The sequence below is a fragment of the Ruegeria sp. AP11 genome, assembly GCF_056535865.1.
Window position 1 is genome coordinate 2159263 of sequence record NZ_JBQFJB010000001.1, and the last position, 57671, is coordinate 2216933.

Annotated in this window: 50 protein-coding genes and 1 tRNA gene (1 of these 51 running past the window's edge); 39 read left to right on the plus strand and 12 right to left on the minus strand. The window is 59.2% G+C overall.

Annotated features, from left to right (window positions below):
- The first annotated feature begins 169 nt into the window (after positions 1-169).
- From nudC to ACR3E4_RS10985, 3 genes are read left to right on the plus strand one after another with little or no spacing between them, the layout of a single operon-like run.
- A complete protein-coding gene (nudC, locus tag ACR3E4_RS10975; RefSeq protein ID WP_480534222.1) occupies positions 170-1153 on the plus strand; it encodes an NAD(+) diphosphatase in 984 nt (327 codons plus the stop codon).
- 39 nt (positions 1154-1192) lie between these two features.
- Positions 1193-1660 (plus strand): SRPBCC family protein, encoded by a 468-nt coding sequence (locus ACR3E4_RS10980; protein ID WP_480534220.1) that lies wholly within the window; start codon positions 1193-1195, stop codon positions 1658-1660.
- An 11-nt stretch (positions 1661-1671) separates the two neighbouring features.
- Positions 1672-2142 carry an N-acetyltransferase family protein gene (locus ACR3E4_RS10985; protein WP_480534218.1) on the plus strand — a complete coding sequence of 157 codons (471 nt, stop codon included), beginning with the start codon at positions 1672-1674 and terminating at the stop codon, positions 2140-2142.
- A 12-nt stretch (positions 2143-2154) separates the two neighbouring features.
- On the opposite strand, the gene ACR3E4_RS10990 is transcribed toward ACR3E4_RS10985, so the two are convergent.
- Entirely contained in the window at positions 2155-2988 is an 834-nt protein-coding gene (locus ACR3E4_RS10990) for a prephenate dehydratase (protein ID WP_480534216.1), read from the minus strand.
- A 121-nt stretch (positions 2989-3109) separates the two neighbouring features.
- On the opposite strand from ACR3E4_RS10990, the gene ACR3E4_RS10995 reads away from it, so the two are divergent.
- From ACR3E4_RS10995 to ACR3E4_RS11020, 6 genes are all read left to right on the plus strand, one after another.
- Entirely contained in the window at positions 3110-3619 is a 510-nt protein-coding gene (locus ACR3E4_RS10995; RefSeq protein ID WP_480534214.1) for a c-type cytochrome, read from the plus strand.
- 175 nt (positions 3620-3794) lie between these two features.
- Positions 3795-5705, plus strand: coding sequence for an extracellular solute-binding protein (locus ACR3E4_RS11000; RefSeq protein ID WP_480534212.1), 1911 nt, complete (start codon positions 3795-3797; stop codon positions 5703-5705).
- A 1-nt stretch (position 5706) separates the two neighbouring features.
- On the plus strand, positions 5707-6801 hold the full coding sequence (locus ACR3E4_RS11005) for a microcin C ABC transporter permease YejB (protein ID WP_480534210.1): 1095 nt from the start codon (positions 5707-5709) through the stop codon (positions 6799-6801).
- The gene (locus tag ACR3E4_RS11010; RefSeq protein WP_480534208.1) at positions 6802-7908 is read left to right on the plus strand and encodes an ABC transporter permease; all 1107 of its coding nucleotides are present in this window, start codon (positions 6802-6804) and stop codon (positions 7906-7908) included.
- A complete protein-coding gene (locus ACR3E4_RS11015; protein ID WP_480534206.1) occupies positions 7905-8222 on the plus strand; it encodes a hypothetical protein in 318 nt (105 codons plus the stop codon). Before ACR3E4_RS11010 ends, ACR3E4_RS11015 begins: the two co-directional genes overlap by 4 nt.
- Positions 8219-9808, plus strand: coding sequence for an ABC transporter ATP-binding protein (locus ACR3E4_RS11020; protein WP_480534204.1), 1590 nt, complete (start codon positions 8219-8221; stop codon positions 9806-9808). The genes ACR3E4_RS11015 and ACR3E4_RS11020 overlap by 4 nt, the downstream gene beginning before the upstream one ends.
- A 257-nt stretch (positions 9809-10065) precedes the next feature.
- On the opposite strand, the gene ACR3E4_RS11025 is transcribed toward ACR3E4_RS11020, so the two are convergent.
- Both ACR3E4_RS11025 and hemN read right to left on the minus strand, forming a co-directional pair.
- The gene (locus ACR3E4_RS11025) at positions 10066-11994 is read right to left on the minus strand and encodes an elongation factor G (protein WP_480534202.1); all 1929 of its coding nucleotides are present in this window, start codon (positions 11992-11994) and stop codon (positions 10066-10068) included.
- A 215-nt stretch (positions 11995-12209) separates the two neighbouring features.
- The gene (hemN, locus tag ACR3E4_RS11030; RefSeq protein WP_480534200.1) at positions 12210-13565 is read right to left on the minus strand and encodes an oxygen-independent coproporphyrinogen III oxidase; all 1356 of its coding nucleotides are present in this window, start codon (positions 13563-13565) and stop codon (positions 12210-12212) included.
- 61 nt (positions 13566-13626) lie between these two features.
- On the opposite strand from hemN, the gene fnrL reads away from it, so the two are divergent.
- A complete protein-coding gene (fnrL, locus tag ACR3E4_RS11035; RefSeq protein WP_480534198.1) occupies positions 13627-14370 on the plus strand; it encodes a transcriptional regulator FnrL in 744 nt (247 codons plus the stop codon).
- A gap of 45 nt (positions 14371-14415) precedes the next feature.
- On the plus strand, positions 14416-14670 hold the full coding sequence (locus ACR3E4_RS11040) for a GlsB/YeaQ/YmgE family stress response membrane protein (protein ID WP_480534196.1): 255 nt from the start codon (positions 14416-14418) through the stop codon (positions 14668-14670).
- Positions 14671-14723: 53 nt separating this feature from the next.
- On the opposite strand, the gene ACR3E4_RS11045 is transcribed toward ACR3E4_RS11040, so the two are convergent.
- Positions 14724-15563: a universal stress protein gene (locus ACR3E4_RS11045; RefSeq protein WP_480534194.1), complete on the minus strand. Its 840-nt coding sequence runs from the start codon at positions 15561-15563 to the stop codon at positions 14724-14726.
- Between the two features lie 196 nt (positions 15564-15759).
- Between ACR3E4_RS11045 and ccoN the strand changes: the two genes are divergently transcribed.
- The 4 genes from ccoN to ccoP are packed head-to-tail and all read left to right on the plus strand — an operon-like array spanning position 15760 to position 19166.
- Positions 15760-17367 (plus strand): cytochrome-c oxidase, cbb3-type subunit I, encoded by a 1608-nt coding sequence (gene ccoN / locus ACR3E4_RS11050; RefSeq protein WP_480534192.1) that lies wholly within the window; start codon positions 15760-15762, stop codon positions 17365-17367.
- A gap of 14 nt (positions 17368-17381) precedes the next feature.
- Complete coding sequence (gene ccoO / locus ACR3E4_RS11055; protein WP_480534190.1) at positions 17382-18110, plus strand: cytochrome-c oxidase, cbb3-type subunit II; 729 nt, start codon at positions 17382-17384, stop codon at positions 18108-18110.
- A 10-nt stretch (positions 18111-18120) separates the two neighbouring features.
- Positions 18121-18306, plus strand: a complete 186-nt coding sequence (locus tag ACR3E4_RS11060; RefSeq protein WP_480534188.1) for a cbb3-type cytochrome c oxidase subunit 3 — start codon at positions 18121-18123, stop codon at positions 18304-18306.
- Positions 18303-19166: a cytochrome-c oxidase, cbb3-type subunit III gene (gene ccoP, locus ACR3E4_RS11065; RefSeq protein ID WP_480534186.1), complete on the plus strand. Its 864-nt coding sequence runs from the start codon at positions 18303-18305 to the stop codon at positions 19164-19166. The genes ACR3E4_RS11060 and ccoP overlap by 4 nt, the downstream gene beginning before the upstream one ends.
- A 152-nt stretch (positions 19167-19318) precedes the next feature.
- Here ccoP and ACR3E4_RS11070 read toward each other — a convergent pair whose 3' ends face one another.
- Positions 19319-19477: a hypothetical protein gene (locus ACR3E4_RS11070; protein ID WP_480534184.1), complete on the minus strand. Its 159-nt coding sequence runs from the start codon at positions 19475-19477 to the stop codon at positions 19319-19321.
- Between the two features lie 100 nt (positions 19478-19577).
- Here ACR3E4_RS11070 and ACR3E4_RS11075 point away from each other — a divergent pair, with 100 nt between their 5' ends.
- The 7 genes from ACR3E4_RS11075 to nusG all read left to right on the plus strand — a co-directional run bounded on the left by ACR3E4_RS11075 (position 19578) and on the right by nusG (position 25793).
- Complete coding sequence (locus ACR3E4_RS11075) at positions 19578-20456, plus strand: LysR family transcriptional regulator (RefSeq protein ID WP_480534182.1); 879 nt, start codon at positions 19578-19580, stop codon at positions 20454-20456.
- A gap of 111 nt (positions 20457-20567) precedes the next feature.
- Complete coding sequence (ccoG, locus tag ACR3E4_RS11080) at positions 20568-21995, plus strand: cytochrome c oxidase accessory protein CcoG (protein ID WP_480534180.1); 1428 nt, start codon at positions 20568-20570, stop codon at positions 21993-21995.
- Between the two features lie 2 nt (positions 21996-21997).
- The gene (locus ACR3E4_RS11085) at positions 21998-22456 is read left to right on the plus strand and encodes a FixH family protein (protein WP_480534178.1); all 459 of its coding nucleotides are present in this window, start codon (positions 21998-22000) and stop codon (positions 22454-22456) included.
- Positions 22457-22460: 4 nt separating this feature from the next.
- Positions 22461-24638 (plus strand): heavy metal translocating P-type ATPase, encoded by a 2178-nt coding sequence (locus ACR3E4_RS11090; protein ID WP_480534176.1) that lies wholly within the window; start codon positions 22461-22463, stop codon positions 24636-24638.
- 4 nt (positions 24639-24642) lie between these two features.
- On the plus strand, positions 24643-24801 hold the full coding sequence (gene ccoS / locus ACR3E4_RS11095; RefSeq protein ID WP_170335604.1) for a cbb3-type cytochrome oxidase assembly protein CcoS: 159 nt from the start codon (positions 24643-24645) through the stop codon (positions 24799-24801).
- Between the two features lie 66 nt (positions 24802-24867).
- Entirely contained in the window at positions 24868-25065 is a 198-nt protein-coding gene (secE, locus tag ACR3E4_RS11100; protein ID WP_171124314.1) for a preprotein translocase subunit SecE, read from the plus strand.
- 194 nt (positions 25066-25259) lie between these two features.
- Positions 25260-25793: a transcription termination/antitermination protein NusG gene (gene nusG, locus ACR3E4_RS11105; RefSeq protein WP_480534174.1), complete on the plus strand. Its 534-nt coding sequence runs from the start codon at positions 25260-25262 to the stop codon at positions 25791-25793.
- A 47-nt stretch (positions 25794-25840) separates the two neighbouring features.
- On the opposite strand, the gene ACR3E4_RS11110 is transcribed toward nusG, so the two are convergent.
- Both ACR3E4_RS11110 and ACR3E4_RS11115 read right to left on the minus strand, forming a co-directional pair.
- Positions 25841-27025, minus strand: coding sequence for an adenylate/guanylate cyclase domain-containing protein (locus ACR3E4_RS11110; RefSeq protein WP_480534172.1), 1185 nt, complete (start codon positions 27023-27025; stop codon positions 25841-25843).
- A gap of 177 nt (positions 27026-27202) precedes the next feature.
- Positions 27203-28351 carry a peptidoglycan-binding domain-containing protein gene (locus ACR3E4_RS11115; protein ID WP_480534170.1) on the minus strand — a complete coding sequence of 383 codons (1149 nt, stop codon included), beginning with the start codon at positions 28349-28351 and terminating at the stop codon, positions 27203-27205.
- Positions 28352-28824: 473 nt separating this feature from the next.
- Between ACR3E4_RS11115 and rplK the strand changes: the two genes are divergently transcribed.
- From rplK to ACR3E4_RS11130, 3 genes are all read left to right on the plus strand, one after another.
- Positions 28825-29274 carry a 50S ribosomal protein L11 gene (gene rplK / locus ACR3E4_RS11120; protein ID WP_010440985.1) on the plus strand — a complete coding sequence of 150 codons (450 nt, stop codon included), beginning with the start codon at positions 28825-28827 and terminating at the stop codon, positions 29272-29274.
- Position 29275: 1 nt separating this feature from the next.
- On the plus strand, positions 29276-29974 hold the full coding sequence (gene rplA, locus ACR3E4_RS11125) for a 50S ribosomal protein L1 (protein ID WP_480534169.1): 699 nt from the start codon (positions 29276-29278) through the stop codon (positions 29972-29974).
- A 168-nt stretch (positions 29975-30142) separates the two neighbouring features.
- Positions 30143-31012, plus strand: a complete 870-nt coding sequence (locus ACR3E4_RS11130; protein ID WP_480534167.1) for a hypothetical protein — start codon at positions 30143-30145, stop codon at positions 31010-31012.
- Positions 31013-31019: 7 nt separating this feature from the next.
- On the opposite strand, the gene ACR3E4_RS11135 is transcribed toward ACR3E4_RS11130, so the two are convergent.
- Positions 31020-31985, minus strand: a complete 966-nt coding sequence (locus ACR3E4_RS11135; protein WP_480534165.1) for an aminoglycoside phosphotransferase family protein — start codon at positions 31983-31985, stop codon at positions 31020-31022.
- 213 nt (positions 31986-32198) lie between these two features.
- Between ACR3E4_RS11135 and ACR3E4_RS11140 the strand changes: the two genes are divergently transcribed.
- The 5 genes from ACR3E4_RS11140 to rpoC all read left to right on the plus strand — a co-directional run bounded on the left by ACR3E4_RS11140 (position 32199) and on the right by rpoC (position 43263).
- The gene (locus ACR3E4_RS11140) at positions 32199-33278 is read left to right on the plus strand and encodes a Hint domain-containing protein (RefSeq protein WP_480534163.1); all 1080 of its coding nucleotides are present in this window, start codon (positions 32199-32201) and stop codon (positions 33276-33278) included.
- Positions 33279-33580: 302 nt separating this feature from the next.
- Complete coding sequence (gene rplJ / locus ACR3E4_RS11145) at positions 33581-34099, plus strand: 50S ribosomal protein L10 (RefSeq protein WP_298387143.1); 519 nt, start codon at positions 33581-33583, stop codon at positions 34097-34099.
- Positions 34100-34178: 79 nt separating this feature from the next.
- Entirely contained in the window at positions 34179-34553 is a 375-nt protein-coding gene (rplL, locus tag ACR3E4_RS11150; protein ID WP_037314964.1) for a 50S ribosomal protein L7/L12, read from the plus strand.
- Positions 34554-34803: 250 nt separating this feature from the next.
- Entirely contained in the window at positions 34804-38940 is a 4137-nt protein-coding gene (rpoB, locus tag ACR3E4_RS11155) for a DNA-directed RNA polymerase subunit beta (protein ID WP_480534161.1), read from the plus strand.
- An 81-nt stretch (positions 38941-39021) separates the two neighbouring features.
- A complete protein-coding gene (gene rpoC, locus ACR3E4_RS11160) occupies positions 39022-43263 on the plus strand; it encodes a DNA-directed RNA polymerase subunit beta' (protein ID WP_480534159.1) in 4242 nt (1413 codons plus the stop codon).
- A 146-nt stretch (positions 43264-43409) separates the two neighbouring features.
- Here rpoC and fosX read toward each other — a convergent pair whose 3' ends face one another.
- Complete coding sequence (gene fosX, locus ACR3E4_RS11165; protein WP_480534157.1) at positions 43410-43814, minus strand: FosX/FosE/FosI family fosfomycin resistance hydrolase; 405 nt, start codon at positions 43812-43814, stop codon at positions 43410-43412.
- A 148-nt stretch (positions 43815-43962) separates the two neighbouring features.
- On the opposite strand from fosX, the gene ACR3E4_RS11170 reads away from it, so the two are divergent.
- Entirely contained in the window at positions 43963-44832 is an 870-nt protein-coding gene (locus tag ACR3E4_RS11170) for a DMT family transporter (protein ID WP_480534155.1), read from the plus strand.
- Here the strand turns inward: ACR3E4_RS11170 and ACR3E4_RS11175 are convergent.
- Entirely contained in the window at positions 44817-45632 is an 816-nt protein-coding gene (locus tag ACR3E4_RS11175; protein ID WP_480534153.1) for a putative rhamnosyl transferase, read from the minus strand. The two genes, ACR3E4_RS11170 and ACR3E4_RS11175, sit on opposite strands and share 16 nt — an antisense overlap.
- Positions 45633-46029: 397 nt before the next feature.
- Here ACR3E4_RS11175 and rpsL point away from each other — a divergent pair, with 397 nt between their 5' ends.
- Genes rpsL through tuf form a run of 4 tightly spaced genes read left to right on the plus strand, consistent with a single transcriptional unit; the run spans position 46030 to position 50259 of the window.
- Entirely contained in the window at positions 46030-46401 is a 372-nt protein-coding gene (rpsL, locus tag ACR3E4_RS11180) for a 30S ribosomal protein S12 (RefSeq protein WP_005621086.1), read from the plus strand.
- A gap of 15 nt (positions 46402-46416) precedes the next feature.
- A complete protein-coding gene (gene rpsG, locus ACR3E4_RS11185) occupies positions 46417-46887 on the plus strand; it encodes a 30S ribosomal protein S7 (RefSeq protein WP_039529242.1) in 471 nt (156 codons plus the stop codon).
- Positions 46888-46905: 18 nt separating this feature from the next.
- Positions 46906-49023: an elongation factor G gene (fusA, locus tag ACR3E4_RS11190; protein ID WP_480534151.1), complete on the plus strand. Its 2118-nt coding sequence runs from the start codon at positions 46906-46908 to the stop codon at positions 49021-49023.
- Between the two features lie 60 nt (positions 49024-49083).
- Positions 49084-50259, plus strand: coding sequence for an elongation factor Tu (tuf, locus tag ACR3E4_RS11195; protein WP_480536682.1), 1176 nt, complete (start codon positions 49084-49086; stop codon positions 50257-50259).
- Positions 50260-50359: 100 nt separating this feature from the next.
- Here tuf and ACR3E4_RS11200 read toward each other — a convergent pair whose 3' ends face one another.
- Positions 50360-50701 (minus strand): RidA family protein, encoded by a 342-nt coding sequence (locus ACR3E4_RS11200; protein WP_480535544.1) that lies wholly within the window; start codon positions 50699-50701, stop codon positions 50360-50362.
- Between the two features lie 333 nt (positions 50702-51034).
- On the opposite strand from ACR3E4_RS11200, the gene ACR3E4_RS11205 reads away from it, so the two are divergent.
- Positions 51035-51283: a hypothetical protein gene (locus ACR3E4_RS11205; RefSeq protein WP_480535542.1), complete on the plus strand. Its 249-nt coding sequence runs from the start codon at positions 51035-51037 to the stop codon at positions 51281-51283.
- 22 nt (positions 51284-51305) lie between these two features.
- Here the strand turns inward: ACR3E4_RS11205 and ACR3E4_RS11210 are convergent, their stop codons facing one another.
- Complete coding sequence (locus ACR3E4_RS11210; RefSeq protein WP_480535541.1) at positions 51306-52010, minus strand: lysophospholipid acyltransferase family protein; 705 nt, start codon at positions 52008-52010, stop codon at positions 51306-51308.
- A 144-nt stretch (positions 52011-52154) separates the two neighbouring features.
- Between ACR3E4_RS11210 and ACR3E4_RS11215 the strand changes: the two genes are divergently transcribed.
- The 3 genes from ACR3E4_RS11215 to ACR3E4_RS11225 all read left to right on the plus strand — a co-directional run.
- A tRNA-Trp gene (locus tag ACR3E4_RS11215) sits at positions 52155-52230 on the plus strand.
- A 546-nt stretch (positions 52231-52776) separates the two neighbouring features.
- Complete coding sequence (locus tag ACR3E4_RS11220; RefSeq protein WP_480535540.1) at positions 52777-56082, plus strand: adenylate/guanylate cyclase domain-containing protein; 3306 nt, start codon at positions 52777-52779, stop codon at positions 56080-56082.
- A 121-nt stretch (positions 56083-56203) separates the two neighbouring features.
- Positions 56204-57671 carry the 5' portion of an FAD-binding oxidoreductase gene (locus ACR3E4_RS11225; protein ID WP_480535539.1) on the plus strand. 98 nt of this gene lie beyond the right edge of the window, so the window shows 1468 of its 1566 coding nt (coding positions 1-1468); the start codon lies at positions 56204-56206; its stop codon lies beyond the right edge, outside the window.

Consider the following 57671-nt stretch of genomic DNA (forward strand, 5'->3'; position numbering starts at 1 on the left):
CAGACGGTCAACGTAACAGATTTTTCACCTTGCGGTGGACTTAGTGCAAATTCCGGGGCATTGCTGCGGTCTTTCGGCGGCATGGCAAAAATATTTTGTTTGCTCAAAATCCGTTGCACCCATGGCACAGAAATGGCAGCCCTTGGCCCGGCAGGCGAGGACAACAGGCATGAAACGCGCAGAACAGGTCACTTTTGGCGGCTCGGGCATGGACCGGGCGGGATTGTTGCGGGGCGATCCCGAGAAGCTGGCGCAGGCCTTTGCCGACCCACGGGCACGTTGCCTGTTGCTGTGGCGCGGTAAAATTCTGGTGCAGGGTGAAGCGCTGGACAAACTGGCGCTGATCGCGGTGGATCATGGAATTTTGCAGAATGGCCCGGGTGGTGCGATTGAAAAGCCGATCCTTCTGGGCCTGTCAGACGACGCCACGCCGCTGTTTGCCATGGATATTTCGGGCTGGGCAGCCGAAGGTCTGGATCTGTCCGATATCGGGGCCTTCGTGGACCGCAGCGAACAACAACACCCGGACTTGCCCGAGGGCCACGTGTTTGCCGAACTGCGCCGGATAATGACCCGGCTCAGCCCGCGCGACGCCGAGCTTGCGGCAACGGCCAAGGCGGTGATCGGCTGGCATGAAACGCATCGCTTCTGCGCCCGGTGCGGCGCGGCCAGTGAAATTTCTCAGGGCGGCTGGCAGCGCAGTTGCCCTGCGTGCGGAGGTCAGCATTTCCCGCGCACGGATCCGGTGGTGATCATGCTGATCACCCATGGCAACTCGGTGCTGATGGGCCGTTCACCCGGTTGGCCCGAGGGGATGTACTCGTTGCTGGCCGGATTTGTCGAACCGGGCGAGACGCTCGAGGCGGCGGTGCGCCGCGAGGTGATGGAAGAGGCAGGCGTTCCCGTGGGCGAGGTCAGTTATCTTGCCAGCCAGCCCTGGCCGTTTCCGGCCTCGCTGATGTTTGGCTGCGCGGGCAAGGCCCTGTCGTCCGAGATACAGATCGACCCAGTTGAGATTGAAGATGCTATCTGGGTCGGCCGGAGCGAGATGATGCAGGCCTTTGCGGGCGATCACCCCAAGTTGCTGCCAGCCCGCAAAGGTGCGATTGCGCATTTTTTGTTGCAACACTGGCTTGCGGACACGCTGGACTAACGAGACACTGGCGGCGACTCGCGGCAGAGAAGAACCAAGATGCAGTTTTCAGCGCAGGAAGATATCGAAGTTCCCGTCGAGATGGTGTTCGCCATGATCACCGATTTCGAGCGTTTCGAACGCATGGCCCTGCGCCGCGGGGTCGAGGTGCGGCGGGTTTCCGGGTCAGGGGCGCCACAGGCCGGCACAGCGTGGGAGACCGAGCTCAAGATCCGGGGCAAGCCACGCCAGATTTCGGTGGCGCTGACCGAATGTGAGGCATCCTCGCTGATGCGGTTTCAGGCCAGCAGCAAGGGTATGAACGGGGACACCGTGATCGAACTGCTGGCGTTGTCTCAACGTCGCACGCGGCTGAGCGTTGAGACCTCTCTCAAGGCAAAGACACTGCCTGCGCGACTGCTGCTGCAGTCGCTGAAACTGGGCCAATCCCGTTTCCGCCGCCAGTTCCAGACCCGCCTCAGCGACTTCGCACGAGAAGTCGAGGAACGACACCTGCACGGGGTTTGAGGAGCAACTGGATGGATCAGGTGACCGTCAGAGAGGCCCGGGACAAAGACGCTGTCGGTGTGGCGACTGTCCTGCAGGCGCTGGTCGATGCAGGCAAGCGCACCAGACCGAGCGATTCCGATTTCGCGTTATCCCACTATATCAATGCGTCGCACCGAATCAGCTGCTCGGTAGCAATTGGGTCGAATGACGAGGTTTTAGGTTTTCAATCGCTCAAACTCGCTACTGATGGAAACCCTTACGGCGTTGCGACGGGCTGGGGGATTATCGGAACGCATATCAATCCCGCCGCCGCGCGGCGCGGCATTGGCAGATCCTTGTTCATGATCACACTGACCGCCGCGCGCGCCCATGGTGTGCCAGCCATCGATGCCACGATCGGCGGCAACAACACCGAAGGTCTGGCGTATTATGAGGCAATGGGGTTTTGCGAATACAGGCGCATCAAGGGCGCAATCTGCAAGGCCTACAGATTGTCTTAAGGGCTAGCGCCCTTACCCGCGCGGTTGCGCTGCCGGATAAACGCCCAGCAGTTCGACATTGGTCGTGAAATGTTCCAACTCGTCCATCGCAAGCTGTACGTTCCGGTCGTCGGGGTGACCGACGATATCGGCATAGAACTGCGTTGCAGTGAACGAGCCGTCGACCATATAGCTTTCCAGCTTGGTCATGTTGACGCCGTTGGTGGCAAATCCGCCCATCGCCTTGTAGAGCGCGGCGGGAATGTTGCGGACCTGGAACATGAAGCTGGTGATCATGCCATGGTCACCCCGGCGCGACATATCCGTCTCGCGCGACATCACCAGAAACCGTGTGGTGTTGTCGCCGTGATCTTCGATATGGCGGGCCAGAACGTTCAGCCCGTAAATCTCACCCGCCAGTTCGCTGGCCAGCGCGGCCGAGTGAATTTCGCCCGCCTCGGCCACCTCGCGCGCGGCTCGGGCGTTATCGGGGCTGACGCGGCCCCGGATGTTGTGTTGTTTCAGAAACCCGGCGCATTGGGGCAGCAGAACCAGATGCGAATGCGCCTCGGTGATGTCGCCGAGCGTTGCCCCCGGGACCCCAAGCAGATTGATATGCACCCGCACAAAGGCCTCATCGATAATGTGCAATCCGCTGTGCGGCAGCAGACGATGGATATCCGCAACCCGGCCATAGGTGGTGTTTTCAACCGGCAGCATGGCCAGATCGGCCTCGCCCGAGCGCACTGATTCGATCACATCCTCGAAAGTCCGGCAGGGCAGGGCGTCCATATCCGGGCGCGCGTTGCGGCAGGCTTCGTGGCTGTAGGCGCCGGGTTCTCCCTGAAATGCAATACGATTGGTCATTTGGTCGTTTCCGTGCAACAAGTTCTTGAATTGGGCGTTTAGTCGCGGTGTCTATACCTTGCCTCTTCTCAGGGGAAGCCTTAGACACCCCGCAGACAGCTGAAATGGACTCGCGATCAAAATGTTCGACACGATGACAGTTACCAAGGCCGCAGCCGGCCTGTTTGGCACCTTTCTTGTGCTTCTTCTGGCAAAATGGGGGGCGGATGTCCTCTATAGCTCTGACAGCCATTCTGCCGAGGCTTCCTATATTATCGAAACCGAAAGCTCGGGTGAAAGCGCTGACGGTGAAGAGGTTGTGTTCGAAGATATGCTGGCCGCAGCCGATCCGGAAAAAGGCGCCAAAGTGTTCCGCAAGTGCACCGCTTGCCACAAGCTGGAAGATGGCGCGAACAGCACTGGTCCGTATCTTTATGGTATCGTGGACCGCCCTGTGGCCGCGGCCAGTGGCTTCACCGGCTATTCCCCCGCGATGCAGGCCCATGGCGGCAACTGGACGCCCGAAGCGCTGGATGCCTTCCTGACCAAGCCCAGCAGCTATATTTCGGGCACTTCGATGAGCTTTGCTGGCCTGAAAAAGCCGCAGGACCGTGCCGATGTGATTGCCTATCTGCAGACAATCGGCAACTGATCGGCTGATCAGAATTGCAGGTTTCAAAGCCGCTGCCCTGTGCAGCGGCTTTATTTTTTGTCTGAGAAGAACTTCACAAAGCGTTCACGCATTCTAAACTTGCAACAGTAAGCATTGGTCATTTAGCTGGCCTGCACGACATTGAAGACGATAAATGACCCAGAGGAAGAGCACCATGAAATCCCTTCTGACCGCATTGCGCCCGTCCGAGTTTCAGTCCTGGGCAGCGGCGCTGGGGATTTCGGCGGCAATCCTGGTATCTGGCGGCAATGCGGCTTTGGCTGCCGAAGAAGGCGTCACACGCAGCCATGGCTATTCCTATTTCGGCAATCTGGATTATCCGGCCGATTACCCGCATCTGAACTATGTGAATCCCGATGCACCGAAGGGCGGGGAGTTGTCGTTGGCCGGGTCGGGAACGTTCGATTCGCTGAACCCATACTCGCGAAAAGGTCGGCCGGGGGCGCTGACCACCCTGCAATATGACTCGCTGATCGAGTCGACCGCAGACAGTGTTGGCCAGTATTACGGTGTTCTGGCGGAAAGCATGGAATATGATGAGGGCCGCAATTACGTGATCTTTCACATGCGCCCAGAGGCGAAATTCTGGGATGGTACGCCCGTAACCGCCGAGGATGTTGTGTTCAGTCACCGGCTGTTCATTGAACAGGGTCTTCCGTCATATGCGCAAGCGGTCGGTCGCATGGTTACCGGGGCCGAGGCGCTGGATGATCACACCGTCAAATTCACCTTCAGTCCGGATGTAACGCGGCGTGGCCTGATCGAAACTGTCGGATCGACAACGGTGTTTTCCAAGGCATGGTTTGAGGCGGATGAAAGCCGCCGTCTGGATGAACCCCGGCTTGAGGTTGCTGTTGGGTCCGGCCCCTACAAGCTGGACAGCTACGATATCAACCGCCGCATCGTCTACAAGCGGCGGGATGATTATTGGGGCAAGGATCTGCCCTTCAACCGGGGTCGAAATAACTATGACACCATCCGGGTTGAGTATTTCGCCGACCAGACCGCCGCCTTCGAAGGTTTCAAGGCAGGCGAATACACCATGCGGATCGAAAACGACCCCAAGCTCTGGGCCTCGGGCTATGATTTCCCGAAGTTGAGCGAAGGATCGGTTGTGCGGGATGAAATCGCGGATGGCAGCCCGCCGACTCCGTCGGGGTTCGTGTTCAATCTGGGTAAGCCGCAATTTGCCGACAAGAATGTGCGCAAGGCAATTGCGTTGGCGTTCAACTTTGAATGGGCCAATGAATCTCTGATGTTTGGTCTGAACACTCCGCGCAGTTCATTTGTGCAGGGTACGCATATTGAAGCTCAGGAAGCGCCAGAGGGTCAGGAGCGTGCGTTTCTGGAAGCCCTGGGCGATGTTGTTCCCGCCGAGGTCATGACCGAACCCGCTCTGCTGGTTCACGAATCCAACCCGGCCCGTCTGAATGACCGCCGCAATCTGCGCAAAGCCTCGAAACTGCTGGATGAGGCCGGCTGGCCCGTGGGTGACGGCAATCTGCGTCGCAACGCCGAAGGCCAGACGCTCAAGGTCAACATCCCGTATGCGTCCAGCATTCCGACATCGACCGCAACGATGATCGAGACTTTTGTGCAGAACCTGCAATCCATCGGTGTGGATGCCTCGGCGGAAAAGGTGGACCCATCTCAGTTTACCCTGCGTCGGCGCGAGCGCGATTACGACATGGTGTATTCGACCCGTTACGGTTCTTTCCTGTCCACGGGTGGCGGGCTTAGTCAGATGTATGGTTCGAAAGAGGCAGCGTTCAGTCTGTTCAACCCGGCTGGTCTTGCCAGCCCGCTGGTAGATGCGGTGATCGAGGCATCATTTGATACCACAAATCAGGCCGAACAGGATGCGGCCCTTATGGCGCTGGACCGTGTGCTGCGCTATGAGTTCTTCATCATCCCTGATGGGTACGTCGCGGATTATTGGACAGCTTACTACGACATGTATGAATACCCGGAAAATCTGCCTCCGTTCAATTTGGGCCATCTCGACCTGTGGTGGGTCAACCCCGAGAAAGAGGCGGCGCTGAAGGCGAAAGGCGCGCTGCGGTAACATGGGCGCCTATATTTTAAGACGCCTGTTGCTGGTCATTCCGACCCTGCTGGGCATCATGATCGTCAATTTCACGCTGGTGCAGTTCGTGCCCGGTGGGCCGATTGAGCAGATCATCGCGCAGATCGAAGGTCAGGGCGACGTCTTTGCAGGCTTTGCCGGTGGCGGCGATGCTGGTGCAGGGGCCGAGCCTGCAGGCGGAGGTTTTGACGACAAATATGTCGGTGCCCGAGGCCTGCCGCCCGAGTTCATCGCCGAGCTCGAGAAGGAATTCGGCTTCGACAAACCGCCGCTCGAACGCTTTCTCGGCATGATGGGCAATTACCTGACACTGGATTTTGGCGAGAGCTATTTTCGCTCGATCAGCGTGATCGATCTGGTGGTGGAAAAGATGCCGGTGTCGATTTCGCTTGGTTTGTGGTCGACGCTGATCGCCTATCTGGTTTCGATCCCGCTGGGTATTCGCAAGGCGATCAAAGACGGGTCAACCTTCGATACATGGACCAGCGGAACCATCATCGTGGCCTATGCCATCCCCGGTTTCCTGTTCGCCATTCTGCTGCTTGTGCTGTTCGCCGGTGGCTCGTACTGGCAGATATTCCCGCTGCGCGGGCTGACCTCGGATAACTGGGACAGCCTCAGCCTGTTCGGTAAGATCACCGATTATTTCTGGCATATCGCGTTGCCGATCATCGCGCTGACAATCTCGGCCTTTGCGACGCTGACGCTGCTGACCAAGAACTCGTTTCTGGATGAGATCAAAAAGCAATACGTCATGACCGCCCGCGCCAAGGGCCTGAGCGAGGGCAAGGTCCTCTATGGCCATGTCTTCCGCAACGCGATGCTGATCGTGATCGCGGGCTTTCCGGCGGTGTTCATCGGGGTGTTCTTTGGCGGCTCGATCATCATCGAGACGATTTTCTCGCTGGATGGTTTGGGTCGATTGGGGTTCGAGGCCGCCGTGGCGCGCGACTATCCGGTGATCTTCGGCACGCTGTTCATCTTCGGTTTGATGGGGCTGGTCGTCGGAATCATCAGTGACCTGATGTATGTGCTGGTCGACCCGCGCATCGATTTCGAAAAGCGGGAGGGGTAAATGGCACTTTCTCCCCTCAACCAGCGCCGCTGGCGCAATTTCCGCCGCAACGGGCGGGCCTTCTGGTCGCTGATCATTTTCTCGATCCTGTTTGGCCTGTCGCTGTTTGCCGAGTTCATCGCCAATGACAAACCGATCCTGCTGAAATACCGGGGCGAATTCTATACACCGGTCTTCAACTTCTATGCCGAGACCGAATTCGGCGGCGATTTCCAGACCGAGGCGATCTATCGCGACCCTGAGGTTATGTGCCTGATCGACAGCGGGGGTCTGGATCAGTGTTTTGACGACCCCGAAGGGATTATTGACGAGATCAAGGCCGGCACATTCGAGGCCGAAGGCTTTGAACGCGGCTGGGCTATCTGGCCCCTGATCCCCTATTCCTTCAACACCAGCGTGGATCGTCCGGGCGCGGCACCGCTGCCGCCAAACGGCCAGAACCTGCTGGGCACGGATGACACCAAGCGCGATGTACTGGCCCGCGTGATCTATGGCTTCCGCCTGTCGATCCTGTTCACCTTGCTGGTGACCGGAGTGGCCAGTCTGATCGGGATTTTCGCCGGGGCCATTCAGGGCTTTTTCGGGGGCTGGCTGGACCTGATCTTCCAGCGCATCATCGAGATATGGTCGGCGACGCCGTCGCTATACGTCATCATCATCATGTTTGCGATTCTCGGGCGAAGTTTCTGGCTGCTGGTGATCCTGATGATCCTGTTCAGCTGGACCGGATTGGTGGGCGTTGTGCGCGCGGAATTCCTGCGCGCGCGCAATCTGGAATATGTCCGCGCCGCCCGCGCGCTGGGCGTGGGTAACATGACCATCATGTTCCGCCACATGCTGCCCAACGCGATGGTGGCCACGCTGACCTTCATGCCCTTCATCGTCACCGGTACCATTGGCGGACTGGCGTCGCTGGACTTTCTGGGCTTTGGTCTGCCATCCTCGGCCCCGTCTCTGGGCGAGCTGACCTTGCAGGCGAAACAGAATCTGCAGGCCCCGTGGCTGGCCTTCACCGCCTTCTTCACCTTTGCCATCATGCTGTCGCTGCTGGTCTTCATCTTCGAAGGCGTGCGCGATGCGTTTGATCCCAGAAAGACCTTCTCATGACTGCCGAGGCAGGACATGGCGTGGTTGTGCAGATCGTCCGCTACGCGGCGATTCCGGCGCTGCTGTACATCGCCTGCATGCTAAGCTGGATCGGATGGGAGTTTATTCGAACCCATCCGCAGGGCGCCTTCCGGGTCGAAGTATTCAGTCTGGTGTTCTTCGTTCTGTTCGGTCCGGGCACATTTTCACTGATCGCCAGTGCCATCGCCTATGCGGTCAATCGGACCTTCCCGATATATCTGCAGGTGACAGCGCTGATAAGCGCAGTTTGGGTCGGCTATATCTACGCCGCTTTGGAAGAGATCAGGATATGACAACGAAATCGTCCCTTTTGACTGTGCAGGATTTGCGCGTGGCCTTTCGGCAGGACGGGCGGGTTTCTGCTGCGGTGAAAGGCGTGTCGTTTGCGGTGAACAGAGGCGAGACGGTGGCGCTGGTGGGCGAATCCGGGTCAGGAAAATCCGTCACCGCGCTCAGCACCGTGTCGCTGCTGGGGGACAGCGCGATTGTCGAGGGCTCGGTCACATATGACGGGCAAGAGATGATCGGCGCGTCCGAAGACAGGTTGATGGATGTGCGCGGCAACGACATCAGCTTCATCTTTCAGGAGCCGATGACCTCGCTCAACCCGCTGCACACGATCCAGAAACAGATGGCGGAATCGCTGGCGCTGCATCAGGGGGTGTCGGGCAGCGACGCGCGGGACCGGATTGTGGAACTGTTGACCAAGGTCGGCATCCGCGACCCGCAGGATCGGCTGGACAGCTATCCGCACCAGCTTTCGGGCGGGCAGCGTCAACGTGTGATGATCGCCATGGCACTGGCCAACAAGCCGGACATTCTGATCGCGGACGAACCTACGACGGCGCTGGACGTGACCATTCAAGCACAGATTCTGGAACTGCTGGCCGAGCTGCAGAAATCCGAGAATATGGGGATGCTGTTCATCACCCATGACCTAGGTATCGTTCGCCGCATCGCCGACCGGGTCTGTGTGATGAAAGACGGGGAAATTGTCGAAACCGGGGTAACCACCGAGATTTTCGACAATCCGCGGCACCCCTATACGCAAAAATTGCTGGCCGCAGAACCCTCGGGCCACCCTGATCCGGTTGCAGTGGACGCTGAAGAGGTGGCGCGCACCGATCACCTCAAGGTCTGGTTCCCGATCCAGCGCGGGTTTCTTAAGCGGACCGTCGGCCATGTGAAGGCCGTCAACGACGCGACGCTCAGCGTCCGCGCCGGGGAAACGTTGGGGATTGTTGGTGAAAGCGGCTCGGGCAAGACCACGCTTGCGCTGGCCATCATGCGGTTGATCGCGTCCGAGGGCGGGATCACTTTCCGCGATCAGGATGTGCGCCGCTGGTCAACGCGTGAACTGCGCCGATTGCGCAAGGACATGCAGATCGTGTTTCAGGACCCGTTCGGCAGCCTCAGCCCGCGGATGACATGCATGCAGATCATCGCTGAGGGGTTGGCGATCCATAAGATCGACCCCCACCGCGCCCCGCGTGATCTGGTAGCCGAAGTGATGACCGAGGTCGGATTGGACCCCGCCGCGATGGATCGCTACCCGCACGAATTCTCGGGTGGTCAGCGCCAGCGTATCGCCATCGCCCGCGCCATGGTATTGCGGCCCAAGCTGCTGGTTCTGGACGAGCCGACAAGTGCGCTGGACATGACCGTGCAGGTGCAGATTGTCGATCTGCTGCGCGACCTGCAGCGGAAATACGGGTTGGCCTATCTTTTCATCAGCCACGACCTGAAGGTCGTGCGCGCGATGTCCCACAACGTGATTGTCATGCGCAACGGCGATGTGGTCGAAATGGGTGCCGCCGAAGACTTGTTCGAGAACGCCCAAACCGATTACACCCGTGAACTGATTGCGGCGGCGGGGTAGCGTGAAAGAGCAAGGAAATGACTACGTGGGAAAGGCATTCTTCGTTGGCGTCTCTTGCATGATTGCCTTCATGAGCGAAGAATTCTGGGTGTCCTTAAAAGCTCAAGTTGCTCTCTGTATCGCTATCTTTTTGGTGTTGTTTGCGAAACCCCTTTGGGATTGGCTCAAAACAAAGCTTTAGATATGCAAAGATGGAGGCGAAGACACTGCTAGCGCCTTCGATCCTCCCAAACTCCTTCTGCAACCCACGATTTTGCTTAGGCGTTGGCCTTCTCACGGTCGGCTGACTTCGGAACGGGGCCACGCAGTTCTTCATAATGGTCGAATTGCAGTTTGACCCAACCGGTGCCGCGGGTGGCGCTGGCGAGCGTCCGGTGCAGTTCGTCCTGAGCCACCGCGGGAAGTTGGGCGTTGAAAATCTCCCAGCCCGACGCGTTCGGGTTGCCCTCAAATCCCAGCACCTGACCCTGTAGCGAGCTGATCGTCGGCACCAGATCGCCGACAAAGGTTGACGGCAGATGAATCTCGGCGTTCAGGATCGGTTGCAGGACGACCGGCTTCGCCTCGGGCAGCGCCTCGCGCACGGCGTTCTTGCCGGCGGTGCGGAAGGCATAATCGGAACTGTCGACGTTATGGTGTTTCCCATCGCTGAGGGTCACTTTGACGTCCACGACAGGGAAACCTTCAGGCCCTTCGACCAATGCGTCTTTGGCGCCATGTTCCACCGAAGGGATATAGTTGCGAGGCACCGCACCGCCTTTGACCACCTCTTCGAACTGGAAGCCTGAGCCGCGCGGCAGCGGAGCGATGGATATCACCACATCGGCAAACTGCCCCGCACCGCCAGATTGCTTGCGGTGGCGATGGCGATGATCGACCTTGGTGCGGATGGTTTCACGATAGGCGGTTCCGGCGGCCTCGGCCTCGATCTCGATACCGAAATCTTCGGCCAGCTTGGCGCTTACGCGCCGCATATGCTGCGGACCTTGCGAGCCCAGAATGGAATGACCGCTCAACTCGTCCTGTTCCAGATGCAGGCCGGGATCGATTTCGACCAGACGAGACAGCGCGTTTGACAGACGCACATCATCGCGCTCATGCGCAGGCGAAACGACTTGTCGATGCGCGGCGGGATGTGAAGAGGCCCATTCCGGCAGCGGCGTTGCCGCCGCGCTGTCATAGATGAAACCGGGATTGAGATGGTCGGATTTCACGGCCAGACCGATCTGTCCGGCTTCGAGCGCACCGATCTGGGTCTTGGCGTCCAGCGTGGTCAGGTTCCCGACGGTTTCGCCCCCCAGAGCTTCGTGCGCTTTCACCCCGTCGCCCAAACCGCGCAACACGGTGATCTTGCCGATATGCTTTTTCACATCGGCAAAGCCTGCGATGGCACGTGCGTTTTCTTCGGCCTCATCCCGGTCCGCCGCGATGTTGAATTCCGGCGCCTCATGCCGCAGCGCTTTCATCAACCGGGTCAGACCATTGCCATGGCTGGCCGCGCCCAGACAGGCGGGGATCAGCTGGTGGTTCTGCAAGACCTGCGCAGCCAGTTCATAGACCTCTTCGCTTGGGGGCTGTTTGTCTTCGATCAGTTGCTCCAGAAGGTTATCGTCGAAATCCGACAGGGTCTCCAGCAGTTCGGTGCGCGCTTCCTGTTCGCGGTCTTCCACCGATTGCGGCAGCTCGATCAGGGCCGAGGGCTGGCCTTCCTGATACTTCCAGGCGCGTTCCGAGATCAGATCGACGGCACCGATGATACTGTCGCCGTCGCGGATCGGCACCTGACGCAAGGCGATGTGATGGGTGCAATAGGTCTGCAGCGCGGCAACGATGTCGCGGATGCGGCCATTGGGGCTGTCCATACGGTTGATAAACAGGAAACAGGGAATGCCTGCCTCTTCAACCAACCTCAGATACGGGGCGCATAGCACGGCGGCGTCCGGGTCGGGCGGTACCACGACCACGGCCGCGTCCGAGATGGCCATGGCCGGGCCGACATAGGCCAATGAATCGCCGCCGCCGTCCACGTCCACCGCACACCATGGCTCGTCCAAGTAAGAAAAACCGTGCAGATGCACGGTTCCGGCAATATCGAATGTGGTGGGCCGCCCGTCGAGGCGGCTGATCGCTTCGACCAAGGTGGATTTGCCCGATTGGCTGGGGCCGAGGACGGTGAAAACGCGCATGGGTGCTGTCCCTCTTTCAGTTGCAACTTGGCTGCACGAAAAGGGCTGTCCGACGCGAATGCGTCGGTACGGGTCTGTCTGGTACTCGGCCTGCCTCAGGCGGCGGAGAGATGCGGCTCTCCACCCTTCAAGTGTGGAGAAAACCAGAGGCGGGCGTCAAGCCCCTCATGCAGGTTCGAAAGGAACCGGTCAGGCGACCGACCGGCCCAAAAGCGTCAAATCGCCGAGCTGTGGCCTGCCTTGCTCAGGTCATAGGCGTCAAAGTTCCGGGCAATCATGCGGGTCAGTGCGCGGGCTTCCGGGGGAATGAACAGCCCTTTATCGGTGATCTGCAGAAGATTTTCGAACGCGGCGTTGGTCGACTGGTACATCTGCTGCAACTCGCGGGCCGAGATGTCGTGATCGCGCAGAATTTCCGCCGTGTCGATCTGGAAATCGCACATCAGCGCTTCGATCAGGCGTGAACGCAGCACGTCCTGCCCCTTGAACAGATGCCCGCGCGCCGTCGAAAACTGTCCGTTGCGGATGGCCTTGGTATGGGCCGACGTGGCCGAGGCGTTCTGGGCGTAACCTTGCGGGAAGCGCGAGATCGAACTGGCCCCGACGCCAACCAGAACATCCGCCTGATCGTCGGTATAGCCCTGGAAGTTGCGCTTGAGCCGCCCGGCGTTCAGCGCCTTTGTCAGGCCATCATCCTGCGTCGCGAAATGGTCAATGCCGATCTCAGCGTATTTGTCCCACAGGAACAGGCGGCGGGCGGTCTCGAACAGTTCCAGACGTTGTTCCGGCGTGGGCAGCGCGTCCGATGGGATCAGTTGTTGCCGCTTGGCCATCCACGGAACATGCGCATAACCATAAAGCGCTACGCGGTCCGGCGACAGCGACAGCAGCTTCTGCACGCTTTCCGTCATTCGCGCCTTGGTCTGATGCGGCAGACCATAAAGGATATCGGCGTTCAGGCTGGTGATGCCACGTGCGCGGATCATGTCCACCGCATTGCGGGTGACGTCATAGCCCTGAATGCGCCCGATGGTTTTCTGAATTTCGTCATCGAAATCCTGCACCCCGATCGAGGCACGGTTCATGCCGGATTCGGCCAGCGCGTCCAGCCGCGCCTCGTCGATCTCATTGGGGTCGATTTCGACCGAGAACTCGGCGTCCGGACCCAAAGGAACCACTTCCAGGATTCGCGACGCCAGATCGCGCATCAGATCGGGGTTCAGCAGGGTCGGTGTGCCACCGCCCCAATGCAGGCGGGACAGAGTCACACCCTGAGGCAGGCGCGCGGCCAGCAGGTCAAGCTCGGCCTTTAGCACATCCACATAGGCGATGACCGGGTTGTCGGTCTGGGTGCCTTGCGTGCGGCAGGCGCAGAACCAGCAGAGCCTGCGGCAGAACGGGACGTGGATATATAGAGAGATGGAGCTGCCGGGCGCGATGCCGGAAATCCAGTCTGCGTACAGGTCGGGGCCCACATCATTGTTGAAATGGGGGGCGGTCGGATAGCTTGTATAACGCGGTACCTTCGCGTCAAAAAGTCCAAGCCGCGCCAATTGAGCTTTGATTGTCATGGCGCTAGAGCTATAACAGGGATTGCTTCGATACTTTGACTGAGATCAAGTGGGCGCGCGGATGAATGTAAAAGCTTTTGTTGAGCATGGGAACTGTCAGGACTGCCCGATCCGTCATCGGGCGGTGTGTGCTCATTGCGAAAAAGACGAGCTCGAAGAGCTTGAAAGCATTAAATATTACCGCAGCTTTGAAGCTGGCCAAAATATCATCTGGTCCGGCGACCCGATGAATTTTGTGGGCTCCGTCGTGTCCGGGATCGCTTCGCTGACGCAAACGATGGAAGATGGCCGCACGCAGATGGTGGGCCTGTTGCTGCCCAGCGATTTCGTTGGCCGTCCGGGCCGTGATTCTGCACCTTACGACGTGGTCGCGACCACCGATCTGGTCATGTGCTGTTTCCGCAAGAAGCCGTTCGAAGAGATGATGACGACCACGCCGCACATCGCGCAGCGATTGCTTGAGATGACGCTGGACGAGCTGGACGCGGCGCGCGAATGGATGCTTGTTCTCGGACGCAAGACCGCGCGCGAGAAGATCGCCAGCCTGTTGTCGATCATCGCCCGGCGGGATGCGTCGATCCACCAATCCGGCATGGCGGGACAAATTGTATTCGACCTGCCGCTGACGCGTGAGGCGATGGCGGATTATTTGGGCCTGACGCTGGAAACGGTAAGCCGTCAGATGTCGGCGCTGAAAAAGGACCGGGTGATCGAGCTGGAGGCCAAACGTCACGTCACCATCCCGGATATGGGCCGCCTGATGGAAGAGGCCGGCGACGACACGGATGGTGGATTTCTGGTCTGACGCCGCACCCTGTCGGCGCGACCCCCACAAAATCAGGAGCAAGCCATGGTATTCAGCAGTGTGTTGGCGATGTTGGTCATCGGTGCGATAGCCGGGTGGTTGTCCGGCAAGATCATGGAAGGGCGCGGCTTTGGCCTGATCGGCAATATTGTCGTCGGAGTCGTCGGCGCATTCCTGGCGGGCACGATCTTTCCTGCGCTGGGCTTTGGGGTTGGCGGGGGCCTGTTTTCTTCGATTTTCTTTGCCACCGTGGGCGCGGTGATATTGCTGTTCCTGATCGGTTTGGTCCGAAAGGCCTGAACATCAGAAGTCGCCCCACGTCAGGGCGACTTCTGATAAGGCCTCAATGTGTCTCAGTGCGCCAGAAACACCGGAATCTCCGACTGCTCGAGCATATTGCGCGTGGCACCGCCCAGAATGGCTTCGCGGAACCGGGAATGCCCATAGGCGCCCATCACGATCATGTCCGCATCGGTGTCCGCCGCGTGGCGGTTCAGAATGTCCGAGACGCGGGTCATGGTTTTGCTCAGCACGTCAATTTCGCATTTCACACCGTGCCGGGCGAGCATCTGCGACAGCATTCCGCCGGGGTCGGAGCGGTCGGGCCCGTGACGCGGCGGATCGATGACCACGATTCGCGCCAGCTCGGCCTGTTTGAGGAAGGGCATGGCACAACGGATCGCGCGCATCGCCTCGATGCTTTCGTTCCAGCCGATCATGACGGTACCGGGTCGCCTGACCGGTTCGGCGTTGTCCGGCACCAGAAGAACCGGAGCGTGGCCTTCGAACATGGCGGCCTCGACGATCGGTTCGGCTTCGGCGTCGCGGTCCTTGCCATAGGGCCGGGGCAATACAACCAGATCCGAGAATCGCGCCCGGCGCGCAACGTGGCGCCCGATATCGGCGATCTGGGCCACACCATTCTCGGCTGACCAGCGGATGCCGGATTTGCCCAGGTAATCCTCGGCGCAGGCCAGAACCTCTTCGGCCTCGGCATTGGCGCGGCTCAGGGTTTCCTGCAGAATCAACGCATTAGCCCCGGCGTAGTAATATCCAGTCTGACTGCGGTCGACGCCCAGGCACAGGGCCTCGCCATGTGCGTCCTGCACCTCGGCCAGCGCCACCATCTGTGCCAGAGCTGACTGAGACAGCCTGGTTTCGGTCATGACCGTCAGTAGGGATTTATATGCCATGTCGCCCTCATGATTTCAGCGCGGCCTTGCGCAGCGCGCCCGTCGGTTTCCTGACAAAAAACCTGTCACATTAAACACAGGCTTGTCTTGATGCAGATCAAAGCGTCATAAGCGCCCTCGCTGCATTACAGCATGCAGTCAAAAAGGGTTTCGTGTGGCATAAAGAATCGCACGAGGCATGGCAAAGGGACGCAATATGTCAAATTACATCAAGCTGATCGTGCTTGGGCTGGTCGTGGTGTTCGCCGCGATCGGGTCCAATTATGCACGGGACTTGGCGTATCAGGTGCACGCAATTCTGGTGATGATTATCGCCGCTGGGTTGTTCATCTGGACGCTTCGAAACACCGATGAGCCAGGTATTCTTGTAGATCGCTCAGCAGAATACATGGATGACGTGATCCGCTATGGCGTGATCGCAACTGCCTTTTGGGGTGTGGTCGGGTTCCTGGCGGGGACCTTTATTGCGTTCCAGCTGGCCTTTCCGGGGCTGAACTTCGAATGGGCGCAGGGCTATGCCAACTTCGGCCGCCTGCGGCCGCTGCACACTTCGGCGGTGATCTTCGCCTTTGGCGGCAACGCGCTGATCGCAACCTCGTTCTATGTCGTGCAACGCACCAGCGCCGCGCGCCTGTGGGGTGGCAATCTGGCGTGGTTCGTTTTCTGGGGCTATCAGCTGTTCATCGTTCTGGCCGCCACCGGCTATCTGCTGGGCGGTACCCAGTCGAAGGAATATGCCGAGCCGGAATGGTATGTCGACCTGTGGCTGACCGTCGTCTGGGTGGCTTATCTGGCCGTTTATCTGGGCACGATCATCAAACGGAAAGAGCCCCACATCTACGTGGCCAACTGGTTCTATCTGGCCTTCATCGTTACCGTCGCCATGCTGCACCTGGTCAACAACATGACCGTGCCCGTCAGCATCTGGGGTTCGAAATCGGTCATCGTCTGGTCGGGTGTTCAGGATGCCATGATCCAGTGGTGGTATGGCCACAACGCTGTGGGCTTCTTCCTGACCGCGGGCTTCCTGGGCATGATGTACTACTTCATTCCGAAACAGGCCGAGCGTCCGGTATTCAGCTACAAGCTGTCGATCATCCACTTCTGGGCACTGATCTTCCTGTATATCTGGGCTGGTCCGCACCACCTGCACTATACCGCGCTGCCTGACTGGGCCTCGACGCTGGGCATGGTGTTCTCGGTGATCCTGTGGATGCCGTCCTGGGGTGGTATGATCAACGGTCTGATGACCCTGTCCGGTGCATGGGACAAGCTGCGCACCGACCCGGTGATCCGGATGATGGTGATCTCGGTCGGCTTCTACGGCATGTCTACCTTCGAAGGCCCGATGATGTCGATCCGCGCGGTGAACTCGCTGAGCCACTACACCGACTGGACCATTGGCCACGTGCACTCGGGCGCGCTGGGCTGGAACGGCATGATCACCTTTGGTGCGCTGTACTTCCTTGTGCCTGTCCTGTGGAAGCGTGAGCGTCTGTATTCGCTGCAGATGGTCAGCTGGCACTTCTGGCTCGCCACCATCGGCATCGTGCTCTACGCCGCGTCGATGTGGGTGACCGGCATTATGGAAGGCCTGATGTGGCGTGAAGTGGATGCCAACGGCTTCCTGGTGAACTCGTTCGCCGACACCGTGGCTGCCAAGTTCCCGATGTATGTGGTGCGTGGTCTGGGTGGGGTTATGTTCCTCGCTGGTTCGCTGATCATGTGCTACAACCTGTGGATGACTGTGCGGAAAGCGCCGGCCAAAGAGGCCAGCCTGACCGTTGCGGTCCCGGCTGAATAAGGAGGGCCGGAGCAATGGCAATTCTCGACAAACACAAGATCCTCGAGACCAACGCGACCCTCCTGCTGATCTTCAGCTTTCTGGTCGTGACCATCGGTGGCATCGTACAGATCGCACCCCTGTTCTATCTTGAGAACACCATCGAGAAGGTGGAGGGCATGCGGCCCTACACCCCTCTCGAACTGGCGGGGCGCGAGGTTTATCTGCGTGAAGGCTGCTATGTCTGCCACAGCCAGATGATCCGCCCGATGCGGGACGAGGTCGAACGCTACGGCCACTATTCGCTGGCTGCTGAATCGATGTATGACCATCCGTTCCAGTGGGGGTCCAAGCGCACCGGGCCTGATCTGGCCCGTGTCGGTGGCCGTTATTCGGACCAGTGGCATGTGGATCACATGCGCGATCCGCAATCTGTGGTGCCGGAATCGGTGATGCCGAAATATGGCTTCCTCGAAGACACCAAACTGGACGGCAAGTATATCGGCGACATCATGGCGGCAAACGCGCTCGTCGGCACGCCTTACACCGAGGAGATGCTGGAAAACTCAGTGGCGGATTTCCGTGCTCAGGCCGACCCCGACAGCGACTATGACGGGCTGCTGGAACGCTATGGCGACAAGGTCAACGTGCGGAACTTCGATGGTCAGTCCGACCTGACCGAGATGGACGCGCTGGTCGCTTATCTGCAGATGCTGGGCACTTTGGTCGATTTCTCGACCTTCACGCCTGATGCAAGCCGCTAAGGAGGGTGTGATGGAAGAGTACACAATCCTCAGACAGTTTGCGGACAGCTGGATGTTGCTTCTGTTGTTCGCCTTCTTCCTGGGCATCGTGATCTGGGTATTCCGCCCCGGTGCCAGCAAGGAATACAAGGACACCGCCAACATCCCATTCCGGCATGAAGACAAACCCGCCACATCCAAGGAGGCGCGGCCATGAGCAAGACACCTGAAAAACAGCCGGGTGATCCGAATACAACGGGTCACAGCTGGGACGGTATCGAAGAGTTTGACAACCCGATGCCGCGCTGGTGGCTGTGGACTTTCTATGCCACCATCCTATGGGGTGTGATCTACACGGTCATGTATCCCGCGTGGCCTCTGGTTCAATCGGCAACCGCCGGTGTGCTGGGCTGGTCCTCACGCGAGCTGGTGCAACAGGATATGGTTGCGTTCGAAGAAGCAAACGCACCGTGGAATGCCAAGCTGGTCGAAACCCCGCTGGAAGAGATCTCGGCCGATGCAGAGCTGCAGCAATACGCCGTGAACGCAGGCGGTGCCGTATTCCGGACCTGGTGCGCACAGTGCCACGGCTCGGGTGCGCAGGGTGCACCAGGTTTCCCGAACCTGCTGGACGACGCATGGCTGTGGGGCGGATCGCTTGAGGACATCGAGACCACCGTCGCCTATGGCATCCGGAACGAAGAAAGCGACGATGCGCGCTATTCCGAGATGCCGGCCTTTGGTGAAATCCTCGAACATGACGAGATCACTCAGGTGGTGCAGTATGTCATGTCCCTGACCAACGCCCAGACCGATGATGCTGCGGCCCAGGCAGGCAAGGTTGTCTTCGAAGACAATTGTGCGGCTTGCCACGGCGAAGACGGCACGGGCGATGTCTTCCAGGGTGCGCCGAACCTGACCGACGCGATCTGGCTCTATGGTGGCAGCGAAGAGGCCCTGACCGAGACGGTCACCAACAGCCGCTTCGGCGTGATGCCATCGTGGGAAAACCGCCTGACCGATGCGCAGATCCGCGCTGTAACTGCCTATGTCCACCAATTGGGTGGCGGTCAGTAAGGGTTAAAAGAACACCTCCGGGCGGTCACCCGCCCGAAGGCTGAGGCACCGGCTGTTCCATCTGTTCGCGCGTTTCCAGAACAGCCGGTGCCGACTTTCCAAACAATAGAGTTTGGCGTTGCCGGGGTCCAGAACCGGCAGAACCATATGGTTCAAAGATCGTCCAGATCTGCCGCGCGCGGATGTTCTCTCCACCAGTGATGTTCGGGCAACCAGCGCGATTTGCGGCGGTTCGGTTTAGGTGCGTCGCGAATATGTGGTGCGTTGATCCGCGTCACGGTCATGAACGATCGGGCAAAGACGGTCAGCATGGTGTTGCTCCTGTGCGAGGATGTTTCTGTTAAAAAGATTGACCTTTGAGGCGCAAAATGCGACTCAATAACCGTTTCAATATGTAAGTTGGAGTTACATATGGATTGGCTCAATCTACCGCCGTTGGCCGCGCTCAGAGCCTTTGCTGCCTTTGCTGAGAAGCGAAATGTTGTTGATGCCGGTGCCGCGCTCAATGTCAGTCACGCTGCCATCAGTCAGCAATTGCGCGCGCTGGAAAAGCACTTGGGCGTTGCGCTGCTGGACCGTTCGGGCAAGGCGTTGACCCTGACCGGTGACGGAGAGCACCTGGCCCGTGCCCTGCATCTGGGCTTTGGCGCGATCGCGGCGGCGGTGGGTGATCTGGCCCGCTCGGGGCAAGACCGCCCGGTTCATGTCTCGCTGACCTCATCCTTTGCCGCGTCCTGGCTGATGCCGCGCCTGCCGGGCTTTCGTGCCGCGCACCCCGAGGTCAACCTGATCCTGGACCCGACCTTCGAGGTGGTCGACCTGCGCCCGGGCGGGGTGGATGTGGCCATCCGATATGGCGCCGGTGGCTGGCCGGGGGTAGATTGCCAGATGTTGTTGCAGACACCGATGGTCATTGTAGCCTCGCCCACGCTCTTGGGCGGCAAAGTAGACTGGTCCCCGCAAGAGCTTGCGCAGTTACCCTGGCTCGAGGAAATCGGCACTACTGAGGCGACGAAATGGCTGACCGAGCGCGGTGTCGGACCCGAACGCGGCGCGGGGCGCACGCAGCTGCCGGGCAATCTTCTGCTGGATGGCCTGAGGTCGGGGCAGGGGGTCACGGTCACCGTGCGACAATTCGTCGAAGCCGATATCGCAGCGGGCCGCATCGTCGAGCTTTTCGCCGAACCTGATACGCGTGGATATCATATTGTGACACAAAAATCAGCACTTAGGCCATCCGTGAAGACATTCATCAACTGGCTGAAACGCGAAGCGCGCAGCGCGCGGTAACAAGAACGAGAAAAGATGTCTGTACGATGCGCGTTTTGACCCATGTCAAAGTCTCTCGCACCGTGTTCTGGAACAAGGCATACTCAGAAAAGCCAGTTGCGGAGCCAGCCTGTGAGCGATTCCAACCCCACCCCCAGTCTCTATGCCGCCAGAGAGCCGATTTTCCCGAGAAGGGTGTCCGGCCCGTTCCGCAATCTGAAGTGGATCATCATGGCGGTGACGCTGGGCATCTACTATGTCACGCCGTGGATCAGATGGGATCGTGGGCCAAGCCTTCCGGATCAGGCGGTGCTGCTGGATCTGGCCAACCGGCGGTTCTATTTCTTCTGGATCGAAATCTGGCCGCACGAGTTCTATTTCGTCGCCGGATTGTTGATCATGGCCGGGCTGGGGCTGTTCCTGTTCACCTCGGCGCTGGGCCGGGTCTGGTGCGGCTATGCCTGCCCGCAGACCGTGTGGACTGATCTTTACATTCTGGTCGAACGCTGGATCGAGGGGGATCGCAACGCCCGTCTGCGCCTGCACCGGCAGAAAAAGCTGGATTTCCGCAAGGCGCGCCTGCGGCTGACCAAATGGGTGGTCTGGTTTCTGATCGGCCTCGCCACCGGCGGGGCCTGGGTGTTCTATTTCGCCGATGCGCCGACACTGGCCCGCGATCTGGTGACCGGCAATGCGCATCCGGTGGCCTACACCACCATGCTGATTCTCACCGCCACCACCTTTTTCTTCGGCGGCTTTGCCCGCGAACAGATCTGTATCTACGCCTGCCCGTGGCCCCGTATTCAGGCAGCGATGATGGACGAGGATACTCTGGTCGTCGGCTACCGCGAATGGCGGGGTGAGCCTCGCGGCAAAGGGAAACGAACTGCGGATTCCGAACTGGGCGACTGCATCGACTGTATGGCCTGCGTGAATGTCTGCCCGGTCGGCATCGACATCCGCGATGGGCAGCAGCTGGAGTGCATCACCTGTGCGCTGTGTATCGACGCCTGTGACGACATGATGGCCAAGATCGGCAAACCGCGCGGCCTGATCGATTATATGGCGCTGAGTGATGAGGCGAATGAACGTTCAGGAAAACCGCCCAAAAACGTCTGGAAGCACATCTTGCGACCGCGCACGATCCTTTATACGGCGCTGTGGTCTCTGGTCGGGTTTGCACTGCTGTTCGCTTTGTTCATCCGCTCGGATATCGACCTGACGGTCGCGCCGGTGCGGAACCCGACTTTTGTCACCCTTTCGGATGGCACGATCCGCAACACCTATGACGTGCGCCTGCGCAACAAGCACGGTGAAGAGCGGCCCTTTATATTGACGCTGGCAGGTGATCCGTCGTTGCAGATCGAAATTGAGGGCATTGAAGGTGATACTGTCAATGTCGCTGCGGATACGGCACAATTGACGCGGGTCTACATCACGGCTGCGAAGGACACCGGCCCGGCCGCTATGAACAGCACATCGGTCCGCATCTGGGTGGAAGAACTTGAAAGCGGCGAGCGGGCGTATAAAGACACCACGTTCAACGGACGAGGAAACTGAGCATGGCAGAGCGAAAATTCACCGGCAAACACGCATTGGCGGTGTTCGTCGCAGCCTTTGGCGTGATCATCACGGTGAATCTGATATTGGCCTATAGTGCGGTGAAAACTTTCCCGGGGCTTGAGGTCAAGAACTCCTACGTCGCCAGTCAGGAGTTCAATGAACGCCTGCAAGAGCAACAGGCGCTGGGATGGGAGATCAAGGCCGAGGTGACCGGCGGTCTGCTGGTGCTGCTTATTATCGATCCGACCGGCGCACCCGTTGAAGTAGCCGAATTGCAGGCGGTGGTTGGCCGCGCGACCCATGTGAAAGACGATTTCTCGCCGGATTTCACCTTTGATGGTCTGGCCTATGCGGCCCCTGCGGCCTTGGGCAAGGGGAACTGGAACATCCGGCTGGTCGCCAAGGCCAAGGACGGGGCCGAGTTTGCGCAGCGCGTGCCGCTGTATGTGAAAGGGTGACCCGGTGACCGTGCACGCCCCCACCGGCACGGCGGCCTGCCCGGGATGCCTCGCAACCCCGGCCGAGCCCGCGCGCGCGGCACCCAAAGACGCGCAGATTGCGCTGTCGCTGCCGGGGATTCACTGCTCGGCCTGTATCGCCACGGTCGAGCGGGAACTGAACGCCCATCCCGGCGTCGAAGACGCGCGGGTCAATCTGACCCTCAAACGCGCGATGATCAAAGCCGATCCGGGCATTCGTGCCGCCGATCTGATCCCGGTGCTGGAACGTGCGGGCTATGAGGCGCATGAGCTTGACCCCGGTGCCTTGTCGGCCACACAATCGGACAAGGCTGGGCGGGACCTGCTGATGCGGCTGGCTGTGGCCGGGTTTGCCTCGATGAACGTGATGCTGTTGTCTGTCTCGGTCTGGTCCGGGGCGACGGATGCGACGCGGGACATGTTCCACTGGATATCCGCGGCGATAGCGCTGCCCGCAATTGCCTTTTCGGCCCAGCCTTTCTTTGCCAACGCCTGGAGCGCCCTGCGGGTGCGTTGCCTGAACATGGATGTGCCGATCGTGCTGGCCATCCTGCTGGCGCTGGCCACCTCGCTGTGGGAAACCGCGCTCAGCGGCAAGCATGCCTATTTCGACGCCGCGCTGACGCTGACGTTCTTTTTGCTGGCCGGGCGGTATCTGGACTACCGCACCCGCGCCGTTGCCCGCTCTGCGGCTGAGGAACTGACTGCGCTTGAGGTGCCCCGCGCCACCCGTCTGGTCGATGGTGTTGAGGAGGAGATCGCGGTTTCGGCCCTGAATGTCGGCGACCTTATCCTAGTCCGCCCCGGTGGCCGGATGCCGGTGGACGGAGAGATCGTTTCGGGCCAATCCGAACTCGACCGCTCTCTACTGACCGGGGAAACCCTCCCCGTGTTCGCACAGGAGGGGCTGGCCGTCAGCGCCGGTGAGGTCAACCTGACCGGGCCCCTGACCATCCGCGCGACGGCGGTGGGAGAGGATACCTCGTTGCACCGCATGGCCGATCTGGTGGCCATCGCCGAGTCGGGCCGGTCGCGATACACATCGCTGGCCGACAAGGCGGCCAAGCTGTACGCGCCGGGGGTGCACATCCTGTCGGCGCTCAGCTTTCTGGGCTGGTATATCTATTCCGGCGATGTCCGCACGGCGCTGAACATCGCGGCAGCGGTTCTGATCATCACCTGCCCCTGTGCGCTGGGTCTGGCGGTTCCGGCTGTGACCACGGCGGCCTCGGGGCGGTTGTTCCGCAGCGGGATGCTGATCAAACACGCCACAGCGTTGGAGCGTCTGGCAGAGGTCGATACGGTTGTGTTTGACAAAACCGGCACGCTGACCTCGGGCACGCCCGAGTTGACCAATCTGGGCGACCATTCCCGCGCCGATCTGGAAGTGGCGCTGGCGCTGGCCGAGGCGTCATCGCACCCTCTGTCGCTTGCCCTTGCCAAAGCAGCGCGCGAAGCTGGCATCAAGCCCGCCACCCTGCGCGATGTGGTCGAAGTGCCGGGCTATGGCACCGAAGGTCTTTACCGCGATCAACGCGTCCGGCTGGGCCGCGCCGCCTGGGTCGGTGGCGAGGATGGGGCGCAGACCTCGGCTTGGCTGGCCATCGGATCGCACCAGCCCCTGCGCTTTACTTTCACGGACAGCTTGCGCGCAGGCGCGGCCGAGGCCGTTGCCGCCTTCCGCAAGTCCGGCAAAGAGGTCCTTCTGATCTCGGGCGATACCGAGGGTGCTGTTGAGGCGCTGGCAGGCAAACTGGGCATTGAAAGCTGGATCGCGCAAGCCCTGCCCGAGGACAAAGCCGCCAAAGTGCAAGCGTTGAGCGATCAGGGTCACCGTGTTCTGATGGTCGGCGACGGGTTGAACGATACGGCAGCTCTGGCGGCAGCGCATGTCTCGATCTCTCCGGCTTCGGCGCTGGATGCGGCGCGGGTGGCGTCGGATATCGTGCTGCTGGGCAATGACCTGTCACCAATCTCGGATGCCTGCGATACGGCCATCAAGGCGACCAAACGGATTCGCGAGAACTTCCGCATCGCCACCGTCTACAATGTGATCGCGGTGCCTCTGGCCGTTGTGGGCCTCGCGACACCCTTGATCGCGGCGCTGGCGATGTCGACCTCGTCGATCACCGTGTCCCTGAACGCATTGCGGCTGAGGTAACACGATGGAAGTTCTGGCCTATCTCATTCCGATTTCACTGCTTTTGGGCGGCGTCGGACTGGTGGCGTTCATCTATACGGTCCGGTCCAACCAGTATGACGACCCCGAGGGCGATGCGCGCCGCATCCTGAGTGACGAATGGGACGACAAGCCCAAGCCCTGACCGCCCTTGAAATTGCCGCAATGCCCGGTTATGTCCGGCCCATCCGCTAGCAGAGAGATACGCCTCATGGCCACCACAAACCCGATCCAGTTCATTCAGCAGGTCCGTGCCGAAGTTGCAAAGGTCGTCTGGCCCACCCGGCGCGAAGTTCTGCTGACCACGGTCATGGTGTTCATCATGGCGGCGCTGACGGCTGTGTTCTTTGCGCTGGTCGATCTGGGCATTCGCGGCGGCTTGCAACTGATCCTGGGCGCCTTCGGCTAAGCCGGTTGGGCAGGCGGAAACGCCACTGCCCCCTTGCACAGCTTGCGATGTCAGAGTAGGTGACATGACTATTCGGAATGGGCGTGCGGCGAATCGGGCTGCGCGCCGCTTTTTATTCCGGGTGACGCAATTGAATTTCAACGCGGGGCGCACGCTCAGCCGCCGCCCCAAAGGCAAACAAGGACGACAGGTTCATGGCGAAACGGTGGTACTCGGTCAGCGTTCTTTCGAATTTCGAAAAGAAGATCGCAGAGCAGATCCGCACGTCGGTGGCTGAACAGGGCCTTGAGGACGATATCGACGAGGTTCTGGTGCCCACCGAAGAGGTGATCGAAGTGCGCCGGGGCAAGAAGGTCACAACCGAGCGCCGCTTTATGCCCGGTTACGTTCTGGTGCATATGGAAATGTCGGATCAGGGCTATCACCTGATCAACTCGATCAACCGGGTCACCGGCTTTCTGGGCCCGCAGGGCCGCCCGATGCCTATGCGCGACGCCGAGGTGAACCAGATCCTCAACCGCGTTCAGGAAGGTGAAGAAGCGCCGAAGCTGATGATCAGCTTCGAGATCGGCGAAAAGGTCAAGGTCAACGACGGCCCGTTCGAGGATTTCGACGGCATGGTCGAAGGCGTGGACGACGAGAACCAGAAACTGAAGGTTTCGGTCTCGATCTTCGGTCGCGAAACTCCGGTCGAACTGGACTTCACGCAGGTGACCAAGCAAAGCTGATCGGTTCCTTTAGAACCATCGGATGGGGTGCCTTACGGGCACCCTTTTTACGTTTGGGGTGTGCTCAACTGCCAAACGGTCTGATCTTCGCCGAACCCCTTGAGTGACACAGTTCCGACCGGTTCGCAGAGTTCCGGCAGAAACGCTGCAGCGGTTTCGGACAGGACGTGGTCACATTCCAGGTCCGTGGCCGCCGATACCAGCCTTGCCGTCAGATTGACATCCGGGCCGATGGCGGTGAAATCCAGCCGGTCCCCGCCTCCGATATTGCCATAGTGGAAGCGACCATGATGAATTGCAGTGCGCACGCCCAGTTTGTGGGAGAAGTCGGCCTCGCTCAGCGATTTCAGGCCCTCGCGCACCGCTGCGATGGCGGCTTCGATCTGTACGTTGGGCGGAAGGTCCGCGCTGGTTGGGAAGATGGCAAAAAAGCCGTCGCCCATGAATTTCAGAATCTCTCCGCCGTGATCCATGACCGAAGGGACAAGGCAATCAAAACTGTCATTCAGCAGCCGGACCAACGCATCACCGGATACTGAATTTGAAAGGCGGGTAAATCCCTTGAGATCCGCAAACAGGATGACCGCTTCGATTTTGCTGCCATCACCGCGATGCACCTTCCCCTCCAGAATATGTGCGCCACTGTTATGGCCTACATAGGTCGACAACAGATTGGTCGCGTCGAGCCGCAGCATATACGCCTCGGTCAGGCGTGCGAGCGGGCCGCGAACCCGGTTCAGAATCTCCAGATCCCGCTTTGAAAACCCGCCGGGCGCGGCGCTTGACCAGGTGCAGACATGGGTATCGCCGTTGATATAGATCAGCGGTTGCGCCAGATAGTCGGTGAACCCCTGTTCGCGCAATTCGCCTACGATGATGTAATCCTCGGGGCAGTTGGGGTCTTCCAGATGGCGGCGGATGGTTTGCTGACGCTCGATCACGTGCGGAAGCGGATTTTCGGTATAGATCGCCTCGGAAAACAGTTGTGACGGCGCGTCGACCCTGTCGACGCCTGCGCCTGCTTTCCACAGGAAACGCCGTCCTGTCAGATTGGGGTGCAACGTCCAGATGAACAAACCGAACCGGTCGATGGCGACACCGGCATCCAGCAGGCGCGTACATATACCTTCTATGATATCGACCGCATTTGCTGCCGGGCGGGCGCCATCAACCATCCACTCGATCAGAGCGTCGATCTTGTCCTGTTCCTGGTTCGGTTCCGGTGATTGCATAGCACATTCGCGATACATTGTCGGGTCGGTTGAAGCTGTGGCTGCACCAGAGCGGGGCTGCAAGTCTGGCGCCGATTATAGTCCGGTTCATCGCGAAAAACACAACGCCGCGATGCAACACGCACCGCGGCGTTCTAAATCGACCTTTCCGGGGTCAATACAGCTTGGCGCGTCGCCCTATTGCGCTTGAACCATGGCCGCGCGCAACAGTTGCGGGCGATCCGACTGGGACGGCAGGAAGACGGCAGGCGATCCGGCATCCAATGCCGAAAGGCTCGCATCGTACCACTGCGTTGCAAGGTCACGGCGTTTCTGCACGCCGAAGCCTTCGCGCAGGTGATGACCGATCAGCTCTCCATAGGCGGGTTCGCCCATCGCGACCAGCATCAGCGCTGAACCTACTGCGGTGTCCATGTTGTCCTGACGGTAGCCCATGGACAGGCAGACCTTGCTCGTCGCCGCCAGATCTGCAGGGCTCAGCCCGGACTCCAGCGCCAGTTTGCGGACCTGAGATTCAGCCTCTGTTTTTGAAGTGATCGACAGGGCGTCGACTTGCGGTGCCAGCATCTCGCCATACGAATCGCATTGTGCGCTGACCTGATCCGGCGTCAGCCCCTGAATATCCTGCATCAGGTCTTCTCCGCGCGCCATCGCATAGCTGCGCGCAAGACAGAACTGTTCGCTGAGTGCAAAATCCGGGTCGGACATGTTGGACAGGGTCGTATAGCCCCCATTGGTTGATGTCTGCAGCATCACCCCGCTGCAGCGATTGGCCAGCGATGGCCCACCGGTGCCGCCAGAAAACAGGCTGGGCAAACTACTGGAAGCGGTTTCAGCTGGCTCGGGTGCAGGGGCGGCCTCAGGTTGCGGCTGAGTCACAACGGGTATGGTCGCCGGGGCCGGTGCAGTCGCTTGCGGTGCCACAGCCAGCGTTGATCCCGTTTGTATCTGCCGGCGATACTCCATCAACAGCGGTTGTCCCGCCAGTTGCGTCGAAGCCTGACCTCCGCTGGTGGCCCAGTAATAGGCCTGCATCAGGAAATCGCGCTGATAGGGTTGGAAATCATATCCGTTTACCGGATAGCCCATGGACACCTGATACCGCTCGATCGCCGAGCGGGTGCCACGGCCCACCTGACCATCGACACGACCGGCATTATATCCAAAGTAGTTGAGCGCCGTCTGGGTCTGCGCCCCTTGGGTGGTCGATGGGATGCCCGACCGGTAGGTTTGGGTGGATCTCGTTGTTGTCTGGGCCTGTTTCTTTCTCTCCTGATCCCGGCCAATCGCGTAGCCGATAACCCCACCAACGACGGCACCGCCCAAGATTTCTCCCGCGTCCGCGCGAGCGCTCTGAGGAGAGGACGTTGTGAAAGAGAGTGCGATAGCGAGCGTTACTACCAATCGAATGAACATAATTAACCTCCACTACAAATACCTGTTTTCATGGACTATAGCACAGACACGCGTGCGAATGTGGCTCAAAGGCCGGAGCTCGCTCATCTCGCCGGTTTATCCAGATATTTTAGGATCTTGCCGGGGTGTTCAGGGCGTCTGTTTCATGGCCCGCAGCTTTGGGCTCTCATCGAGTTTGGCAAAACTCAACGGGGCACGATTCGAATGCGCGTTTTCCGGCCGGGTCGACCCCTTGCCAACCCCTTCATTCCCCTATAAACGCCGCCTCTATCGTCTTCGGGCGAGATTCTCTCGTGGGAGGTTGCCGGGATCGCGATCCCGGACCGAACCACGCAACATAATCTGGGTGGAACGCGTTTCACCTAAGTTGAAAGGAAAACCAAATGGCCAAGAAGCTTGCTGGTACAATGAAGCTGCAGGTTCCTGCAGGTCAGGCGAACCCGTCGCCGCCAGTTGGTCCGGCGCTGGGTCAGCGCGGCATCAACATCATGGAATTCTGCAAGGCGTTCAACGCCAAGACCGCAGACATGGAGCCCGGCGCGCCGTGCCCGACCGTGATCACCTATTATCAGGACAAGTCCTTCACCATGGACATCAAGACGCCGCCCGCGTCTTACTACCTGAAAAAAGCGGCTGGTCTGAAGCCGGTTGGCAAGCGTAACCGCCCCCGCGGCGCGGAAAACCCCGGTCGTGAGACCGTGGCAACCGTGACCTCGAAGCAGGTTCGTGAAATCGCCGAAGCCAAAATGAAAGATCTGAACGCCAACGACGTCGAAGGCGCAATGCAGATCATCCTGGGCTCGGCCCGCTCCATGGGCATCGAGGTGAAGTAAGATGGCAAAACTCGGTAAACGTACCCGCGCTGCGCGCGAAGCTGTCGCTGGCAAGGAAAACCTGTCGGTGGACGAAGCTGTTGCCCTGGTCAAAGCCAATGCAACCTCGAAATTCGACGAGACCATCGAAATCGCGATGAACCTGGGCGTTGACACCCGTCACGCTGACCAGATGGTGCGCGGCGTTGTCGGCCTGCCGAACGGCACCGGCAAAGACATGCGTGTTGCTGTTTTCGCACGTGGCCCCAAGGCGGATGAGGCGAAAGAAGCAGGCGCGGATATCGTTGGCGCAGAAGACCTGATGGAAACCATTCAGGGCGGCACCATCGATTTCGATCGCTGCATCGCCACCCCGGACATGATGCCGATCGTTGGCCGTCTGGGTAAAGTTCTGGGCCCCCGCAACCTGATGCCGAACCCCAAGGTTGGCACCGTGACCATGGACGTGAAAGCGGCCGTGGAAGCAGCCAAGGGCGGTGAAGTTCAGTTCAAGGCGGAAAAAGGCGGTGTTGTGCATGCTGGTGTTGGCAAAGCGTCGTTCGACGAAGCTAAGCTGGCCGAAAACGTCCGTGCATTCGTCTCGGCTGTTGCCAAGGCCAAGCCGTCGGGCGCAAAAGGCACCTACATGAAGAAAATCGCGCTGAGCTCGACCATGGGCCCCGGCGTGACCGTGGATGTTGCGGAAGCATCGGGCGAATAAGCCCTTCGCGACATGTCGGTAATTCGAACCCGGGCAGCACATGCTGCCTGGGTTTCTTTTGTTTGACTGCCGTGGCCTTGCAGTCGATAAGACAGCGCGAACACAACGATGCGCGACCGGCGGGCTGGCTGCGCGCAAACCATTAACGCAGGGCAAGGTGGCAAGGCAGTGACGAGCGCGGATGAAACCCTGTTTCTCGTCCGAACCAGAGGGTTCCCCGAGATGGCGCGCCTTCTGGCGACGACACTGGCGTCGGCTGGTGTCACAGTCGCCATTGTCGTGGATGAACAGGACGGCCCGGTCGACTGCGATCCGTTTCCGAAAATATCGCTTCATCAGGATGCGCTGGCGCGGCTGGGCCTGAAGGGTCTGCCCCGGATCTGGCGGTGGTTGTGCGGCGACATGTGCTATTATATTGCGTTTGACGCGATGCCTGATTTTGCCCGCTATGTACTGGTCGAGTCTGACGTTTATGTCCCTCCGGCAGGCGCGCAGGAACTGGTGCGGACGCTCTGTACCCGTCCCGAACAGGCGATTGCTGCCCAATTCGGGAAAATTGCCGGGCGCCGCAGGTATTCCGAGGCTCTGCAAAATTTTGGCCTTGATCCGCATCTGGGCTGCATCTTCCCGCTGACCGTTGTCAGCCCGCAGGTGATCGCTGCCATGAAACAGCTGCGTGCTGAGCAGCTGCAGCAATATCCCGGTGTCCGGTTGAATGACGAAGGCGTGCTGGCGGGTGCGGTGGAACGGCATGGCTTCGACTACGTACGCCTTGAGGACATCGCGCCCGAGCAGGCAGGCGCGGGTACGTTTAACACCAACCCTCCACATCTGTTCGAAGCGGTGCGGGAATTTTCCGATGAGCGCCGGTTGTTTCATCCGGTCATCCAGTTCCAGACCATTCTGGCCAGGATCGACAGCGGTGAGAAGGGCTATAGCCGACACAGATTACGCAATGTCCTGCTGACGGCGCCAAGGCCCATGCGGCGTATTCTAAGACAACGTCTGTTGGCCAAAAGTGAACGCTCATCAGAGTGAGTAAATCTCAGATCAGCGGTTCGGTGAGGGATTGCTTCAGGCGGAGCTCTAACCGGTCGGCGCGGCGTTGTTCGAATTCGCTGTATGTTTGATTCTGTTGGCGCAGCAACAGCCAGTCGCGCAGCAGACGTCCGCGGATGCAGAAGTCCAGAACATCCATATTGATGGGATGGCGGTAGCGCCGGAAAAACATCTGCTTGTTCCAGTTCAGGATGCCGCTTCGGTCGATTTCCGGCGTCTCTCCGGCCCTGAACACGTCGGCCTTGAGGAAATCGACGATATCATAGACTGCCAGCTTGTCGCGCGCCTCGGTGAAATCCAACCCGATTGCCGCGCCATGGCCCAGGATCAGGTTCATCCCGTGAAAATCGCCGTGTGAAAACACCTCAAGATCGGGCTGACCCCTGAGATGGGTCGCATCGGCGCGCATGATATTCATCATACGCTGATAATCGGGCCGGATGTCGGGAAGGATGGTGGCGGACGAGTCGCGAATACGCTCCATCATCCATTGCGGCCAGAAAGGTTGTTGCCTGGCCGGTCGATAGTTGTGCAGGTCCTGCAACCAGGCACCCGCCCGGCGATAGACCTGCGCGACCTGCTTGTCGTCGGTGCTGTTGTAGATCACATCAACAGCGGTGGGCCGGTCGATAAACTCGGTGACCAGAAACATCGCGCTTGGGGACAGGTAAACCGGTCGCACAACACGCGTCGGGCCATTCCCTGCCAGGTGAGAATGAAGCTGACTTAATATGCGAAACTCATCGACCAGCCGCCCGGTTCTGGGCGATTGGGTGTCGATCTTCAGGGCGTAACCTTGCTGTGCCGTTTCAACCTTCATGACCCAGCGCGAGTCGGGGAAGTCGTGCGACCGGTAGATGCGCTCAGCGGTCAGGATCGGATCACCCGGAATCTGGCGGGTGAACTCGGCCACCAGAGTATCGGCAAGTTCATCTGAGTTGAGCGCAGTCACGGAGCGGCGGCTTCTTCCTTAAGACCGTTTGGCGGCACCGCATCCGGGTCCGGCGCGTGTGTCAATTTCCCGGTCTTGCCAAAACAGGTTGCAATTCGTTGTACTGGAAAAATTTACAATCAAAAGATACGAATTGAGTGTGGATGCCGGGATGTTGCAAAAGGCAGCAATGATCTTTACGCCACCCGGGTTTTTATAAAGGACATCTGAGCCATGCCGTTGGAGCAGTTCAATCTGGATGCGTTTTTGCTGGGAACCGGCACCGCCGAGGGATTTGCCGGTTCGACGGTCGATCTGTCGACCTTTGATCGCGATACCTATCAGTGGCAGAACGACACGGATAACGGCAACAACATCCTTGATCTGGATTTTGACGGCAACAATGACACCACCCAGCCTACTGCTGATGAGGGTGTTCTGGTCAACGGGACGTTGCAGCAAGTTGAGACCAGCGGGGCCTATCGAAACTCGACCATCACGTTTTCCGACGGGCAGAGTTTCAACGTCCAGATCATAACCGCCGAGTTGGATGACGGGACTGTTCTGGCATTTTTTCGGGATGGAAACATCGCCGATTTCATCGCTGCCGGATATGATTTCAACGACATCACAAGCATTACGCTTGGCAACTTCCGGCCCAACAACGCGCGGAACCCGTCGAATTTCGATGGTGAGTTTCCGGTCTGCTTTCTGCGCGGTACGTTGATTGAAACCGATCAGGGCCCGCGCGCTGTCGAGGATCTGCAGATTGGGGATCGTGTGCGCACGCGTGATCGCGGGTTTCAGCCGGTCCGCTGGATTGGCAGCCGGGAACTGACAAAGGGCGAGCTTGCCGCCATGTGCAACGCCTACCCTGTTCGCATCGACACAGGTGCATTGGGTAACGGCCTGCCAAAACGTCCGCTGACTGTCTCGCCTCAGCACCGGGTTCTGGCGAACTCAACGATTGTGCAGCGGATGTTTGGCGAGGACGCGGTGCTTGTGGCTGCCAAACACTTGATAGACCTGTCCGGAATAGACGAATGTCGCGACAATGATCTGGTGGAATACTGGCATTTCATGTTCGACCGCCACGAGATCGTCTTTGCAGAAGGGGCCGAGGTTGAAAGCTTCTATGCCGGGCCACAAGCTTTGAAATCGCTGTCTGATGCCAGCCGGGAAGAAATTCTGACCTTGTTTCCCGAGCTACAGAGGGCGGACCCGCCCATTCCGGCGGCTTATCTGGTCGGTGGACGCCGGGGCGGATCGATGGCGCGGCGTCATGCAAGCAACGCCAAACCCCTTTTGTCATAAGGCGCGCTAAATCGCGCGAGTGTGTAATTTACCCCTTGGAAACCCCGGTCGTCTGCCCTAAGTAGGGCTGCGGAATAAAGCGTGCGATTCGTCGTGCGCTTTATTTCGTTTCGTCCAAGACGGTGGGTGGGTCCATACGGCCCCTTAATTCCCTGCCTGAGACGGGTAAGACCAAAGAATTCTGAGGGTCCCACCCTCGGGCGAATTTTGGCCCATCCCGTAACAACGGACCTGAACGCCGGAGCGCAAGCTGCGGCAAATATGAGCCGGGGTGAGATATCGCCCCTAACTTGGAGAGAACTGTGGATAGAGCCCAGAAAGAGAAAGTGGTCGAGGAACTCGGCCAAATCTTCGAAAGCTCTGGCGTCGTAGTGGTTGCTCACTACGCCGGTCTGACAGTTGCCGAGATGCAGGACCTTCGCGCACGTGCTCGTGACGCGGGTGGTGCCGTGCGTGTTGCCAAGAACAGGCTCGCCAAAATCGCCCTCGAGGGTAAGCCGTGTGAAAGCATGGCCGACCTGCTGACAGGGATGACCGTTCTGACCTATTCCGAGGACCCCGTGGCAGCAGCCAAGGTGGCCGAGGACTTCGCCAAGGATAACAAAAACTTTGAAATCCTCGGCGGTGCTATGGGCGAGAACGCTCTGGACCGCAAAGGCGTCGAAACAGTTTCGAAAATGCCGTCTCGTGAAGAGCTTATTGCTTCGATCGCTGGCTGCATTGGCGCACCTGCTTCGAACATCGCCGGCGCGATTGGCGCACCTGCAAGCAACATCGCAAGCATCCTTTCCACCATCGAAGAGAAGGCGGAAGCTGCGTAAGCGGTTGGCACTGAATGATCTGCGTAGGGGATTGCCCCTGACGTTGGAACACACACTGTAAACGGAAAGAGCTGATAAAATGGCTGATCTGAAAGCACTCGCAGAAAGCATCGTGGGTCTGACCCTGCTGGAAGCACAGGAACTGAAAACCATCCTCAAAGACGAATATGGCATCGAGCCCGCAGCAGGCGGCGCGGTTGTCATGGCAGCCGGTGGCGACGCCGGTGGCGCAGCCGAGGAAGAGAAAACCGAATTCGACGTCGTTCTGAAGAACGCCGGCGCTTCGAAAATCAACGTGATCAAAGAAGTTCGCGGCATCACCGGTCTGGGCCTGAAAGAAGCCAAAGAGCTGGTCGAAGCTGGCGGCAAGATCAAAGAAGGCGTGTCGAAAGACGAAGCCGAAGAAGTCAAAGGCAAGCTGGAAGCAGCTGGCGCCGAAGTCGAGCTGGCCTAAGCCAATCGACTGGCGCATCGCTGATGTGCCTGAAAATTTGGCTGGGTCCGGAGAAATCCGGGTCCAGCCGAACCTGTCTTAGAAAGGGCCTCAATCAAGGGGGCGTTTTCTAAGACACGGTTTTCGGATCGGGAGGCCGCCTTCGGGACGGTGGCCACGAATTGATCCGGACGTGTTGTCTCGATTGTGCAAGATGCCGGGGCCCGACGGTGTCTTTGCCCGCTGAGAACATCGAAAGGTGACATCTGACATGGCTCAAACGTTCCTTGGCCAGAAACGTCTTCGTAAATATTACGGCAAAATCCGCGAAGTGCTGGAGATGCCGAACCTCATTGAGGTGCAGAAATCTTCTTATGACCTTTTCCTGCGCTCCGGCGATGCAGAACAGCCCGCTGACGGCGAAGGCATCAAAGGTGTGTTCCAGTCGGTTTTCCCGATCAAGGATTTCAACGAAACCTCCGTTCTGGAGTTCGTGAAATACGATCTGGAAAAACCGAAATATGACGTCGAAGAGTGCATGCAGCGCGACATGACCTACAGCGCGCCGCTGAAGGTCACTCTGCGTCTGATCGTGTTTGATGTCGATGAGGACACCGGCGCCAAATCGGTCAAGGACATCAAGGAACAGGACGTGTTCATGGGCGATATGCCCCTGATGACACCGAACGGCACGTTCATCGTGAACGGCACCGAGCGCGTGATCGTGTCCCAGATGCACCGCTCGCCCGGTGTATTCTTTGACCACGACAAGGGCAAGACCCATTCCTCGGGTAAGCTGCTGTTTGCCTGCCGCATCATCCCGTATCGCGGCAGCTGGCTGGACTTTGAGTTCGACGCCAAGGACATCGTGTTCGCCCGAATCGACCGTCGCCGTAAACTGCCTGTGACAACCCTGCTATACGCACTGGGTCTGGATCAGGAAGCGATCATGGACGCGTATTACAACACCGTGTCCTACAAGCTGGACAAGAAGAAAGGCTGGGTTACGCCATTCTTCCCCGAGCGTGTGCGCGGCACCCGTCCGACATACGATCTGATCGACGCCAAATCGGGTGAAGTGATTGCCGAAGCAGGCAAGAAAGTCACCCCGCGCGCGGTCAAGAAGCTGATCGACGAAGGCAATGTCACCGACCTGCTGGTGCCCTTCGATAACATCGTCGGCAAATATGTCGCCAAGGACATCATCAACGAAGAAACCGGCGCGATCTATGTCGAGGCCGGTGATGAGCTGACGCTGGAATACGACAAGGACGGCGACCTGATCGGCGGCACCGTCAAGGACCTGATCGATGCGGGTATCACCGACATCCCGGTTCTGGACATCGACAACGTCAACGTTGGTCCCTACATGCGCAACACCATGGCTCAGGACAAGAACCTGAACCGTGAAAGCGCGCTGATGGACATCTACCGCGTGATGCGCCCGGGCGAGCCGCCCACCGTCGAAGCGGCCTCGGCCCTGTTCGACACCCTGTTCTTCGACAGCGAGCGTTATGACCTGTCCGCTGTTGGCCGCGTGAAGATGAACATGCGTCTGGCTCTGGACGCGCCGGACACCCTGCGCACGCTGCGCCGCGAAGACATCGTGGCCTGCATCAAGGCGCTGGTGGAACTGCGTGACGGCAAGGGCGACGTGGACGATATCGACCACCTCGGCAACCGTCGAGTGCGTTCGGTCGGTGAACTGATGGAGAACCAGTACCGCGTTGGCCTGCTGCGCATGGAGCGCGCGATCAAAGAGCGTATGTCGTCGGTCGAGATCGACACCGTCATGCCTCAGGATCTGATCAACGCGAAACCTGCTGCGGCCGCTGTTCGCGAATTCTTCGGCTCATCACAGCTGTCGCAGTTCATGGACCAGACCAACCCGCTGTCGGAAGTCACCCACAAACGCCGTCTCTCGGCGCTTGGCCCCGGTGGTCTGACACGTGAGCGTGCGGGCTTTGAGGTTCGCGACGTGCACCCGACCCACTATGGCCGGATGTGCCCGATTGAAACGCCGGAAGGTCCGAACATCGGTCTGATCAACTCGCTGGCCACCTTCGCCCGCGTGAACAAGTATGGCTTCATCGAAACACCGTATCGCGTCGTCAAGGACGCCGAGGTGACCGATGAGGTTCACTACATGTCCGCGACCGAGGAAATGCGTCACACCGTGGCGCAGGCGAACGCGACTCTGGACGCTGATGGCAAGTTCATCAACGATCTGGTGTCGACCCGTCAGGCCGGTGACTACACTCTGGCTCCGCGCGAGAATGTGGACCTGATCGACGTATCTCCGAAACAGCTGGTATCGGTCGCTGCATCGCTGATCCCGTTCCTTGAAAATGACGACGCCAACCGCGCTCTGATGGGCTCGAACATGCAACGTCAGGCGGTTCCGCTGCTGCGGGCCGAGGCACCGCTGGTCGGCACCGGGATCGAGGAAAAGGTTGCGATCGACTCGGGCGCTGCGATTCAGGCGAAACGCGCCGGTATCATCGACCAGGTCGATGCCCAGCGTATCGTTATCCGCGCCACCGAGGATCTGGAACTGGGTGACGCTGGCGTTGACATCTATCGTCTGCGCAAATTCCAGCGGTCGAACCAGAACACCTGCATCAACCAGCGTCCGCTGATCAAGGTGGGTGACACCGTCCAGAAGGGTGAAGTCATTGCCGACGGTCCGTCGACCGATATGGGTGAACTGGCCCTTGGTAAGAACGTGGTCGTCGCGTTCATGCCATGGAACGGTTACAACTACGAAGACTCGATCCTGATCTCGGAACGTATCGCGCGTGACGACGTCTTTACCTCGGTCCATATCGAGGAGTTTGAAGTCGCCGCCCGTGATACCAAGCTGGGCCCGGAAGAGATCACCCGCGACATCCCGAACGTCGGTGAAGAAGCGCTGCGCAACCTCGACGAGGCGGGCATCGTTTACATCGGTGCGGATGTTGAGCCGGGCGATATTCTGGTCGGCAAGATCACTCCGAAGGGCGAAAGCCCGATGACCCCGGAAGAAAAGCTGCTGCGCGCCATCTTTGGTGAGAAAGCATCTGACGTGCGCGACACCTCGCTGCGCGTGAAGCCGGGCGATTACGGTACGGTCGTTGAGGTTCGTGTCTTCAACCGTCACGGCGTCGAGAAAGACGAGCGTGCGCTGCAGATCGAGCGTGAGGAAGTCGAACGTCTGGCCCGCGACCGGGACGACGAGCTGGCGATCCTTGACCGCAACATCTATGCGCGTCTGCAGGGCCTGATCCTGGGTAAAACCGCTGTCAAAGGCCCGAAGGGCGTCAAGGCGGGGTCGGTGATCACCGAGGAACTGCTGGAAACCCTGACCCGTGGTCAGTGGTGGCAGCTGGCGCTGGAAGGTGAGCAGGACGCACAGATCGTTGAGGCTCTGAACGAGCAGTACGAAGTGCAAAAGCGTGCTCTGGACGCCCGTTTCGAAGACAAGGTCGAGAAGGTCCGCCGTGGCGACGACCTGCCGCCGGGTGTGATGAAGATGGTCAAAGTCTTCATCGCTGTGAAGCGTAAGCTGCAGCCGGGCGACAAGATGGCCGGTCGTCACGGGAACAAAGGTGTGATCTCCAAGGTTGTTCCGATGGAAGACATGCCGTTCCTGGCCGATGGTACGCCGGTTGACTTCTGTCTGAACCCGCTGGGCGTGCCTTCGCGTATGAACGTTGGTCAGATTCTTGAAACCCACATGGGTTGGGCCGCACGCGGTCTGGGTCTGAACATCGACGACGCTCTGGGTGAATACCGCCGTTCCGGCGATCTGACTCCGGTGCGCGAAGCGATGAAGCTGGCCTATGGCGAGGATGTCTACGAAGAAGGCATCACCGGTCTGGACGAGGATGGCCTGATCGAGGCTGCGGGCAACGTGACCCGCGGTGTTCCGATCGCCACCCCGGTCTTTGACGGAGCCAAAGAGGCTGACGTCAACGACGCGCTGGTGCGTGCGGGCTTCTCGGAAAGCGGTCAGTCGGTTCTGTTCGATGGTCGCACTGGTGAGCAATTTGCACGTCCGGTGACCGTGGGCATCAAGTACCTGCTGAAACTGCACCACCTGGTGGATGACAAGATCCACGCGCGTTCGACCGGGCCCTACAGCCTGGTGACCCAGCAGCCGCTGGGTGGTAAGGCGCAGTTCGGTGGTCAGCGCTTTGGTGAGATGGAGGTCTGGGCTCTGGAAGCTTACGGCGCCGCCTACACCCTGCAGGAGATGCTCACCGTGAAATCGGATGACGTCGCCGGCCGGACCAAGGTCTATGAGTCGATCGTCAAGGGCGAGGATAACTTTGAAGCGGGCGTACCGGAATCGTTCAACGTTCTGGTTAAAGAAGTCCGTGGCCTCGGCCTGAATATGGAACTCCTGGATGCGGAGGTTGAGGAATAAGAATTTTGAAAAAATTCTTGGGCGGAAACTTTTGAAGTTTCCGCTCACCTCTCCCCCCTTCCGCAAGATTTGAGGTAACAAATGAACCAGGAAATCACCAACAACCCGTTCAACCCGCTGACGCCCCCGAAGGTTTTCGACGAGATCAAGGTCTCGTTGGCGTCGCCCGAGCGGATCCTGTCTTGGTCCTATGGCGAGATCAAGAAACCCGAAACCATCAACTACCGGACGTTCAAGCCCGAGCGTGACGGTCTGTTCTGCGCGCGTATCTTTGGCCCGATCAAAGATTATGAATGTCTGTGCGGCAAATATAAGCGGATGAAGTATCGCGGCGTTGTCTGCGAAAAGTGTGGCGTGGAAGTCACCCTGCAGAAAGTCCGCCGCGAGCGTATGGGCCATATCGAACTGGCCGCGCCTGTCGCGCATATCTGGTTCCTGAAATCGCTGCCGTCCCGCATCGGTCTGATGCTGGACATGACGCTGCGCGATCTGGAACGCGTTCTGTACTTCGAAAACTACGTCGTCATCGAGCCCGGTCTGACCGACCTGACCTATGGCCAGATGCTGACCGAAGAAGAGTACATGGACGCGCAGGATGCCTATGGCATGGACGCGTTCACCGCGAATATCGGTGCCGAAGCCATCCGCGAGATGCTGGCCCAGATCGATCTGGAAGCCGAAGCCGAGCAGCTGCGCGCTGATCTGGCCGAAGCAACCGGCGAGCTGAAGCCCAAGAAGATCATCAAGCGTCTGAAGGTTGTTGAATCCTTCCTCGAGTCGGGCAACCGGCCCGAGTGGATGGTGATGACCGTGATCCCGGTCATTCCGCCGGAACTACGCCCGCTGGTTCCGCTGGATGGCGGCCGTTTCGCGACCTCGGATCTGAACGATCTGTATCGCCGCGTCATCAACCGGAACAACCGTCTGAAGCGTCTGATCGAACTGCGCGCGCCTGACATCATCGTCCGCAACGAAAAGCGGATGCTGCAGGAATCCGTTGACGCTCTGTTCGACAACGGCCGTCGTGGCCGCGTGATCACCGGCGCCAACAAGCGTCCGCTGAAATCGCTGTCGGACATGCTGAAAGGTAAGCAGGGCCGCTTCCGTCAGAACCTTCTTGGTAAGCGCGTCGACTTCTCGGGCCGTTCGGTCATCGTGACCGGTCCGGAACTCAAGCTGCATCAGTGTGGTCTGCCCAAGAAGATGGCGTTGGAGCTGTTCAAGCCGTTCATCTACTCGCGCCTTGAAGCCAAGGGTCTGTCTTCGACCGTGAAACAGGCGAAGAAACTGGTCGAGAAAGAGCGCCCCGAAGTGTGGGATATCCTCGACGAGGTGATCCGCGAACACCCTGTCATGCTGAACCGTGCGCCGACGCTGCACCGTCTTGGTATTCAGGCGTTCGAGCCGGTCCTGATCGAAGGTAAGGCGATCCAGCTGCACCCGCTGGTCTGCTCGGCCTTTAATGCCGACTTCGACGGTGACCAGATGGCCGTTCACGTGCCGCTGAGCCTTGAGGCCCAGCTGGAAGCCCGTGTTCTGATGATGTCGACGAACAACGTTCTGTCGCCCGCAAACGGCGCGCCGATCATCGTTCCGTCGCAGGATATGATCCTGGGTCTGTACTATGTATCGCTGGAACGTGCCGGCATGCCGGGCGAAGGCAAGGTCTTTGGCTCGATCGACGAAGTGCAGCACGCGCTGGACGCCGGTGAAGTGCACCTGCACACCAAGATCACCGCGCGGATCACGCAGATCGATGACGAAGGCAACGAAGTTCAGAAGCGCTATGAAACCACTCCGGGCCGTCTGCGTCTGGGTGCGTTGCTGCCGATGAACAACAAGGCGCCGTTCGAGCTGGTCAACCGCCTGCTGCGGAAGAAAGAAGTGCAGCAGGTCATCGACACCGTCTACCGTTACTGCGGTCAGAAAGAGTCGGTCATCTTCTGTGACCAGATCATGTCGATGGGCTTCAAGGAAGCGTTCAAGGCGGGCATCTCGTTCGGCAAGGACGACATGGTCATTCCGGATGATAAGTGGGGCATCGTCGATGACACCCGCGGTCAGGTGAAGGACTTTGAACAGCAGTACATGGACGGCCTGATCACTCAGGGCGAAAAGTACAACAAAGTTGTCGATGCCTGGTCGAAGTGTAACGACCGCGTCACCGAGGCGATGATGAGCACCATCTCGGACGTTGCCAAGGCCGAAGACGGGTCTGACATGGAGCCGAACTCGGTCTACATGATGGCCCACTCCGGTGCGCGTGGCTCGGTCACTCAGATGAAACAGCTGGGCGGTATGCGCGGACTGATGGCCAAGCCGAACGGTGACATCATCGAAACGCCGATCATCTCGAACTTCAAGGAAGGTCTGACCGTTCTCGAGTACTTCAACTCGACCCACGGTGCCCGTAAGGGTCTGTCGGATACCGCTCTGAAGACGGCGAACTCGGGTTATCTGACCCGTCGTCTGGTGGACGTGGCACAGGACTGCATCGTGCGTGAGATCGACTGTGGTACCGAGCGTGCGATCACGGCCGAAGCCGCCGTGAACGACGGTGAGGTTGTCGCCTCGCTGGCCGAACGTGTGCTGGGTCGTGTGGCGGCTGACGATGTGCTGCGTCCGGGTACGGACGAGGTTCTGGTCGCCGCCGGTCAACTGATCGACGAACGTATGGCCGACACCATCGATGAGGCCGGTGTTGCCTCGATGCGCATCCGCTCGCCTCTGACCTGTGAATCCGAGGAAGGCGTCTGTGCAACCTGCTACGGTCGTGACCTTGCGCGTGGTACCATGGTGAACACGGGTGAAGCTGTCGGCATCATCGCCGCCCAGTCCATCGGTGAACCTGGTACGCAGCTGACCATGCGGACCTTCCACATCGGTGGCGTTGCGCAGGGTGGTCAGCAGTCGTTCCAGGAAGCCAGCCAGGAAGGCGTTGTATCCTTCGAGAACCCGCAGATCCTGGTCAATGCCGCAGGCGAAAGTCTGGTCATGGGCCGGAACATGAAGCTGGTGATCAGCGACGAACATGGCGAAGAGCGTGCCAGCCACAAGCTGGGCTATGGCTCCAAGCTGTTCGTCAAGGACGGCACCAAGGTGGCCCGTGGCGACAAGCTGTTCGAATGGGATCCCTACACCCTGCCGATCATCGCCGAGAAAGCCGGTACTGCGAAGTATGTCGACCTCGTTTCGGGCCTTGCTGTCCGCGACGAGACCGACGATGCAACCGGCATGACCCAGAAGATAGTGATCGACTGGCGCGCGGCCCCCAAAGGCAGCGACCTCAAGCCCGAGATCATTCTGGTCGGCGAAGATGGCGAGCCGGTCCGCAACGATGCGGGCAACCCGGTTCACTATCCGATGTCGGTGGATGCGATCCTGTCGGTCGAAGATGGTCAGACCATCGAAGCCGGTGACGTTGTTGCGCGTATCCCGCGTGAAGGCGCCAAGACCAAGGACATCACCGGTGGTCTGCCGCGTGTGGCCGAACTGTTCGAAGCGCGTCGTCCGAAAGATCACGCGATCATCGCAGAAGCCGATGGTTACGTGCGCTTTGGCCGCGACTACAAGAACAAGCGCCGCATCAGCATCGAACCGGCTGACGAGTCCATGGAGACCATCGAATACATGGTGCCCAAGGGCAAGCACATCCCGGTCGCCGAAGGGGACTTCATCCAGAAGGGTGAATACCTGATGGACGGTAACCCGGCACCGCATGACATCCTGTCCATCATGGGTGTCGAAGCGCTGGCGGATTACATGATCGACGAGGTGCAGGACGTTTACCGCCTGCAGGGCGTTAAGATCAACGACAAGCACATCGAGGTCATCGTGCGCCAGATGCTGCAGAAGTGGGAGATCCTGGATTCAGGCGACACCACCCTGCTGAAAGGCGAACATGTCGACAAGCAGGAGTTCGACGCAGCCAACGAGAAGACCATCTCGCGTGGCGGTCGTCCGGCTCAAGGCGAGCCGATCCTTCTGGGGATCACCAAAGCTTCGCTGCAGACGCGTTCGTTCATCTCGGCGGCCTCGTTCCAGGAAACCACCCGCGTGCTGACCGAAGCTTCCGTTCAGGGCAAGAAAGACAAGCTGGTGGGCCTGAAAGAGAACGTCATCGTTGGTCGCCTGATCCCCGCCGGTACCGGTGGTGCGACTCAGGCCGTCCGCCACATCGCGCAGTCGCGTGACAACGTCGTCATCGAAGCCCGCCGGGAAGAAGCCGAGGCCGCCGCTGCGCTGGCTGCGCCGACCTTCGACGACGACATGGTCGGTGACGAGCTGGACGTTCTGGTGGAAACCCCGGAAAGCCGCGAATAAGCACCGCAAAATGATCTGAAAGGCCCCGCAATTTGCGGGGCCTTTTTCGTTTCAGACTGGTCGTGCATTGCGCACCGTGAAGCGACCGGTTTCTTGAAAAGAAACCGCCCCTGAAACTTTCAAAGTTTCAGGCCCTCGTATCGCTCTTAGCCCTCAGAATAACGCGTCAATCGCTCTTGCAGCGTACCGCTGTGCAATTCGAACAAGTGGTTGTCGTGGTCGTGGAAATAGATCGAGTGACCCTCACCCGGAACGCGCGACCGGTCTTCGCGCAGGTCAAGACCCAACGACCGGATGCGCTGCAACCTGTCGTCATATTCATCCGGCCCCATCTTGAACGCGACGTGGTTATAGGTTCTCTCGGCTAGCGGGTCGCCCTCCATGATCGCAACCCAGACGCCACCGATATCGAAGAACCGTTCTTTCGAAATCGAGAAAGTCCGATCGCCGCTGTCATAGATATTTCGGGCATCCAGAACCGTGGTCAGCACCTCTTCCATTTTGTCGAGATCGCTGGTGATGAATGTAATGTGGCTCAGGCCTTCGATCACGGTGCACCTCATGGAAATTGCGGAAATTCAGAATAGCAGGGCACGGGGCAAAGTCAGCAGTTTCAGCGCATGGTGCTATTGTTGAGTTGACATTGTACGGACCTGACAGGCCAATGGTCGCAAGTATTTCAGACCGGACGATTCCAGAATGACCCCAAATGTCAAAGGCGCGCTGCTGATGATTGCCAGCATGGCGGCCTTCACCGTGAATGACACGTTGGTCAAACTTGTGTTGCAGGATTTGCCCCTGTTTCAGCTGATTGCCATCCGGGGCGTGGTCGCGACCGCTCTGATCTTTCTGCTGGCCCGCAACCTGAGCGCACTGCATCTGCGGTTTCCGCGTCACGACAAATGGTTGATCGTGCTGCGCAGCCTGTGCGAGCTGGCTGTGACCATCTCTTTCCTCACCGCGCTGAAGCAATTGCCGCTGGCCAACGTGACGGCTGTTCTGCAGGCACTGCCTTTGACGGTCACGCTGGGTGCGGCGCTGTTCTTCTCGGAGACCATCGGATGGCGCAGGATGGTCGCCATTGCGCTTGGCTTTGCGGGGATGCTGCTGATCGTACGGCCCGGCCCGGAAGGGTTCAGCATCTATTCGTTCTATGCACTGGCGGCAGTTGCCTCGATCACGGCGCGGGATCTCATCACCCGACGTTTGTCGGCCGAGGTTCCGTCCATGGTCGTGACATTGGCCACGTCCCTGACGATCACCATAGCAGCAGCGGTGATATCGGTGTTCGAAGGGTGGGCGCCGGTGCCGCTGGCTGCGGGGGCTTTGACGGTGTCGGCCGCTGTCTTCATCCTCTGCGGATATCTGTTCAGCGTTATGGTCATGCGCGTGGGTGAGGTGGGCTTTGTCGCCCCGTTCCGGTATTCCGGCCTGCTCTGGGCGCTGGCATTGGGATGGCTGGTGTTTGGTGAATGGCCCGACACGGTGACGATGCTGGGGGCCGCGCTGGTGGTCGGGGCAGGGCTGTTCACCTTATTCCGCGAACGGTCCGCTCAGGCCGCCGAATGAACCTGCCGGACCACAGTCTGGTCAATTGCGAACCGTGCGATGAACTCCCCCTCAAGCTCGGGCGTGAGGGCCGCGAATTCATCTGTGTTGTTCCGCGCCTGTTTGGAGTCATTAAAGCCGTTGAGCGTGCGCACCCACATGGGCGCATCCGAGTAGCTTATGACCGGCATGAAACGCCCGATCCGATGGTGCGAAAAATTCATGATCGAATGCGTGCATCCACCCGCAATATACATGCCCTGCGCCACACCCAACAGGGGCTTGTACACCTCTGAGGCGCGGATGCCCTCGGGGCCAAACCGGGCGAAGAAACCGGTGCTATAGTCGATCCCGACCGTCTGATTGTTCGCCATCAGCCCGGCACCTTCCTGCGCCGCGATGCGCAACCGTTCGACCAGATCAACGGACACGGCGTCGTCGTCGTCATGCCGGAACTGGATACAGGGCTGATCGGGGTTGGCGCGGGCTGCGTTCAGGACCGCTTTCATGACCTGACGCGGCCCCAGTTGCGTCTCAGCAGATTTTTGAATGATCCGCACCTGCCGCATCCCGGCGGTCAGATCGTGTAACCGGTCAAAGGCCTGTTTCGGTAGGCATTCTCCGATCAGGATCAGGAACTCGAAATCCTCATCGGTCTGTTCGCGGAAACAGGGCAGGGTCGAGGCTTCGAACAGCCGAAAGCGCTCTTCCAGCCGGGCCGGATTATAAAGATAGCGGCGGCGCGCTTCGACGGTGTCGTGCTCGATCTGAAACCCGCCGAGGGCCGGGTAGGAAAAGCGGCACAGGCCGATGACTTGCATGATTCACCCGTCAGGATTGGCGTGGTCGGACTATGCCTTTGCACTGTCGGGCCTGCAACCGGGCGCGCGGGCTGGAATCGTGCAGGATACGCTGATAAATCAGCACTATCCGGCCTGAGGGGCATCCGAAGCCGCGCGCTGTTGACACTTGGCCCGCAACCCCTTAATACGCGCGACATCTCGGTGCCGGGGGCCGCCCCATAACCGATTCCAGTAATGAACTGGTCAAGGCCCGGACAATTTTGCCGTTCGCGCCCTCTGATAACCAACCGCGACGTTCACCTCGGAATGGGAACGCTCGCGGATTTTGCGCTTGTGGACGCATGAGTGCAGCAAATTTAACCGCACGCAATGCGCGTGCATGTCATGTGTGTTGCAAAACGGGGAAAGAACCGGAATGCCAACTATTCAACAGCTGATCCGCAAACCGCGGCAGCCGAAAGTAAAACGCTCGAAGTCCATGCACCTTGAGCAGTGCCCGCAGAAACGCGGCGTCTGCACCCGCGTGTACACCACCACACCGAAGAAGCCGAACTCGGCGATGCGTAAGGTTGCCAAGGTGCGCCTGACCAACGGGTTCGAGGTCATCTCGTACATCCCCGGTGAAAGCCACAACCTGCAGGAACACTCGGTTGTTCTGATCCGTGGCGGCCGTGTAAAAGACCTTCCCGGTGTGCGTTACCACATCCTGCGCGGTGTTCTGGATACTCAGGGCGTCAAAGACCGTAAGCAGCGTCGTTCGAAGTACGGCGCGAAGCGTCCCAAGTAAGAAGGAGAGGCTGATATGTCACGTCGTCACGCCGCCGAAAAACGCGAAGTCCTGCCTGACGCCAAATTCGGCGACAAGGTTCTGACCAAATTCATGAACAACCTGATGATCGACGGCAAAAAGTCGGTTGCAGAGCGCATCGTCTACAACGCCTTTGACCGCGTTGAGAACAAGATCAAGCGCGCACCGGTCGAAGTGTTCCACGAAGCGCTCGACAACATCAAACCGTCGGTCGAGGTTCGCTCGCGCCGGGTTGGTGGTGCAACCTATCAGGTTCCGGTTGAAGTCCGCCCCGAGCGCCGCGAAGCACTGGCCATCCGCTGGCTGATCACCGCCGCGCGCGGCCGCAACGAAAACACCATGGAAGAGCGCCTTGCAGGCGAGCTGCTGGACGCCGTTCAGTCCCGCGGCACTGCCGTCAAGAAACGCGAAGACACCCACAAGATGGCCGAGGCGAACAAAGCCTTCAGCCATTATCGTTGGTAATCCGAGAGGCTTAGACCAATGGCACGCGAATATCCGCTCGAACTGTACCGTAACTTCGGTATCATGGCGCACATCGACGCAGGTAAGACCACCTGCTCGGAGCGTATCCTGTATTATACTGGCAAATCCCACAACATTGGTGAGGTGCACGACGGTGCAGCCACCATGGACTGGATGGAGCAGGAGCAGGAACGCGGCATCACCATCACTTCGGCTGCGACCACCACTTTCTGGGAACGCACCGAAGACGGTCAGACCGCCGATACCCCCAAGCACCGCCTGAACATCATCGACACCCCCGGCCACGTTGACTTCACCATTGAAGTTGAACGTTCGCTGGCGGTTCTCGACGGTGCCGTCTGCGTTCTGGACGCAAACGCCGGTGTTGAGCCCCAGACCGAAACCGTGTGGCGTCAGGCTGACCGCTACAAGGTTCCGCGTATGGTTTTCGTCAACAAAATGGACAAGATCGGCGCTGACTTCTTCAACTGCGTCAACATGATCGAAGACCGCACCGGCGCGCGCGCTGTTCCGGTTGGTATTCCGATCGGCGCCGAGTCGGAGCTGGAAGGCCTGATCGACCTGGTCACCATGAAAGAATGGCTGTGGCAGGGCGAAGATCTGGGCGCATCCTGGGTTCACGCGGAAATCCGTGACGAACTGAAGGACATGGCCGACGAATGGCGTGGCAAGATGGTCGAAGCGGCCGTCGAGCAGGACGACGACGCCATGATGGAATACCTGGAAGGCAATGAACCCGACGTCGCAACCCTGCGCAAACTGCTGCGCAAGGGCACGCTGGCGCTGGACTTCGTTCCGGTTCTGGGTGGGTCTGCGTTCAAGAACAAAGGCGTTCAGCCGCTGCTCAACGCTGTGATCGACTATCTGCCCAGCCCGCTGGACGTTGTTGATTACATGGGCTTCAAACCCGGCGACGAGGAAGAAGTTCGTGACATCGCCCGTCGTGCAGACGACGACATGGCCTTCTCGGGTCTGGCGTTCAAAATCATGAACGACCCCTTCGTTGGCTCGCTGACCTTTACCCGGATCTACTCGGGCACCATGAACAAGGGTGACTCGATCCTGAACTCGACCAAAGGCAAGAAAGAGCGCATCGGTCGTATGATGATGATGCACTCGAACAACCGGGAAGAGATCGAAGAAGCGTTTGCAGGCGACATCATCGCGCTGGCGGGTCTGAAAGACACCACCACCGGTGACACCCTGTGTGACGCGAAGGATCCGGTGGTTCTGGAAACCATGACCTTCCCTGATCCGGTGATCGAGATCGCGGTCGAGCCCAAAACCAAGGGCGACCAGGAAAAGATGTCTCAGGGTCTGGCCCGTCTGGCCGCCGAAGACCCGTCCTTCCGTGTGGAAACCGACCTGGAATCGGGTCAGACTATCATGAAGGGCATGGGCGAACTTCACCTGGACATCCTGGTTGACCGTCTGAAGCGCGAATTCAAGGTTGAAGCGAACATCGGTGCACCGCAGGTGGCCTATCGTGAAACCATCTCGATGCCGGTTGAGCACACCTACACCCACAAGAAACAGTCGGGTGGTTCGGGTCAATTCGCGGAAGTCAAGCTGGAGATCCAGCCGACCGAAGCGGGCGAAGGCTATTCGTTCGAAAGCCGCATCGTTGGTGGTGCCGTTCCGAAGGAATACATCCCCGGTGTTGAAAAAGGCATCAACTCGGTCATGGACAGCGGCCCGCTGGCTGGCTTCCCCGTGATCGACTTCAAGGTTGCCCTGCTGGACGGTAAGTTCCACGACGTTGACTCGAGCGTTCTGGCGTTCGAAATCGCATCGCGGATGTGTATGCGTGAAGGCATGCGCAAAGCTGGCGCGAAACTGCTGGAACCGATCATGAAAGTCGAAGTGATCACCCCGGAAGAATACACTGGTGGTATCATCGGCGACCTGACCTCGCGTCGGGGCCAGGTGTCTGGTCAGGAACCGCGCGGCAACGCCATCGCGATCGACGCGTTTGTTCCGCTGGCGAACATGTTCGGCTACATCAACACCCTGCGTTCGATGTCGTCGGGCCGTGCCCAGTTCACCATGCAGTTCGACCACTACGATCCGGTTCCGCAGAACATCTCGGACGAGATTCAGGCGAAATACGCATAAGCGAAGATTTGAGGGAGCGCGGCTAACGCGCTCCCTTCATTACCGAAAAAGGAGGCCATCATGGCAAAGGAAAAGTTTGAGCGTAATAAGCCGCACGTCAACATTGGTACAGTTGGCCACGTTGACCACGGCAAGACCACGCTGACCGCAGCGATCACCAAGTATTTTGGTGACTTCAAAGCGTATGACCAAATTGACGGTGCGCCGGAAGAGAAAGCGCGCGGGATCACCATCTCGACCGCCCACGTGGAATACGAGACCGACGCGCGTCATTACGCCCACGTCGACTGCCCCGGCCACGCCGACTACGTCAAGAACATGATCACCGGTGCGGCTCAGATGGACGGCGCGATCCTGGTTGTGAACGCAGCCGACGGCCCGATGCCGCAGACCCGCGAGCACATCCTGCTGGCGCGTCAGGTTGGCGTTCCTGCGCTGGTCGTGTTCATGAACAAAGTTGACCAGGTTGACGACGAAGAGCTGCTGGAGCTGGTGGAAATGGAAATCCGCGAGCTGCTGTCTTCGTATGAATTCCCCGGCGACGATATTCCGATCGTAGCGGGTTCGGCTCTGGCCGCGATGGAAGGCCGTGACGCGGCTATCGGCGAAGACAAGATCAAGGAACTGATGGCGGCCGTGGACGAATACATCCCGACCCCTGAGCGTGCTGTTGACCAGCCGTTCCTGATGCCGATCGAAGACGTGTTCTCGATCTCGGGCCGTGGTACCGTTGTTACGGGTCGTGTCGAGCGTGGCGTGATCAACGTTGGCGACGAGATCGAAATCGTCGGCATCCGCGACACCGCGAAAACCACCTGCACCGGTGTGGAAATGTTCCGCAAGCTGCTGGACCGCGGTGAAGCGGGCGACAACATCGGCGCCCTGCTGCGTGGTGTTGACCGTGACGGCGTTGAGCGTGGCCAGGTTCTGTGTAAGCCCGGCTCGGTGACCCCGCACACCAAGTTCGAAGCCGAAGCCTACATCCTGACCAAGGAAGAAGGCGGTCGTCACACCCCGTTCTTCGCGAACTACCGTCCGCAGTTCTACTTCCGGACCACTGACGTGACCGGCACCGTGACCCTGGCGGCTGGCACCGAGATGGTCATGCCCGGCGACAACGTCGGCTTCACCGTCGAGCTGATCGCACCGATCGCGATGGAAGACGGCCTGCGCTTCGCCATCCGTGAAGGCGGTCGCACCGTCGGCGCCGGCGTTGTGTCGAAGATCATTGAATAATTCGCGTAAGCGAATGATCAAACGGAAAGGGCACCCTTCGGGGTGCCCTTTTTTCGTTTCTGAATGATGCGCCAGACCCCCATGAGGGGCCCGACGAGAATCAGTCGTAGGCGGCGTCCACGATGAATTCCACCTTCAGTTCGGGTCGCGCCAGTTTGGCTTCACCGCACGCCCGCGCAGGTGCGTGACCGGAGGGAACCCAAGCGTTCCAAACCTCGTTCAACCCGGCGAAATCCTTCATGTCAGCCAGCCAGATGGTCACGCGCAGCATTTTTTCACGCGACGAGCCGGCCTGTTCGAGCAATGCGTCGATCTTGTCGAGGCAAGTCTGAACCTGTTCCTGAATTGTCTCACCCTCGGCGACCTGTCCGGTCAGATAGGCCACGCCGTTGTGCTTCACGATCTTTGAGGACCGCTCGCCGGTATCAATGCGTTCAATCATGGATATTCTCGTTTCTTAGGTTTGGTACGGGCGTTCATGTTCACAAGACACTGTACTTGGCAAACGGAAATCGTCGTAACGAGTGGCAGGGGAGATGAAAAGAGCGATTAAATTTGGCCTGACAGGACGTTCAAAAACTAAGTTACATGGCCAGAAGAAGCCTGAAACGCTGCGAGCAAACTCACAAAAATCGAAATCGCTGCGCCAAAAGAAGCGGATGGTAATTTCTTAACGTTACGTCCACCTCTTCCAAAGACTGAAACCCCACTTGAGAGCTGAAACAACGGACCCGGCAGGCAGGTTTGGCGGGCTGCTGAAACAAGGGGGGTAAACATGTTTGGTTTTGGTTTCATCACCCATGGAACTCAAATTCTTCACAGCAAGGATTTAGATGATATGCGCGACGCCATTCTGGACGAAGACGGGCAAGAGGTGGATTGCCATGTCAGCGATTTTTGTCGCGAGCGTAAACGGTTCGACATCAGACTTGCTGACGTATCCACACGGGTTGGCGCGCGATACAAATCAAAATCGGCAAAATGTAGAAAGCAATGGGGTGCCGGTACTTTGTGCGCTGAGTGATGCGCTTTGAAGCAGAGAACGCTTAGGTGTTTCTGGCCCAGGGTTCCCGACCCACCATCCGGTCCGCCTCGGCGGTGATGTCGTTCATGTGTTGCTCGAGGCTCAGGCGCAGCGTTTCGATCTGTTCTTCACTGGCTTTGCGGGGCACCGGGTCGGTCCATTCGCGGCACAGGAACACGCCCTCGTTGCGCCATGGGCGCGGCATCAGCAGACGGTCCCAGGTTCCTGCCTCGCGCCCATGACGGGCAGAGTAGGTGATGCCGAACACCCGCTTGCCCGAGGTGCGGGCCCAGACCAGCGGAACGGTGGACGATACCCGCTCGGGGCCGCGCGGGCCGTCGGCGGCGATACCGATTGATACGCCCTGTTTCATCTTGCCCAGCACTTCGCGCGACAGTGCGACATGGCGTTTGCGGCTGGACATGGCGATCGTGTCCATGCCGAACAGTTTCTGCACCCGCCCCACCATGCTGCCAGCGCGCGCGGCTGAGGTGATCGAGCAGATCCGGCCCTTGTCCAGCGGAAAGAAATAGGGCGATTGCGCCAGACGCTGGTGCCACAATACCACGATGACCGGTTCGCCCTGTTCCGCCAGTTGGTCCAGCTCTTCATATCCGATGCGCTGCCAGCGCGTGTTGCGGTGGACCAGCCGGATATAGCTTGCAATCCGTCGCGCAGCCCAATTCAGCACAGCTTCGCTGTCAGCGATTTTCTTGCGGATGCTCAAGGCTGCGTCCCTCCTGACTGGCCGAGCCTTGTCTTAAAGAACTGCACGCCGGGCGCAACGTTTTTGTCGAATGGCAAAGTCACCCCAAAAGTAAAAAAGCCTCTTGAGTCCTCTGCTTCACTGGCATATCTGAGGGCCCAGCCTAGGGGTATAGCTCAGTTGGTAGAGCGACGGTCTCCAAAACCGTAGGTCGCGGGTTCGAACCCTGCTGCCCCTGCCATCCAAACATCAGAACAGTTTCATTTCGGCCATTGGGGCTGAGGTACATTTTCTACAGCAACAAGGCGCTGGCAAGGAATCCGGATGCTATTCCCATAGAGATGACCGAAATTGTCAGAGCGAAGTTTAACATAACGCTTTCAAGCCTCACCATTTGAACAGATTTGTCTCATGCCGTCGCAGAAGCGGCATTCGTTCAATATGCAGAGTGTTGATGAATTCGCGAAGTACACGCTGTTCACGTCTGGTTAACAATTCATATGCGCATGCTGTTTCGTTGCCTGCGACTTGTGCGGATTCGCCCCGGTCAAAGGGTATGGCCTGCGCTGCACGCGACGATGCGTCCGCCTTCGGTCAGGGATGGGGGTATCGTGATAACGAACGAGTCACTTGACGTATCGGGCAAGAAAGAAAAAGCTTGAACAAGGCCGTGGGACACGCCATCTGAAGTTTCCAGCTAACGTGTTAGAGTTGCTGGATTTTTGATATGGGCAGAAGGCCTGACCGGGTTGGGGGACTCGGGGTAATACGGGGATATCGGGGGATAATGACTGAGATCGACGAATATCTGGAAGAGCTCGGGCTGTCCAAATATGCGCCCGTATTTGCGTCGAATGAGGTCACACGCGCGGATCTGGCGCATTTATCTGAACATGATCTGATCGATCTTGGTCTGCCGCTTGGGCCGCGGCGGCGCTTGATGGCCGCGCTCGGGCGCGCGCGCGACGCCGCCCCCGCGCCGGTGCAGGGCGCTGGCAAGATCGTGGCCGAGCGGCGGCAACTGACCGTGATGTTTGTCGACCTCGTTGGTTCCACCGCATTGTCCGAACGTCTGGACCCCGAAGATCTTGGGGAATTACTGCGCCGCTTCAAAGAGATATGCTCGACCTCGGTGGCGCGGTTTGGCGGGCACGTGGCCAGTTTCATGGGCGACGGTGCGATGATCTATTTCGGCTATCCCCATGCGCTTGAGGATGCGGCGGCGCGATCGGTCCATGCCGGGCTTGATATTCTGGATGAACTGCGGCGTATCGAAGGTCAGGAACAGCTGAAGGCGCGGATCGGGGTGTCGACCGGTCTTGTGGTTGTCGGAGAGATACACGGCGAAGGCTTGAAAGAGCACGACGTGGTCATGGGGCGCACGCCGAATCTGGCGGCGCGCCTGCAGGGGCTGGCCGAGCCCAACAGCCTGATCATCAGTCCATCGACCCGACGCCTGATCGGCAACGCTTTTGAGTTGCAGGACCAGGGCTCGTTTGCGTTAAAGGGATTCTCCGAGAAAATTCAGGCCTGGACGGTGACCGGACAGGCCCATATCGAGCGCCGGTTCGACATCATGCCCGATGCAGGGGCCAGCCGTCTGGTGGGCCGCCATGCCGAGTTCCGCAAGCTCAGCGACAAATGGCACGAAGCCTGCCAGGGCGCGGGCCAGTCCGTGCTGATCACCGGAGAGGCGGGCATCGGCAAATCCCGCTTGATAGAGGGCCTCAGCCAACAGGTGCACGAGCAGGAGGTTCTGCAACTGAACTTCCAGTGTTCGCCCTTCCACGCCAACTCGGCGCTGTATCCCATCATTCAGCATCTTGAGCGCGCGGCGGGCTTTGCGACGACGGACAGCGACGCGGAAAAGCTTGCGAAGCTCACGCATCTTCTGCGCTATCACTCGCCCGAGCATCAACGTTTGATCGCGGATCTGCTGAGCGTCGATGCGGATGACACGCTGGGGCCGCTTGATCTGCCGCCGCAAGTCAAGCTTGAGCGCACGCTTGAGGCGGTGACCGAGCAACTTGCCGCTTTGGCGCGTGAGAAGCCCGTGTTGCTGCTGTTTGAGGATGCACATTGGGTGGACCCCACCACGTTGTCACTGACCGATCGGGTGATTGAACGGATCAGCGGGTTGCCGGTACTGATCGTCGTGACCGCGCGCCCGGGTTTCGATCCGGGTTGGGGGCATCATCACAATACGTTGCACCTGCCGCTCAAACGTCTGGCCAATCGGGACGTGGCCGAGATCGTGACCGAAGTGGCGGGTGGCAACGCGGTGCCGCCCGAGGTCTGTGATCTGATTGCGGCCAAAACAGACGGTATTCCGCTTTATGTGCAAGAGGTCACGCGGGGCCTGCTGGAATCCGGTCAGCTGCGGCTGACGGATCAGGGTTACACCCTGCGCGGACCACTCCCATCGCTCTCGGTGCCCAGCACGCTGAAGGATTCGTTGATGGAGCGTCTGGACCGGCTTGGCATGGCCAAGGAGGTCGCGCAGACCGGGGCGGTGTTCGGGCGGCAGTTTTCGATCGCGCTGCTGGCCTCGGTGTCGATCCTGTCACCCGCCGTGCTGCAGGCGGGTCTGGATCAGCTGTCATCTGCGGGGATTATTCTGCAGGCGCCGGATGCAACCGAGGATGAGTTCATCTTCCGGCACGCGCTGATCCGTGACATGGCCTATGACAGCCTGCTTCGGACCGAGCGGCAGGTGCTGCATGACCGCGCGGCCGGTGCGCTGATCGAAGTTCAGCCGCAGCTGGCGCAGACACAGCCCGAGGTTCTGGCGCAACACTACACGTTAGCCCAACGGACCGACGAGGCGGTGCTGCATTGGCAAAGCGCAGGACGTCGCGCCATTGAACGCTCGGCCCAGGCCGAAGCGCTGACCCATCTGTCCACGGCGCTGGATCAACTGGCTGAACTGCCCAAAAGCCGCGAGAGGGACGTGCAGGAGATTGACATCCAAATCCTGCGCGCCGGCGTGCTGCGCTCGACCAGCGGTATATCCGGCGATGCCACGGGTGAGGCCTATGGCCGCTTGCGCGAGCTTTGCCATCGCGCCGAGCAGACCGAGCGGCTGTTCCCAGTGCTCAACGGGCTATACGCTTTCCATCTGGTGCGCGCCGAATACCGGTTGGCGCGGGATGTGGCGGCGCAGATTCTGGATCTGGCGGCGGAAAGCGGCAAGACCGAACACCGCATGGTCGGCCATCGCGCTATGGGGGCGGTTGAACTGCATTTGGGCAACCTGTCCAAAGCGCAAACCCATCTGGAACAGGCCTGGGCGCTGTATGATTTTGATCAGCATAGCCAGCTGGCCTATGTCTACGGCACCGATCATGCGGCGATCACCTCGGCGTTTCTGGGGACGTGCTATTGCCTGATGGGCCGCCATCAGGAGGCGTTACAGGTGCAGCGCACGGCGTTGGACTGGGCGAGGGACCTCAAGCACGCGCATAGTGTGGCACAGATATTGGTCTACATGTGCAAGGTCCACCTGCTGGCGCGCGACATTCCGGCGTTGCAACGGGATGTGACGGCCTTGTCCGAGATTGCCGAACAGCACTCATTGCCCTTCATGGCAACCATCGCGCGCCTTTGGGGCAACTGGGCTGAGGCGACAGCAACCGGTGAAGTGCATCATATTGATAACCTGAGGCAATCCGCGAATGACTGGTGGTCTGTCGGCGCTGGTAACTACAAAGGGTTCTTCCCTGCGCTGATTGCCGAATTGCAGATGGACGCAGGTGATCACAAGGCTGCACAGCAAACGCTGTCTCAGGCCAGCAAGGACTTGCTTGAAACCGAAGAGAAATGGGCGCAGGCCGAAGAACTTCGCGTTCAGGCCGCATTGATTGCCAAGACCGGTGGCGACCCCGAACCATTGCTGATCAAGGCCATCGAGACAGCCCGAAAGCAAGGCGCGCGGCTTTATGAGCTCCGCGCGGCAGTCGCGTTGGCGGACTGGCAGCGGCGCAATGGGAAACCGATGAGCGAGGCGTTGGATACAGCCTTGTCGCATTTCCAACAGGACGCGAACCTGTCTGACCTGAGAGAAGCGCAGGCGCTGATGGAAACGACCACTTGACCCGAAGGGCCTAATCCTGCCAGCTTGGGCGCGGGCGGAGTTGGGTTGATACCTAAAATTTTAAGAAATGGCGCTGGGCCACGTGTTCAGCGTCCGCGGTGTTATCGTGTGAGGAGACCCGATGAAAAAGATCAGCAAAACTCTTCTGGCCAAGGATATCGTGGCGCAAAGCCGCACCAATCTGGCGCTGCAGCAATATCACTCGATCTCGGGCGAGGAGATACGCGCGTTTGTGAAGAAGCTGATTGGTACGGTCACATTGCCAACCGACATTGAATACAACCGTGACCGGCAGGTCTGGAACCCGGCGTTTCAAGACTACCCTGAGATCATCGTCTATTGCGAAACCATTGAGGACGTGCGCGTGAGTTTGGCCTTTGCGCGTAAACATGACCTCTGGGTTGTGGCGCGATCCGGGCGGCACAGTACGGCAGGGTATTCGGTCAACAACCAGATGGTGCTGGATACCAGCAAGATGCGGTACGTAACCGTCGACCCGGATGTTCCGATGGCCTATGTCGGGCCGGGCACGCCGTTCAAGATGCTGAACTCAGAGCTGAATTCCTATCACCTGCATGTGCCGGGCGGGGCCTGTCAGGATGTCTGCGTCGCGGGTTTCATGATGGGCGGCGGTTATGGCTTTACCTCGCGCCGGTTCGGAATGGCCTGCGACAATGTTCTTGGCGTCACCGTAATGTTGTGGGACGGCAGTATAGTGATTGCGGACAAAGACACCAACCCCGATCTGTTCTGGGCCATCCGGGGTGGAACCGGCAACAATTTCGGCATCCTGCTGGAAATCCGCTATCAACTGCACCCGCTCTACAAGGTCTGGGGCTGCCACATCACATGGCCGTTGGACAAAGCCGCCAAGGCGTTGGAACTCCTGCAGGCCAATTACATGAGCACCTGCGATGACGACCGGTTCGGTGCCTATATTTTCCTCGCCTATCAGGGCGACAAAAAGGTGCTGCTTCTGTCTGCGCTCTATGATGGGACGGCCAAAGAGGGAAACGCATTTATCCAACCTTTGCTCAGCGAAGATATCGGCGGACAGATGGGCCCTGACGATCAGAATTACGGCACCTATCAGGAAATCAATTCGTGGCTCTACGACGACAAATACGACATCCCCGTCGTCCCGGATCAGGCGCGCGAGGACAAACAGGCCGGATATATAAAACGCCAACTCAGCGCGGCTGAATGGCAGCGCGTAGTGGATTACCTCGACAGCACACCCAATGCCTATGGCGCGGTGGCGATTGAACCTTACGGCGGTGCGATCAACAGAATGCCCCTGGGCAAAGAGGGCAACGCTTTTATCCACCGTGACGTGTCGCTGAACTTCTATGTCGACGTGTTCTGGCTGTCGGAAGAGGAAAAAGAGATAGTGGTGCCCTGGCTCGACGGGTTCATGAAGCTGATGACCGAGGAAGGTTATTTTATCGACCGGGTCTATCAGAACTATCCGCGCCGGACGCAAAAGAACTATCGCTGGCAATATTGGGGCGAATATTTCAACTCGCTGCTGTTCGTGAAGAAGAAATTCGATCCGAAGAATTTTTTCCACTACCAGCAGAGCATCTCTC

Coding starts and splice junctions, on each gene's coding strand:
- nudC (WP_480534222.1), top strand. CDS start 170: ATGAAACGCGCAGAACAGGTCACTTTTGGCGGCTCGGGCATGGACCGG.
- ACR3E4_RS10980 (WP_480534220.1), top strand. CDS start 1,193: ATGCAGTTTTCAGCGCAGGAAGATATCGAAGTTCCCGTCGAGATGGTG.
- ACR3E4_RS10985 (WP_480534218.1), top strand. CDS start 1,672: ATGGATCAGGTGACCGTCAGAGAGGCCCGGGACAAAGACGCTGTCGGT.
- ACR3E4_RS10990 (WP_480534216.1), bottom strand. CDS start 2,988: ATGACCAATCGTATTGCATTTCAGGGAGAACCCGGCGCCTACAGCCAC.
- ACR3E4_RS10995 (WP_480534214.1), top strand. CDS start 3,110: ATGTTCGACACGATGACAGTTACCAAGGCCGCAGCCGGCCTGTTTGGC.
- ACR3E4_RS11000 (WP_480534212.1), top strand. CDS start 3,795: ATGAAATCCCTTCTGACCGCATTGCGCCCGTCCGAGTTTCAGTCCTGG.
- ACR3E4_RS11005 (WP_480534210.1), top strand. CDS start 5,707: ATGGGCGCCTATATTTTAAGACGCCTGTTGCTGGTCATTCCGACCCTG.
- ACR3E4_RS11010 (WP_480534208.1), top strand. CDS start 6,802: ATGGCACTTTCTCCCCTCAACCAGCGCCGCTGGCGCAATTTCCGCCGC.
- ACR3E4_RS11015 (WP_480534206.1), top strand. CDS start 7,905: ATGACTGCCGAGGCAGGACATGGCGTGGTTGTGCAGATCGTCCGCTAC.
- ACR3E4_RS11020 (WP_480534204.1), top strand. CDS start 8,219: ATGACAACGAAATCGTCCCTTTTGACTGTGCAGGATTTGCGCGTGGCC.
- ACR3E4_RS11025 (WP_480534202.1), bottom strand. CDS start 11,994: ATGCGCGTTTTCACCGTCCTCGGCCCCAGCCAATCGGGCAAATCCACC.
- hemN (WP_480534200.1), bottom strand. CDS start 13,565: ATGACAATCAAAGCTCAATTGGCGCGGCTTGGACTTTTTGACGCGAAG.
- fnrL (WP_480534198.1), top strand. CDS start 13,627: ATGAATGTAAAAGCTTTTGTTGAGCATGGGAACTGTCAGGACTGCCCG.
- ACR3E4_RS11040 (WP_480534196.1), top strand. CDS start 14,416: ATGGTATTCAGCAGTGTGTTGGCGATGTTGGTCATCGGTGCGATAGCC.
- ACR3E4_RS11045 (WP_480534194.1), bottom strand. CDS start 15,563: ATGGCATATAAATCCCTACTGACGGTCATGACCGAAACCAGGCTGTCT.
- ccoN (WP_480534192.1), top strand. CDS start 15,760: ATGTCAAATTACATCAAGCTGATCGTGCTTGGGCTGGTCGTGGTGTTC.
- ccoO (WP_480534190.1), top strand. CDS start 17,382: ATGGCAATTCTCGACAAACACAAGATCCTCGAGACCAACGCGACCCTC.
- ACR3E4_RS11060 (WP_480534188.1), top strand. CDS start 18,121: ATGGAAGAGTACACAATCCTCAGACAGTTTGCGGACAGCTGGATGTTG.
- ccoP (WP_480534186.1), top strand. CDS start 18,303: ATGAGCAAGACACCTGAAAAACAGCCGGGTGATCCGAATACAACGGGT.
- ACR3E4_RS11070 (WP_480534184.1), bottom strand. CDS start 19,477: ATGCTGACCGTCTTTGCCCGATCGTTCATGACCGTGACGCGGATCAAC.
- ACR3E4_RS11075 (WP_480534182.1), top strand. CDS start 19,578: ATGGATTGGCTCAATCTACCGCCGTTGGCCGCGCTCAGAGCCTTTGCT.
- ACR3E4_RS11085 (WP_480534178.1), top strand. CDS start 21,998: ATGGCAGAGCGAAAATTCACCGGCAAACACGCATTGGCGGTGTTCGTC.
- ccoS (WP_170335604.1), top strand. CDS start 24,643: ATGGAAGTTCTGGCCTATCTCATTCCGATTTCACTGCTTTTGGGCGGC.
- secE (WP_171124314.1), top strand. CDS start 24,868: ATGGCCACCACAAACCCGATCCAGTTCATTCAGCAGGTCCGTGCCGAA.
- nusG (WP_480534174.1), top strand. CDS start 25,260: ATGGCGAAACGGTGGTACTCGGTCAGCGTTCTTTCGAATTTCGAAAAG.
- ACR3E4_RS11110 (WP_480534172.1), bottom strand. CDS start 27,025: ATGCAATCACCGGAACCGAACCAGGAACAGGACAAGATCGACGCTCTG.
- rplK (WP_010440985.1), top strand. CDS start 28,825: ATGGCCAAGAAGCTTGCTGGTACAATGAAGCTGCAGGTTCCTGCAGGT.
- rplA (WP_480534169.1), top strand. CDS start 29,276: ATGGCAAAACTCGGTAAACGTACCCGCGCTGCGCGCGAAGCTGTCGCT.
- ACR3E4_RS11140 (WP_480534163.1), top strand. CDS start 32,199: ATGCCGTTGGAGCAGTTCAATCTGGATGCGTTTTTGCTGGGAACCGGC.
- rplL (WP_037314964.1), top strand. CDS start 34,179: ATGGCTGATCTGAAAGCACTCGCAGAAAGCATCGTGGGTCTGACCCTG.
- rpoB (WP_480534161.1), top strand. CDS start 34,804: ATGGCTCAAACGTTCCTTGGCCAGAAACGTCTTCGTAAATATTACGGC.
- rpoC (WP_480534159.1), top strand. CDS start 39,022: ATGAACCAGGAAATCACCAACAACCCGTTCAACCCGCTGACGCCCCCG.
- ACR3E4_RS11170 (WP_480534155.1), top strand. CDS start 43,963: ATGACCCCAAATGTCAAAGGCGCGCTGCTGATGATTGCCAGCATGGCG.
- ACR3E4_RS11175 (WP_480534153.1), bottom strand. CDS start 45,632: ATGCAAGTCATCGGCCTGTGCCGCTTTTCCTACCCGGCCCTCGGCGGG.
- rpsL (WP_005621086.1), top strand. CDS start 46,030: ATGCCAACTATTCAACAGCTGATCCGCAAACCGCGGCAGCCGAAAGTA.
- rpsG (WP_039529242.1), top strand. CDS start 46,417: ATGTCACGTCGTCACGCCGCCGAAAAACGCGAAGTCCTGCCTGACGCC.
- fusA (WP_480534151.1), top strand. CDS start 46,906: ATGGCACGCGAATATCCGCTCGAACTGTACCGTAACTTCGGTATCATG.
- tuf (WP_480536682.1), top strand. CDS start 49,084: ATGGCAAAGGAAAAGTTTGAGCGTAATAAGCCGCACGTCAACATTGGT.
- ACR3E4_RS11200 (WP_480535544.1), bottom strand. CDS start 50,701: ATGATTGAACGCATTGATACCGGCGAGCGGTCCTCAAAGATCGTGAAG.
- ACR3E4_RS11205 (WP_480535542.1), top strand. CDS start 51,035: ATGTTTGGTTTTGGTTTCATCACCCATGGAACTCAAATTCTTCACAGC.
- ACR3E4_RS11220 (WP_480535540.1), top strand. CDS start 52,777: ATGACTGAGATCGACGAATATCTGGAAGAGCTCGGGCTGTCCAAATAT.